The sequence below is a fragment of the Agrobacterium sp. K11 genome (genome assembly GCF_059429395.1).
Genome location: NZ_JCAHRB010000009.1, coordinates 230,687 through 287,350 on the forward strand (window position 1 = coordinate 230,687; position 56,664 = coordinate 287,350).

General features: G+C 58.7%; 55 protein-coding genes and 1 pseudogene (2 of these 56 only partly in view). 22 read left to right on the plus strand and 34 right to left on the minus strand.

Annotation, left to right across the window (positions count from 1 at the left end; all coding sequences use genetic code 11):
• The 3 genes in view from leuS to holA are tightly spaced (at most 46 nt apart) and all read left to right on the plus strand, a layout consistent with a single transcriptional unit that may run on beyond the window.
• Nucleotides 1-428 carry the end of a leucine--tRNA ligase gene (gene leuS / locus AC5SEO_RS17645; protein WP_113291835.1) on the plus strand. 2,203 nt of this gene lie to the left of the window's left edge, so 428 of the gene's 2,631 nt are visible here — the last part of the coding sequence; its start codon lies beyond the left edge, outside the window; its stop codon occupies nt 426-428.
• A gap of 46 nt (nt 429-474) precedes the next feature.
• The gene (gene lptE, locus AC5SEO_RS17650) at nt 475-966 is read left to right on the plus strand and encodes an LPS assembly lipoprotein LptE (protein ID WP_003516512.1); all 492 of its coding nucleotides are present in this window, start codon (nt 475-477) and stop codon (nt 964-966) included.
• 11 nt (nt 967-977) lie between these two features.
• On the plus strand, nt 978-2,015 hold the full coding sequence (gene holA, locus AC5SEO_RS17655; RefSeq protein ID WP_003516510.1) for a DNA polymerase III subunit delta: 1,038 nt from the start codon (nt 978-980) through the stop codon (nt 2,013-2,015).
• 86 nt (nt 2,016-2,101) lie between these two features.
• Here holA and fdxA read toward each other — a convergent pair whose 3' ends face one another.
• The 4 genes from fdxA to AC5SEO_RS17675 form a co-directional block, all read right to left on the minus strand.
• Entirely contained in the window at nt 2,102-2,440 is a 339-nt protein-coding gene (fdxA, locus tag AC5SEO_RS17660; RefSeq protein ID WP_003516508.1) for a ferredoxin FdxA, read from the minus strand.
• A 158-nt stretch (nt 2,441-2,598) separates the two neighbouring features.
• Nucleotides 2,599-3,015, minus strand: a complete 417-nt coding sequence (locus tag AC5SEO_RS17665; protein WP_174068678.1) for an RNA-binding S4 domain-containing protein — start codon at nt 3,013-3,015, stop codon at nt 2,599-2,601.
• 3 nt (nt 3,016-3,018) lie between these two features.
• Complete coding sequence (locus AC5SEO_RS17670; RefSeq protein ID WP_174068703.1) at nt 3,019-6,105, minus strand: helicase-related protein; 3,087 nt, start codon at nt 6,103-6,105, stop codon at nt 3,019-3,021.
• 461 nt (nt 6,106-6,566) lie between these two features.
• Entirely contained in the window at nt 6,567-7,811 is a 1,245-nt protein-coding gene (locus AC5SEO_RS17675; protein ID WP_174068704.1) for a ubiquinone biosynthesis hydroxylase, read from the minus strand.
• 56 nt (nt 7,812-7,867) lie between these two features.
• On the opposite strand from AC5SEO_RS17675, the gene tesB reads away from it, so the two are divergent.
• The 6 genes from tesB to AC5SEO_RS17705 all read left to right on the plus strand — a co-directional run bounded on the left by tesB (nt 7,868) and on the right by AC5SEO_RS17705 (nt 15,383).
• The gene (gene tesB / locus AC5SEO_RS17680; protein WP_026330899.1) at nt 7,868-8,752 is read left to right on the plus strand and encodes an acyl-CoA thioesterase II; all 885 of its coding nucleotides are present in this window, start codon (nt 7,868-7,870) and stop codon (nt 8,750-8,752) included.
• A gap of 211 nt (nt 8,753-8,963) precedes the next feature.
• Nucleotides 8,964-9,314 carry a P-II family nitrogen regulator gene (locus AC5SEO_RS17685; RefSeq protein ID WP_019565993.1) on the plus strand — a complete coding sequence of 117 codons (351 nt, stop codon included), beginning with the start codon at nt 8,964-8,966 and terminating at the stop codon, nt 9,312-9,314.
• Between the two features lie 28 nt (nt 9,315-9,342).
• Entirely contained in the window at nt 9,343-10,692 is a 1,350-nt protein-coding gene (locus AC5SEO_RS17690; protein ID WP_003516494.1) for an ammonium transporter, read from the plus strand.
• Nucleotides 10,693-10,909: 217 nt separating this feature from the next.
• Entirely contained in the window at nt 10,910-13,585 is a 2,676-nt protein-coding gene (locus AC5SEO_RS17695) for a DNA translocase FtsK (protein ID WP_174068679.1), read from the plus strand.
• Between the two features lie 155 nt (nt 13,586-13,740).
• Nucleotides 13,741-14,415, plus strand: coding sequence for an outer membrane lipoprotein carrier protein LolA (locus tag AC5SEO_RS17700; RefSeq protein ID WP_013636963.1), 675 nt, complete (start codon nt 13,741-13,743; stop codon nt 14,413-14,415).
• A gap of 164 nt (nt 14,416-14,579) precedes the next feature.
• Nucleotides 14,580-15,383, plus strand: a complete 804-nt coding sequence (locus tag AC5SEO_RS17705) for an exodeoxyribonuclease III (RefSeq protein ID WP_013636964.1) — start codon at nt 14,580-14,582, stop codon at nt 15,381-15,383.
• A gap of 18 nt (nt 15,384-15,401) precedes the next feature.
• Here AC5SEO_RS17705 and AC5SEO_RS17710 read toward each other — a convergent pair whose 3' ends face one another.
• Nucleotides 15,402-15,857 carry a cyclic nucleotide-binding domain-containing protein gene (locus AC5SEO_RS17710; protein WP_003516486.1) on the minus strand — a complete coding sequence of 152 codons (456 nt, stop codon included), beginning with the start codon at nt 15,855-15,857 and terminating at the stop codon, nt 15,402-15,404.
• A 117-nt stretch (nt 15,858-15,974) separates the two neighbouring features.
• Complete coding sequence (locus AC5SEO_RS17715) at nt 15,975-16,658, minus strand: response regulator transcription factor (protein WP_003492637.1); 684 nt, start codon at nt 16,656-16,658, stop codon at nt 15,975-15,977.
• Nucleotides 16,659-16,944: 286 nt separating this feature from the next.
• Here AC5SEO_RS17715 and AC5SEO_RS17720 point away from each other — a divergent pair, with 286 nt between their 5' ends.
• Entirely contained in the window at nt 16,945-17,448 is a 504-nt protein-coding gene (locus AC5SEO_RS17720; protein WP_141682324.1) for a L,D-transpeptidase family protein, read from the plus strand.
• Between the two features lie 61 nt (nt 17,449-17,509).
• Here AC5SEO_RS17720 and AC5SEO_RS17725 read toward each other — a convergent pair whose 3' ends face one another.
• On the minus strand, nt 17,510-18,079 hold the full coding sequence (locus AC5SEO_RS17725) for a CarD family transcriptional regulator (RefSeq protein WP_003492641.1): 570 nt from the start codon (nt 18,077-18,079) through the stop codon (nt 17,510-17,512).
• 541 nt (nt 18,080-18,620) lie between these two features.
• On the opposite strand from AC5SEO_RS17725, the gene AC5SEO_RS17730 reads away from it, so the two are divergent.
• A complete protein-coding gene (locus AC5SEO_RS17730; RefSeq protein WP_174068680.1) occupies nt 18,621-23,381 on the plus strand; it encodes an NAD-glutamate dehydrogenase in 4,761 nt (1,586 codons plus the stop codon).
• Between the two features lie 106 nt (nt 23,382-23,487).
• Nucleotides 23,488-24,864 carry an MFS transporter gene (locus AC5SEO_RS17735; protein WP_174068681.1) on the plus strand — a complete coding sequence of 459 codons (1,377 nt, stop codon included), beginning with the start codon at nt 23,488-23,490 and terminating at the stop codon, nt 24,862-24,864.
• Nucleotides 24,865-24,915: 51 nt separating this feature from the next.
• Here AC5SEO_RS17735 and phaR read toward each other — a convergent pair whose 3' ends face one another.
• Nucleotides 24,916-25,491: a polyhydroxyalkanoate synthesis repressor PhaR gene (phaR, locus tag AC5SEO_RS17740; RefSeq protein WP_003516476.1), complete on the minus strand. Its 576-nt coding sequence runs from the start codon at nt 25,489-25,491 to the stop codon at nt 24,916-24,918.
• Between the two features lie 241 nt (nt 25,492-25,732).
• On the opposite strand from phaR, the gene AC5SEO_RS17745 reads away from it, so the two are divergent.
• The 4 genes from AC5SEO_RS17745 (at nt 25,733) to bfr (ending at nt 28,789) form a co-directional block, all read left to right on the plus strand.
• On the plus strand, nt 25,733-26,911 hold the full coding sequence (locus AC5SEO_RS17745) for an acetyl-CoA C-acetyltransferase (RefSeq protein WP_038492527.1): 1,179 nt from the start codon (nt 25,733-25,735) through the stop codon (nt 26,909-26,911).
• A 127-nt stretch (nt 26,912-27,038) separates the two neighbouring features.
• Nucleotides 27,039-27,764, plus strand: coding sequence for an acetoacetyl-CoA reductase (gene phbB, locus AC5SEO_RS17750; RefSeq protein ID WP_013636970.1), 726 nt, complete (start codon nt 27,039-27,041; stop codon nt 27,762-27,764).
• A gap of 262 nt (nt 27,765-28,026) precedes the next feature.
• On the plus strand, nt 28,027-28,338 hold the full coding sequence (locus tag AC5SEO_RS17755; RefSeq protein ID WP_013636971.1) for a (2Fe-2S)-binding protein: 312 nt from the start codon (nt 28,027-28,029) through the stop codon (nt 28,336-28,338).
• Complete coding sequence (bfr, locus tag AC5SEO_RS17760) at nt 28,304-28,789, plus strand: bacterioferritin (RefSeq protein WP_003516472.1); 486 nt, start codon at nt 28,304-28,306, stop codon at nt 28,787-28,789. Before AC5SEO_RS17755 ends, bfr begins: the two co-directional genes overlap by 35 nt.
• 48 nt (nt 28,790-28,837) lie before the next feature.
• On the opposite strand, the gene AC5SEO_RS17765 is transcribed toward bfr, so the two are convergent.
• From AC5SEO_RS17765 to rplU, 14 genes and pseudogenes are all read right to left on the minus strand, one after another.
• Nucleotides 28,838-29,350 (minus strand): RNA pyrophosphohydrolase, encoded by a 513-nt coding sequence (locus AC5SEO_RS17765; RefSeq protein WP_174060551.1) that lies wholly within the window; start codon nt 29,348-29,350, stop codon nt 28,838-28,840.
• A gap of 58 nt (nt 29,351-29,408) precedes the next feature.
• Nucleotides 29,409-30,611, minus strand: a complete 1,203-nt coding sequence (locus AC5SEO_RS17770; RefSeq protein ID WP_174060552.1) for a divergent polysaccharide deacetylase family protein — start codon at nt 30,609-30,611, stop codon at nt 29,409-29,411.
• A gap of 63 nt (nt 30,612-30,674) precedes the next feature.
• Nucleotides 30,675-32,000 carry a S41 family peptidase gene (locus tag AC5SEO_RS17775; RefSeq protein WP_003516467.1) on the minus strand — a complete coding sequence of 442 codons (1,326 nt, stop codon included), beginning with the start codon at nt 31,998-32,000 and terminating at the stop codon, nt 30,675-30,677.
• A complete protein-coding gene (locus AC5SEO_RS17780; protein ID WP_003516466.1) occupies nt 31,990-33,396 on the minus strand; it encodes a murein hydrolase activator EnvC family protein in 1,407 nt (468 codons plus the stop codon). Before AC5SEO_RS17780 ends, AC5SEO_RS17775 begins: the two co-directional genes overlap by 11 nt.
• Before the next feature lie 159 nt (nt 33,397-33,555).
• Entirely contained in the window at nt 33,556-34,038 is a 483-nt protein-coding gene (gene rlmH / locus AC5SEO_RS17785) for a 23S rRNA (pseudouridine(1915)-N(3))-methyltransferase RlmH (protein WP_003516464.1), read from the minus strand.
• Between the two features lie 158 nt (nt 34,039-34,196).
• Nucleotides 34,197-34,641: pseudogene (rsfS, locus tag AC5SEO_RS17790) on the minus strand (ribosome silencing factor).
• A gap of 94 nt (nt 34,642-34,735) precedes the next feature.
• Complete coding sequence (locus tag AC5SEO_RS17795; RefSeq protein ID WP_419459974.1) at nt 34,736-35,320, minus strand: nicotinate-nucleotide adenylyltransferase; 585 nt, start codon at nt 35,318-35,320, stop codon at nt 34,736-34,738.
• A gap of 42 nt (nt 35,321-35,362) precedes the next feature.
• Complete coding sequence (locus AC5SEO_RS17800; RefSeq protein WP_162711162.1) at nt 35,363-36,649, minus strand: glutamate-5-semialdehyde dehydrogenase; 1,287 nt, start codon at nt 36,647-36,649, stop codon at nt 35,363-35,365.
• Nucleotides 36,642-37,811 (minus strand): glutamate 5-kinase, encoded by a 1,170-nt coding sequence (proB, locus tag AC5SEO_RS17805; RefSeq protein ID WP_003516458.1) that lies wholly within the window; start codon nt 37,809-37,811, stop codon nt 36,642-36,644. Before proB ends, AC5SEO_RS17800 begins: the two co-directional genes overlap by 8 nt.
• The gene (obgE, locus tag AC5SEO_RS17810) at nt 37,808-38,875 is read right to left on the minus strand and encodes a GTPase ObgE (protein ID WP_003516456.1); all 1,068 of its coding nucleotides are present in this window, start codon (nt 38,873-38,875) and stop codon (nt 37,808-37,810) included. Before obgE ends, proB begins: the two co-directional genes overlap by 4 nt.
• A gap of 168 nt (nt 38,876-39,043) precedes the next feature.
• The gene (locus AC5SEO_RS17815) at nt 39,044-39,634 is read right to left on the minus strand and encodes a GNAT family N-acetyltransferase (protein WP_025594658.1); all 591 of its coding nucleotides are present in this window, start codon (nt 39,632-39,634) and stop codon (nt 39,044-39,046) included.
• The gene (locus AC5SEO_RS17820; protein ID WP_003516453.1) at nt 39,631-40,263 is read right to left on the minus strand and encodes a GNAT family N-acetyltransferase; all 633 of its coding nucleotides are present in this window, start codon (nt 40,261-40,263) and stop codon (nt 39,631-39,633) included. Before AC5SEO_RS17820 ends, AC5SEO_RS17815 begins: the two co-directional genes overlap by 4 nt.
• Nucleotides 40,264-40,394: 131 nt before the next feature.
• On the minus strand, nt 40,395-40,664 hold the full coding sequence (gene rpmA, locus AC5SEO_RS17825) for a 50S ribosomal protein L27 (RefSeq protein WP_003492686.1): 270 nt from the start codon (nt 40,662-40,664) through the stop codon (nt 40,395-40,397).
• Nucleotides 40,665-40,704: 40 nt separating this feature from the next.
• Complete coding sequence (gene rplU, locus AC5SEO_RS17830) at nt 40,705-41,019, minus strand: 50S ribosomal protein L21 (RefSeq protein WP_003516451.1); 315 nt, start codon at nt 41,017-41,019, stop codon at nt 40,705-40,707.
• A gap of 328 nt (nt 41,020-41,347) precedes the next feature.
• Here rplU and AC5SEO_RS17835 point away from each other — a divergent pair, with 328 nt between their 5' ends.
• Nucleotides 41,348-41,788, plus strand: coding sequence for a metallopeptidase family protein (locus AC5SEO_RS17835; protein WP_003516449.1), 441 nt, complete (start codon nt 41,348-41,350; stop codon nt 41,786-41,788).
• A gap of 673 nt (nt 41,789-42,461) precedes the next feature.
• Here the strand turns inward: AC5SEO_RS17835 and AC5SEO_RS17840 are convergent.
• Complete coding sequence (locus AC5SEO_RS17840) at nt 42,462-42,668, minus strand: DUF1737 domain-containing protein (protein ID WP_019565981.1); 207 nt, start codon at nt 42,666-42,668, stop codon at nt 42,462-42,464.
• Nucleotides 42,665-43,576 (minus strand): HpcH/HpaI aldolase/citrate lyase family protein, encoded by a 912-nt coding sequence (locus tag AC5SEO_RS17845; protein ID WP_065659986.1) that lies wholly within the window; start codon nt 43,574-43,576, stop codon nt 42,665-42,667. Before AC5SEO_RS17845 ends, AC5SEO_RS17840 begins: the two co-directional genes overlap by 4 nt.
• Before the next feature lie 109 nt (nt 43,577-43,685).
• Here AC5SEO_RS17845 and AC5SEO_RS17850 point away from each other — a divergent pair, with 109 nt between their 5' ends.
• The 3 genes from AC5SEO_RS17850 to leuB all read left to right on the plus strand — a co-directional run bounded on the left by AC5SEO_RS17850 (nt 43,686) and on the right by leuB (nt 46,025).
• Nucleotides 43,686-43,916, plus strand: coding sequence for a hypothetical protein (locus AC5SEO_RS17850; RefSeq protein ID WP_003516445.1), 231 nt, complete (start codon nt 43,686-43,688; stop codon nt 43,914-43,916).
• A 165-nt stretch (nt 43,917-44,081) separates the two neighbouring features.
• Nucleotides 44,082-44,687, plus strand: a complete 606-nt coding sequence (gene leuD, locus AC5SEO_RS17855; protein ID WP_025594665.1) for a 3-isopropylmalate dehydratase small subunit — start codon at nt 44,082-44,084, stop codon at nt 44,685-44,687.
• Nucleotides 44,688-44,912: 225 nt separating this feature from the next.
• The gene (gene leuB, locus AC5SEO_RS17860; protein ID WP_003516442.1) at nt 44,913-46,025 is read left to right on the plus strand and encodes a 3-isopropylmalate dehydrogenase; all 1,113 of its coding nucleotides are present in this window, start codon (nt 44,913-44,915) and stop codon (nt 46,023-46,025) included.
• Here leuB and AC5SEO_RS17865 read toward each other — a convergent pair.
• The 3 genes from AC5SEO_RS17865 to cobA form a co-directional block, all read right to left on the minus strand.
• Nucleotides 46,006-47,256 carry a cytochrome-c peroxidase gene (locus tag AC5SEO_RS17865; protein ID WP_174068683.1) on the minus strand — a complete coding sequence of 417 codons (1,251 nt, stop codon included), beginning with the start codon at nt 47,254-47,256 and terminating at the stop codon, nt 46,006-46,008. The two genes, leuB and AC5SEO_RS17865, sit on opposite strands and share 20 nt — an antisense overlap.
• 123 nt (nt 47,257-47,379) lie before the next feature.
• Nucleotides 47,380-48,696 carry a cobyrinic acid a,c-diamide synthase CobB gene (locus AC5SEO_RS17870; protein ID WP_174060558.1) on the minus strand — a complete coding sequence of 439 codons (1,317 nt, stop codon included), beginning with the start codon at nt 48,694-48,696 and terminating at the stop codon, nt 47,380-47,382.
• Nucleotides 48,693-49,481 (minus strand): uroporphyrinogen-III C-methyltransferase, encoded by a 789-nt coding sequence (gene cobA, locus AC5SEO_RS17875; protein WP_019565976.1) that lies wholly within the window; start codon nt 49,479-49,481, stop codon nt 48,693-48,695. The genes AC5SEO_RS17870 and cobA overlap by 4 nt, the downstream gene beginning before the upstream one ends.
• Before the next feature lie 59 nt (nt 49,482-49,540).
• Here cobA and AC5SEO_RS17880 point away from each other — a divergent pair, with 59 nt between their 5' ends.
• Nucleotides 49,541-50,671, plus strand: a complete 1,131-nt coding sequence (locus tag AC5SEO_RS17880; protein ID WP_162692021.1) for a cobalt-precorrin-5B (C(1))-methyltransferase — start codon at nt 49,541-49,543, stop codon at nt 50,669-50,671.
• Here the strand turns inward: AC5SEO_RS17880 and cobM are convergent.
• Genes cobM through cbiE form a run of 3 tightly spaced genes read right to left on the minus strand, consistent with a single transcriptional unit; the run spans nt 50,626 to nt 53,080 of the window.
• Nucleotides 50,626-51,399, minus strand: coding sequence for a precorrin-4 C(11)-methyltransferase (cobM, locus tag AC5SEO_RS17885; protein ID WP_003516434.1), 774 nt, complete (start codon nt 51,397-51,399; stop codon nt 50,626-50,628). The two genes, AC5SEO_RS17880 and cobM, sit on opposite strands and share 46 nt — an antisense overlap.
• Nucleotides 51,396-51,809: a cobalamin biosynthesis protein gene (locus tag AC5SEO_RS17890; protein ID WP_003516432.1), complete on the minus strand. Its 414-nt coding sequence runs from the start codon at nt 51,807-51,809 to the stop codon at nt 51,396-51,398. Before AC5SEO_RS17890 ends, cobM begins: the two co-directional genes overlap by 4 nt.
• On the minus strand, nt 51,803-53,080 hold the full coding sequence (gene cbiE / locus AC5SEO_RS17895; RefSeq protein WP_174068684.1) for a precorrin-6y C5,15-methyltransferase (decarboxylating) subunit CbiE: 1,278 nt from the start codon (nt 53,078-53,080) through the stop codon (nt 51,803-51,805). Before cbiE ends, AC5SEO_RS17890 begins: the two co-directional genes overlap by 7 nt.
• On the opposite strand from cbiE, the gene AC5SEO_RS17900 reads away from it, so the two are divergent.
• A complete protein-coding gene (locus AC5SEO_RS17900; RefSeq protein ID WP_174068685.1) occupies nt 53,079-53,861 on the plus strand; it encodes a cobalt-precorrin-6A reductase in 783 nt (260 codons plus the stop codon). The genes cbiE and AC5SEO_RS17900 overlap by 2 nt on opposite strands.
• On the opposite strand, the gene AC5SEO_RS17905 is transcribed toward AC5SEO_RS17900, so the two are convergent.
• The 4 genes in view from AC5SEO_RS17905 to cobG are tightly spaced (each overlapping or abutting the next) and all read right to left on the minus strand, a layout consistent with a single transcriptional unit that may run on beyond the window.
• Complete coding sequence (locus tag AC5SEO_RS17905) at nt 53,828-54,589, minus strand: precorrin-3B C(17)-methyltransferase (protein WP_174068686.1); 762 nt, start codon at nt 54,587-54,589, stop codon at nt 53,828-53,830. The genes AC5SEO_RS17900 and AC5SEO_RS17905 overlap by 34 nt on opposite strands.
• Nucleotides 54,586-55,353, minus strand: a complete 768-nt coding sequence (locus AC5SEO_RS17910; RefSeq protein ID WP_019565970.1) for a precorrin-2 C(20)-methyltransferase — start codon at nt 55,351-55,353, stop codon at nt 54,586-54,588. Before AC5SEO_RS17910 ends, AC5SEO_RS17905 begins: the two co-directional genes overlap by 4 nt.
• On the minus strand, nt 55,350-55,982 hold the full coding sequence (locus AC5SEO_RS17915) for a precorrin-8X methylmutase (protein WP_003516424.1): 633 nt from the start codon (nt 55,980-55,982) through the stop codon (nt 55,350-55,352). The genes AC5SEO_RS17910 and AC5SEO_RS17915 overlap by 4 nt, the downstream gene beginning before the upstream one ends.
• Nucleotides 55,979-56,664, minus strand: partial view of a precorrin-3B synthase gene (gene cobG / locus AC5SEO_RS17920; RefSeq protein ID WP_174068687.1) — the 3' portion only. Its footprint extends 673 nt past the window's final position; the window shows 686 of its 1,359 coding nt (coding positions 674-1,359); its start codon lies beyond the right edge, outside the window — the gene reads right to left on this strand; the stop codon is at nt 55,979-55,981. The genes AC5SEO_RS17915 and cobG overlap by 4 nt, the downstream gene beginning before the upstream one ends.

Below are 56,664 nucleotides of genomic sequence, written 5' to 3' on the forward strand. Positions count from 1 at the left end.
AGGCGATCGCCCGCATCTACGAACTGGTCAACGCGCTCGCAGCTCCGCTGGCGGATGTCGCGGCTGGTGGCAAGCCTGATGACGTCAAGGCGGCGGCGCGTGATGCCGTCGAAATCCTCATTCGCATCATTGCCCCCATGACGCCGCATCTGGCCGAAGAATGCTGGTCGGCGCTGGGCAACGAAGGTCTCGTCGCCCAGACGCCGTGGCCAACTTTTGTACCCTCGCTGGTCGAGGAAAACGATGTGGTCATGCCTGTTCAGGTCAACGGCAAGAAGCGCGGCGAATTGACAATCGCGCGCGATGCGGATCAAGATGCGGTCCGAGCGGCTGCCCTTGCGCTGGATGCCGTCAAATCCATTCTTGCCGGTGGCGAGCCCAAAAAAGTCATCGTGGTTCCGCAGAGGATTGTGAACATTGTTGTCTGACGTTTTTTCGAGATGGAGCCGCGTTGCGGCAGCAGTTTCCGTCGTGATGATGGCCGGTCTTCTGGCAGGCTGCCAGGTCCGCCCGCTTTACGGCGAGGCTTCCGGAACCAAGGAGAGACTGGCGGCTGTCAGCATCTCGAATGCCGGCGACCGCATAACGCAGGAAGTGCGCAATCAGCTGATCTTCCTGGTGTCCGGCGGTGCGGGTGAACCGGCTACGGCTCAGTACAACGTCAAGTTATCCGTAAGCTCGAGCGCCACGTCCACGGAAGTCGAGAACTACGATCTGACGACCCGTACCAACAGCAATTATAACGGCCCTTACCCAGGCCGTGTTGTGATGAACGGTAATTACGTCCTGACGCGTATTTCCGACGGCCAGATCCTGCGCTCCGCGCGGCGTAGCGTAACGGCGCAGGTGGATCTGCCACAGCAGGAATTCGCCAAGATCAGGGCGATCCGCGACGCAGAAAACCGTGCGGCCCGGGAACTGGCTGAAATCATCCGTACCGATATCGCTGCCACCCTTGGCCGCTGAGAGCGGCGGCCGTGGCAGAGATAAAATCGCATGAATTTGAGCGCTTCGCCGAAAATCCGGCGGAGCGCTTTCGCGTTTTCGTGCTCTACGGCCCGGATCGCGGCCTCGTGTCGGAGCGGGCCAACCTCATCGCCAAAAAGACCGGCATTGACCCGGATGACGCCTTTGCATCGTTGAAGCTGAGCGCATCCGACCTGCAGGGCGATCCCGGCCGCCTTCTCGACGAAGTGAACGCCATCGGCCTTTTCGGTGGCGAAAAACTCGTCTGGATCAAAAGTGCCTCGGCTGAAAAGGCGCTGGTGGATGCTCTCCAGATTCTGGCTGAGACGCCGCCCGAAGCCAGCTTCCTCATCATCGAGGCCGGCGACATCAAAAAAGGTACGGGCCTGCGCAAGATCGCAGAACCCGCTCGCTCTATCGCAGCAATCCCGTGTTATGCGGATGACGCCCGTTCGTTGAATGCGTTGATCGATCAGGAACTGTCTGCCGACAATCTGCGCATTGCCCCGGCCGCACGGCAGAGGCTGATCGAGCAGTTGGGCGGCGATCGGATTGCCTCGCGCAACGAGATCCGCAAGCTTGCGCTCTATTGCCGCGGCGCAGAGGTGATCGAGGAAGATGATGTGCTGGCAATCATCGGCGATGCCAGCACGGTTTCGGCTGACGACGCCGTCGATGCCATCCTGAAGGGCGACAGAAACGCCTTTTTCCACGCGACCCAGAAGATCGTCTCGTCGAAGACGCCGATCTTTCTCGTGCTTCAGGGATGCCTCAAGCAATTTCAGTTGCTGGATCAGATGCGCGCCGAAATGGATGAGAAAAAGCAGCAGGCCGGGCAGGTCATGCAAACGCTTGGACGCCACATCCATTTTCGCAGGAAACCGGTTATCGAAAGGGCACTGCGAACCTGGCAGCCAGCGGCGATCGCCCGTGAGATGAACCGCCTGCAAGCGGCCATATTGCAAAGCCGCCAGCGCCAAAGCCTGGAAGACAGCGTGGCGCTTTTGACCCTGCTATCGACCACATTGCAATCAGGCCGCGGCGGATAACTCACTAAAGGTCGGCAAAAAGCCCTCACGCTGACGCTGCGAGGGCTTTTAAAATCATGATACCAAGGACACCAGTCGTTGAGAACTCAGTCGCCCTTACCCGGCTCGGCAGAGAAATAAAGCTCGAGCTTGCCTGTCACGCCATCCATTTCCTTGGCTTCCGGCAAGGGGTCGCGCTTGATGGTGATATTCGGCCAGATCGCCGCATATTCCGTATTCAGCTTCAGCCACTTGTCGAGACCCGGCTCAGTGTCGGGCTTGATCGCTTCGGCAGGACATTCCGGTTCGCACACACCACAATCGATGCATTCGTCAGGATTGATAGCGAGGAAATTTTCACCCTCGTAAAAGCAGTCGACAGGGCAGACTTCAACGCAATCGGTGTATTTGCAGCGGATGCAATTGTCGGTCACGACATATGTCATGATGAACTCCAGAATATGCAGGCCGGGTCTGTGGGCTTCGGAACACAAGCCGTCGCCCGGAATTCAGACAGGGCAATTTTGCAAGTGAGGTAATGCCTTTGCCTTCAGATAGCAAGGATAAACAATTCTGAAAAACCGCTAAGACTTGAAGGTTTATTCTATTCTTTGTTTCCGTCGCTGTCCGACAGGAACCTGTCGAGCGCCCTGCGCTCTTTTTTGGTGGGGCGACCGCTTCCCGGCTGACGTATCGCCTGCTCCAGCGGGCTCAGCCTGTCGGAAGGCTCGCGCGGCGGCGTCAGATCGTCGTAGAGAAGTTTGGCCTCTTCATAGGGCCCGCGCCGCTCGCCCCCGGATTTGACGATAAGCACCTTGTCCATGCGCTCGAAACCGATATCGAGCCTGTCACCCGCCTTTACCAGATGGCTGGGCTGGCGAATGGAGACACCGTTGACCTTGACCTTGCCAGACTGAATGTAACTCTGGGCAAGTGAACGGGATTTGGCCATGCGGGCAAAGAACAGCCACTTGTCCAGACGCTGACGCGTGCTTTCGAGTGGCTGTTCGTTGCTCCCCATAGCTTACTTCTTCAGCTGCTCCTTGAGAGCAGCAAGCTTGGCGAAGGGCGAATCCGGATCGATCGGCTTTTCCTTACGCGGCGGCTTGGCTTCGAAACGCTGCTGACCCTGCGGTTTCCCGCCACGGTCGTTGCGGTCCGGCCTGTCCTTGCGCTCCCCGCGATCCTGACGATCATTATTGCGGTTGTTGCCACGGTCGGGACGTCCGCCATCACGCTTACGCTCGCCGTCACCGCCACGATTGGCAGCCTCGCGATTTGCTCCGTCACGATTATCGCGACGGCCTTCGCCACGACGTTCACCCTGTTCGCGTGGCGCCTGATCGCGACCCTCGCCACGGCCTTGACCGCGGTTGCCGGGACGACGGTTTTCACCACGCTGGTTTTCGTTGCGACCACCCGGACGCCACAGAAGAACAGGCTTCGGCTCGGCAGCCTCGGCGCTTTCCGTCGGCGCAGCCTCGCTAACAGCAGCCTCTTGGCCCACAGCTTCCGCAACCGGCACTTCTTCAGCAGTTTCGACAGTCGTCGTCTCGGAAACCTGCTCTTCCGAAGCCGGTTCCTCGTGTTCGGTCTCTGCGCTCTCGTCTTCCTTCACCGCTTCAGAAGCGGCCGGAGCGGCAGCACCAGTCTGGTTGGCGAGGAAGGCCTGCGCCTCTTCCGCCGTTACCTGATCGGCACGATAACCGAGACCCTTGAGGATTTCTTCCATGTCGTCGAGCGTTGCGCCGAGAATGGAAAGCATCGCGGTCGTCGTCGTGAAACGGCGGCCGTCATAAGCGCCTTCCGGACGCGGCTGCTGACCGGGCTTCCACTGCAACAGCGGACGGATGAGATCGGCCAGACGCTCGAGAATGTCGATACGCACGGCGCGCTTTCCGAGGAAACGGAAACCGGCGAGCTTGTAGAACATCCGCTCGAAGGTCGGATCCGTCACGACAGAGGTGCGACCGGCGGCCAGCACCGGAATGAGATCGCCGTAACCCGGCTTGCCGAGACCATCGTTCTTCAGCGCCCAGAGCAGCGTGACAAGCTCCGCCGGAGCGGGCTTGAGAAGCGCGGGCAGGAAGACGTGATAGGCGCCGAAACGCACGCCGTAGCGGCGCATGGAGGCACGCGCATCCTGATCCAGCGACTTCACGTCTTCGGTGACGTCACGGCGGAACAGGACACCGAGATTTTCGACCAGCTGGAACGCCAGCCCCTTCGCCAGACCCTGAAGGTCTTCGGCGCGCGAAATATCGTCCAGCGGCTTCAGCACGGTCGCAATCTGATGATTGACGAAACGTTCGACGCGCGCCAGCGCATGATCGCGGGCATTGCCGCTCAACTGCTCGTCGGCAAAGAGGATCACGCGCGGCTTCATGATATTGTCGCCTGCCGAAAGGCGGGCCACCGGTTCGCCCAACCAGCGAACCAGACCATCGGAGCTCAAAGCGAGATCACCGTTTCCGCTGGCGTGCAGACGCGCGGCACGCGCCTCGTATTCGAGCGCGAGCGCCTTCTGCGCAGCAGCCTGCACGGCCTTCTGATCCGGCCCTTCCATTCCCGGCACCGGCGTGAACCGGAACCCGGCCAACTGGCCGACGTGATGTCCTTCTACGAAGACATCACCATTTACACTGATTTCAGCTTCAAGCATCGCATTCTCTCTCAGGCGCCTCATGAGCACAGATGTCCTGCGATCAACAAAGCGTTTCGTCAACCTTTCATGTAGAGCATCGGACAATCGATCTTCGATTTCCCGCGTCTTTTCTTGCCAGTGTGTCGGATCGGCAAGCCATCCTGGGCGGTTCGATACATAAGTCCATGTTCTGATCTGCGCAATCCTTGCAGACAAGGTATCGATCTCTCCATCGGTACGATCGGCGCGGCGCACCTGTTCGCCCATGAAATCTTCGTTCACCGTGCCACGTTTTACCAGATCGAAATAGAGCGTTGAGATCAGATCAGCATGTTGAGCGGGCGCAATGCGGCGATAATCCGGAAGCGCGCAGGCCTCCCAGAGTTTTTCCACCCGCGCCTCCGTCGTCGCCACGTCGATGATTTCAGGGTAGCGCGACAGATATTCGAGCGCCTGCTGGTCGATCGCCGGCAAGGCCCGTGACAGTCCCTGGATCGCCGGGGCGGCTTCGAGGCTCAGACGCAGATTGGTGATGGAGGAAAAATCGAAATTTTTCGTCCGCCATTGCAGCACCTTCACCGAGTCGAACTGATGGGTTTCGATACGCTCCACCAACTCGTCGTCAAATGGATCGACGCGCCCCGTCACGCCAAAGGTGCCATCGCGAAGATGGCGGCCGGCGCGGCCGGCGATCTGGCCGATCTCGCCCGGATTGAGATTGCGGAACTGATAGCCGTCAAACTTGCGGTCCTGCGCAAAGGCGACATGATCGACATCGAGGTTGAGACCCATGCCGATGGCATCCGTCGCCACGAGATATTCGACGTCGCCGGACTGGTAGAGCCCCACCTGGGCGTTGCGCGTACGCGGCGAAAGCGCGCCCATCACAACGGCTGCGCCACCACGCTGGCGACGCACCAGCTCGGCAATGGCATAGACCTCTTCCGCCGAAAAGGCGACGATTGCCGTGCGTTGCGGCAGGCGGGTTATCTTCTTCTGGCCCGCATAAAAAAGCTGCGACAGGCGCGGACGTTCGACCACGGTAATTCCCGGCAGCAGCTTTTCGAGGATCGGGCGCATCGTGCCCGCACCCAGAAGCAGCGTTTCCTCCCGCCCGCGCAGATGCAGCACGCGGTCGGTAAAGATATGCCCGCGCTCCAGATCACCCGCCAGCTGCACTTCATCGATGGCGACGAATGCGGCCGTTGTCTCGCGCGGCATGGCTTCCACCGTGCAGACGGAATATTTGGCTTTAGGAGGGGCGATCTTTTCTTCGCCGGTTATCAGCGCCACATTCGGCGCGCCCACCTTTTCGACAAGACGGGTATAGACCTCACGCGCCAGAAGGCGCAGCGGAAGGCCGATGACACCGTTGCCATGTGCCACCATGCGCTCAATGGCGTAATGGGTCTTGCCGGTATTGGTGGGGCCGAGAACGGCCGTGACACCGCGGCCGCTCAGGATCATGGGGCGAAAATTCAACGTACTATCCGTGAATCGACTTCATCTGCTTGCTGTACCGCCCGCCATTCACTGATACGGGCCGCACACGCAACACACATGGCAACGCCCGCCGACAAAGGCAATAGGCCTTGTCCGCAAAGTGGTAACAGGTCCTTCCCCGCCGGAATTTTCCTTTTTGATTCAGATACTTGAAATATTAAAAAGAATCCGGCGAAACCGGAATTGATTCGGATACGGAACAGTCTGCGAACGAATCGAATACGAATCGCTGACTCCAATGGATTCAGCTTTTGTTCTCCGCAACATCTGGTTGGCAGATGCCTGCCCTATACCAGATTGTGAATCCGGGTAAGTCCTTGTCCGGATTCAGCTTTGCGGCACCGGCTTCCGGCGGAAAACACCGCAATCGACTGTCAAGCGGCAATCGCTGGAAAGCCGCTCCGGCACAGGCAGGAATGGCAGTATCAGAGCGCCTCGCCGGCAAGGAGGCGCGGCGCGCCCGCATCTGTCGTACCGGCAGCCTGACCGATGAAATAGGATTTCAGACCCGGCAAACGATCGACTACACCCAGACCGAAATCACGCATGACGCGAATGGGACCGACATCATTGGAGAAAAGCCGGTTCAGCACATCCGTCGTCACACCCATCCGCAACGTGTCGAAACGCCGCCAGGACTGGTAACGATCGAGAACGTTGAGAGAGCCGATATCAAGGCCGAGACGGTCGGCCTCGACCACGGTTTCGGCCAGTGCCGCAACATCCTTGAAGCCGAGATTGAGGCCCTGACCGGAAATCGGGTGAATTCCATGCGCCGCATCGCCGGCAAGTGCAAAACGTGGCGCGACGAAGGAACGCGCCAGCGTCAAGCCCAGTGGAAAGGCGCGACGGGGACCGACGGGACGGACCGGACCGAGCTTGTGGCCGAACCGGCGTTCAAGTTCCTCCTCGAACACCAGATCGTCGGCAGCAACCAGCCTGTCGGCATCGGCCGTACGTTCGGTCCAGACAAGCGAGGAGCGGTTCCCTTTCAAGGGAAGCACGGCGAAAGGCCCCGACGGCAGAAAATGTTCCTCCGCGCAGCCCTCATGCGGCCGCTCGTGTTCAACGGTGGTGACGATCCCAGACTGATCGTAATTCCAGTGCACGGTTTTTATTCCTGCCATATCCCGCAAAGCCGAGCGGACCCCATCGCAGGCTATGAGCAGTCGCGCCTCAAGCGACGAGCCGTCGGAAAGTGAAATAGCCGTCGATTGCGGGCCGGCGGAAAAGCCGGAAACACTGAGACCATGGCGGATTTCGACGCCGAGGCGCTCACACAGGCCTCGCAGCGCACCCACCATCGCGACATTCGGGACCATATGAGCGAAGGGCCTGCCCTCCTCCACCGCGCCACCAAATGTCAAAAACACCGGGCGAACCGGATCGGCGGTCTTCGAATCGGTGACGATCATCTTGTGGATCGGCTGGGCCTCCGGCTCGATCTCGTTCCATATGCCGAAAACGTCGAGCATGCGTGTGGCCGCCGCGATAATGGCGGAGGCGCGGACGTCCTTCTTCCAGACATCCTCGGGAGCGGCTTCAACCACCTGCACATTAAGATGTCCGGCTGCCTGCTTAATTGCGACAGCAACGGAAAGGCCGACATAACCGCCGCCTGCCACCACCACGTCCAGCATCGCGCTTCTCCTCAAATCTTGTGCACGCATCATCCGCGCACTATAGACCATGTGACGTCTTCCTACAGCCGGAGCAGGCCGAAAAAATGTCGCATCCCTCGCAAACGTCAGATCCGATGGCCAATCTGATCTCCACACTCGATCTCGAGAAGCTGGAAGAAAACCTGTTTCGGGGTGAAAGCCCACAAATCGGCTGGCAGCGCGTTTTCGGCGGCCAGGTGATCGCGCAGGCATTGATCGCAGCTCAACGAACCGTGGATGATGATCGTTTCGTTCATTCACTGCATTCCTATTTCATGCGCCCCGGCGACCCGCTGGTGCCCATCCTCTACCAGGTGGAGCGCATTCGCGACGGTGCGAGCTTCTGCACCCGGCGCGTGGTCGCCATCCAGCATGGCAAGGCGATCTTTTCCATGTCGGCGTCATTCCAGATCGTCGAGGACGGCTTCGATCATCAGATAAAAATGCCGGATGTGACGCCGCCCGAAAGGCTGATGAGTGAAGATGAGATGCAGGCGGCCTTCCTCGCCAACGCACCCGCGTCGATCCGCAAATACTGGAGCAACAAGCGCCCGATAGAGATCCGGCCGGTTTCGCTGACCCATTATATTTCGAAGGAAAAGCTGGAACCGCAGCAGGATATCTGGGTTCGCGCTGTCGGCGATGTGCCGGACGATCCACGTTTCCAGTCGGCCATTCTCGCTTATCTCTCGGATATGACGTTGCTCGACACGTCGCTCTATGCCCACGGAACGACGATCTTCGATCCGGCCATTCAGGTGGCGAGCCTCGATCACGCCATGTGGTTCCACCGTCCCTGCCGGCTGGACGACTGGCTGCTCTACACGCAGGACAGCCCCAGCGCCTCGGGAGCACGCGGTTTGACCCGTGGCAATATTTTCACCAGACAGGGTGAACTGATCGCCTCCGTCGCACAGGAAGGTTTGATCCGCAAAAGGGCAAATGCTTAAATAATGCGCTTTTTTAAAAAATCGCACATTTAATAGACGAAAATTGCGCCACCCGATGCCCGTTTTTCAGACGCCTGTCATATAATTTTTATATTTCAATAACTTAGAGGCCGCATCAAAACTGGCACGCCCCTTGAATGTATGTCCATAGTCGCTGTTACTGATCTGCCAGCGCGAGGAGAGTCGGCTCCGTGCCGAGGACAAACAAAGGATGGGAAACCAGATGAAAATTGTGATGGCCATTATCAAGCCGTTCAAGCTGGATGAAGTGCGCGAAGCGCTCACCGGCGTCGGCATCCAAGGCCTGACCGTGACCGAGGTAAAGGGTTACGGACGCCAGAAGGGACATACCGAGATTTATCGCGGCACGGAATATGCGGTGAGCTTTCTTCCCAAACTGAAGATCGAGATCGCGGTTGCATCAGACGTCGTCGACAAGGCTGTCGAGGCAATCGCGTCGGCTGCAAAAACCGGGCAGATCGGTGACGGCAAGATCTTCGTCTACTCTATCGAACAGGCCGTGCGCATCCGTACCGGCGAAACCAACACAGAAGCGCTTTGAAGCACGGCTGACAGGGAGTTTTCTAGCTATGCAACTCAACAAGTTTTCAACGCTCGGCAAACTGGGTGCCGGTGTGGCAGCCCTGATGGCCCCGGCAATCGCCTTTGCGCAGGATGCCGCGCCGGCAGTAGCAGCGGCGGCCCCCGTTCCGGAAAAAGCCGATACCGCATTCATGTATGTCGCGACGATCCTCGTGCTTTTCATGATCATTCCGGGTCTCGCCCTGTTTTATGGCGGCCTCGTGCGCACCAAGAACATGCTCTCCGTTCTCATGCAGTGCACGGTCATCGGCGCGGTCATGATGCTCGTATGGGTAATCTACGGTTACTCCTTCGCCTTCGGCGGCGGCACCGGCCCGTATTTCGGTGGTTTCGGCAAGCTGTTCCTGTCCGGCGTTTCGCTTGACAGCACCTCGGCAACCTTCTCCCAGGGCGTCGTGATCTACGAATACACCTTCATCGCCTTCCAGATGACCTTTGCGGCCATCACGCCCGCGCTGATCATCGGTGCATTCGCGGAACGCGTGAAGTTCTCGGCAGTCATCCTGTTCACCATCCTGTGGGCCACCTTCGTCTACTTCCCGATCGCTCACATGGTCTGGGACGCGAATGGCCTGATCTTCGGCATGGGCGCTCTCGACTTCGCCGGCGGCACGGTCGTTCACATCAATGCCGGTATCGCCGGTCTGATCGGCGCGATCATGGTTGGCAAGCGTACCGGCTTCGGCAAGGACATGATGGCCCCGCACTCCATGACGCTGACGCTGGTTGGCGCAGCCATGCTGTGGTTCGGCTGGTTCGGCTTCAACGCCGGCTCCAACCTCGAAGCATCTGGCGGTGCGGTTCTTGCAACCATGAACACCTTCCTCGCCACTGCAGCAGCCATCGTTTCCTGGTCGCTGGTTGAAAGCTTCACCCGCGGCAAGGCTTCCATGCTGGGCGCAGCTTCGGGCATGATCGCCGGCCTCGTCGCCGTAACGCCTGCGGCCGGTTCTGTCGGACCCATGGGCGCTATCGTTCTCGGCCTCATCGTCTCGCCGATCTGCTACTTCTTCGTCTCGGTTGTGAAGAACAAGTTCGGCTACGACGACACAGCCGACGTCTTCGGTGTCCACGGCATCGGCGGCATTATCGGCGCCCTCGGCACCGGCATCTTCACGTCGCCGCTGCTTGGCGGCACGGGCAAGGCGGACTTCTCCATCTCCTCGCAGCTCTGGACGCAGTTCGTTGCCGTCGCCATCACCATCGTATGGTGCGCAGTCGTCTCGGCAATCCTCTACAAGATCGTCGACGTGATCGTTGGTCTGCGGGTTCCGGTCGAAGCGGAACGCGAAGGTCTCGACCTTGCGACCCACGGTGAAGCCGCCTACCACTCCTGATATCCGGGAAAAGGGGTTCTCCATCCCCTCTCCCAAAAGAAGGCCCGCTTCGGCGGGCCTTTTCTTTGCCGCAAATCCGGAAGCGGCTTTTAAAAAACCGCATGGTTAACACGACATTAACCAGCAAGCTGTTAGTTTTCCCTGTCAATCCAGGATCTGGTCAACTGCCGGATCTTGCCGAAACCACAAAAACTACGGGTTCAGGGACATGGGCAGAATGAATTCTCCGACATTCGACGGTCGTCACACGCGTTTCGTGCTGACGGCGTTTTTCGTGCGGCAGGTCATGGCTCTTGCCGGTTTTGCGTTGCTTGCCACGATTGCGCTGGGGATTACCGCACTTGCCACATGGAACGTGGCGGACCCGAGCCTGTCCTATGCAACAGGCAACCAACCCACCAATCTTCTCGGTTACGGCGGCGCAATCTTCGCCGATATCGTGATGCAGTTCCTCGGCCTTTCCGCAATCATCGCGCTTTTGCCGGTGATTGCCTGGGCGATCGCCCTGATCGCCGGTCGCAAGTTCAACCGGATACCCGCCCGCCTCGTCGCCTGGATCGCCGGCGCCATCGTCTGCGCCGCCTCGCTCGGCTGTTTTCCCGCGCCCGTGACATGGCCGCTGCCGAACGGCATCGGTGGCGTCATCGGCGATATGATCCTGCGCTTCCCAGCTCTCTTCATCGGCGCTTACCCCACCGGCACGATTGCGACGGTGCTGGGCGCTATATTCGCTGCTCCCGCCGCCTTGATGATGCTGTTTGCCGCCGGTCTCGTGGGACGCCCGGAAGATGACCTGGAACAGGAAGAACGCGCGCCGGTCGCAAACAAGGCCCGTGCCACCCGTCAGGTAGAGGAAGAAGACGATGACGAGGGCGAAGGCTTCTTCGCCAATATTCTCGCCTTCGGCGCAATCGCACATTACTGGTACATCTCGCAGGCCCGCCTTCGCCGCCTGTTCGGCCTGAAGTCGAAATCCCTGCACGGCGAATTCGAACACCCTTACGATTTCAACGAATATGAATTCGGCACGCTGAACGAACCCTCCCGCCTCAAGACGGCGATCAACCGCCTCGACCAGCGCGCGGAACCGTCTTTCGAAGAACGCGCCGCATCCCGTCGCCAAATGTCGCCTCCCTCCATCGCGCCCGATCATGATGCGGACGGGGACGACGAACCGTCGTTGGACGCAGACGGTCGGCGGTTGCCCAACGGCATTCTCTCGGACGACCACGGCCTGGACGAGAACGACCCGAAGTTCGTGGCAAGACAGGCACCTGGGCGCGGCCAGCCCAGAATAACCGCCCCTTCCGCACGCCCGAAGCCCAGCGAGCGCGTGGCAAGGGAAGCGCAGGCCTCCTTTATTGCCGCAGACGGTTTCCAGCTGCCCACCGTGCATCTTCTGGCGGAACCCAAGAACGTCGTTCGCGACCATACGCTGAACGAGGAAGTGCTGGAGCAGAATGCCCGCCTTCTGGAAGGGGTTCTCGAGGATTTTGGCGTCAAGGGTGAAATCATTCACGTCCGCCCCGGCCCGGTCGTCACGCTCTACGAACTGGAACCAGCACCCGGCATCAAATCCTCACGCGTCATTGGCCTTGCCGATGACATCGCCCGCTCCATGAGCGCGATCGCCGCGCGCGTTGCCGTCGTGCCTGGCCGCAACGCCATTGGCATCGAGCTTCCGAACCAGACGCGTGAAACCGTGTTCCTGCGTGAACTGGTCGGCAGCCGCGACTTTGAAAACAGCAAGGCCAAGCTCGCCATGGCGCTCGGCAAGACCATCGGCGGCGAACCCGTCATCGCCGATCTTGCCAAGATGCCGCATCTTCTCGTTGCCGGTACCACGGGTTCGGGCAAGTCGGTCGCCATCAACACCATGATCCTGTCGCTGCTTTACCGCATGTCGCCGGAGCAATGCCGCCTGATCATGATCGACCCGAAAATGCTCGAACTATCGATCTATGACGGTATTCCGCATCTGCTCTCCCCCGTCGTTACCGATCCGAAAAAAGCCGTCGTGGCGCTGAAGTGGACGGTGCGCGAGATGGAGGAGCGCTACAAGAAGATGTCGAAGATCGGTGTGCGCAACATCGATGGCTTCAACAGCCGTGTGCAGCAGGCGATCGACAAGGGCGAAATCCTCACCCGCACGGTGCAGACCGGCTTCGACCGCCAGACCGGCGAGGCAATGTACGAGACGGAAGAATTCGACCTGAAGCCCCTGCCCTATATCGTCGTCATTATCGACGAAATGGCGGATCTTATGATGGTGGCAGGCAAGGATATCGAAGGTGCCGTACAGCGGCTCGCTCAGATGGCGCGTGCCGCCGGCATCCATGTCATCATGGCAACCCAGCGCCCGTCCGTCGATGTCATCACCGGCACCATCAAGGCGAACTTCCCGACCCGCATCTCCTTCCAGGTAACGTCGAAGATCGACAGCCGCACCATTCTGGGCGAACAGGGCGCAGAACAGCTGCTCGGCATGGGTGACATGCTCTATATGGCCGGTGGCGGCCGCATCCAGCGCGTGCACGGTCCCTTCGTCTCCGACAATGAAGTGGAAGAGATCGTCGCCTATCTCAAGACGCAAGGCACGCCGGAATATCTGGAAGCGATCACCGAGGAAGACGATGAGGAAGGCAATGGCGGCGGCCCGGCCGGCGCCGGCAATTTCTCCGATTCGGAAGACCCCTATGATCAGGCCGTGGCTGTCGTGCTGAGGGACGGCAAGGCCTCCACTTCCTACGTCCAGCGGCGTCTCGGCATCGGCTACAACCGCGCCGCCTCGCTGATCGAACGCATGGAGCAGGAAGGCATCATCGGCCCCGCCAATCATGCCGGAAAACGCGAAATACTCGTACCAACGGAAGCAGACATCATCGAGCGGTAATGCACGTCGCCCAAAAGGCTGTAGTGGTTTCGGGATAACGACATGCGTGAGGCGAAGACGGCAACCAAGCGGGGCGAAGAAGCGTTAATACACGCTTTCAACGTCATGAAGCCGCCGCCTTTATGCGGAAAATCGCTGCGATGAAGGAGAACAGAATGAACGACCTCACCACCGGCGAGATTGCCACCGCAAACACACCAGAGAACGGCGTGACGCGACGTGGCGTGCTGACGGCGTTTTCCATGGCTGCGGTCATGGCCGGCCTGTCGCCGCTCAACGCATTTGCTCAGGCTGCCGGTAACAGCGCGACCGCGCAGAAAATTGCCAATCACTTCTCGTCGGTCAAAACCATGATGGGAGAGTTTGTCCAGTTTGGTCCGCGCGGTGAACAGACCGGCGGCAAATTTTACATCGAACGGCCCGGCAAGCTTCGATTCAATTATGAAGACCCCTCGCCCATGCGGGTCATCTCCGACGGCAAGAATGTCGTCATCGGCAACATGAAGCTGAAGACATGGGATTTGTATCCACTGTCAAAGACCCCGCTAAGCCTGCTTTTGTCCGACAAGATCGATCTGAGCAACCAGAAGGTCCGGAACGTGAAGGAAGAGTCGGACCTGACCACCATCGTACTGGGTGACAAGAGCGTGTTCGGCGATTCCACCATTACCCTGATGTTTGACCCGAAAACCTTCGATCTGAGGCAATGGACGACGACCGATGCCCAGAACAAGGACACGACTGTCATGATCTTCAACGTGCAGACGGGCGTTAACCTCGACGAACGCGTTTTCAACATCAACTACGAAGAAGTCCGCAAACGCGGCTAAAGGCCGGGCGGTCCACGGCGACAGTTCAAAAGGCGGCCCTGCGGTCGCCTTTTTCATTTTGCCGCTAAAATGCATTCCCGTTTTCATCGCGATGTTATAAGCCTGCGCCCCGGAAACATGTCTCGAAACAATCGGCTTCGAGGCTATAGAAGCGGAGCACATGCATGTCGTTTTCGATAACCACCTGGAACATCAACTCGGTCAGGCTCAGAATGCCGATCGTGGAGCAGTTTCTGGTGCGTTACAAACCCGACATTCTCTGCCTGCAGGAAACGAAATGCCCGAATGGCGAGTTTCCGATGAAGCCGCTGAAGGCGCTCGGTTACGAGCACGTCATCATCCATGGCCAGAAGGGCTATCACGGTGTGGCAATCGCTTCGAAAATTCCGCTGACAGAAGATCACCGTCAGGACTATTGCGGTATAGGCGATGCACGACATATTTCCGCGATTTTTCAGGTTGGATCGCGCCGCATACGGCTGCATAACTTTTATGTTCCGGCTGGCGGTGACGAACCCGACCGGTCGATAAACCCGAAATTCGGCCACAAGCTGGATTTCATCGAAGAGATGAAGGCGCTTCGCGCCGACGGCGTGCCCGGCACCTCGTCCATTCTCGTGGGCGATCTCAACATCGCGCCGCTTGAAAATGACGTCTGGTCGCACAAGCAACTGCTGAAGATCGTCAGCCATACGCCGGTGGAAACCGACGGCATGCTCGATATCATGAAGAAGGGCAACTGGCTCGACCTGATGCGGCTGAACGTGCCTGATAGTGAAAAGATTTATACCTGGTGGAGCTACCGCGCCAAGGATTGGGAAGCTGCAGACCGTGGCCGCCGTCTTGACCATATCTGGTCGTCGCAGGATCTCGGCCCTTCGCTTGAAAAGATCGATATCTTGCGCGAAGCACGCGGCTGGAACCGGCCATCCGACCACGTTCCGGTTACGGCCCATTTCCGTTTCTGAAGCGCTGGCTCTTTAAAATCAGGAGAAGCGGTTCTGCAAACGGGCCGCGCCCGCCGCGAGTGCGGCGATGTTATCGCGAATGCGTGCCGACACGATATCGGCAACCTCCGGAAACTCCTCCACAAGCCGGTGAAAGAGAATGCGCGTTATCCGGATGACCTCGGAATCCTCCGCGGCAATGGCGGTAAATTTTCTCTCACAGAGCGTGAAAAGCGCCAGCTCCGAAAGCAGCGCCCCCTTGCCCGGTGTCGCCTGCAACGCGGGTTTTCCATCCCGCCCGGCCGTAAATAGCTCGAAATGGCCTGACGTCACCGCAAAGGCGCACTCGGCCGGGGAATGTTCCCGGAACAAAGTCTGACCCGCCGCCACGCGGCGGCGTTCCGCGCCGAAGGCGATCAGCCGCAACTGATCGTCGCTGAAGCCGGCAAACAACGGCACTTGCCCCAGAAGCATGATGTCATCCGTCAAGGCCATGTCGATTGCTACTCCAGAAAACCGCCTGCACCACTATAGCGGTTTTCGGATATCGGCCTTCAAAATACAAGATGTTAGAATATTCTGCGTCCTCTCGGACGCAGAAAGGGCGTTCGTTCAGGGAACGATCTTGTATCCGCCGTTCTCGGTCACCAGAATTTCGGCATTGGAGGGGTCTCGCTCGATCTTCTGGCGCAGACGATACACATGCGTTTCGAGCGTATGCGTCGTCACTCCGGAATTGTAACCCCAGACCTCTTCCAGCAAGACGTCGCGGGTGACGACGGCGCTCCCGGCGCGGTACAGATAACGGATGATCGCCGCTTCCTTTTCCGTCAGCCGGATTTTTTTGCCGTCTTCCGTCGTCAGCAGCTTCTGGCTGGGTTTGAACTGATAGGGGCCAACGGTGAAAACCGCATCCTCGCTCTGCTCGTATTGACGCAGCTGCGCCCGGATGCGGGCCAGAAGGACGGCGAAGCGGAATGGCTTCGTCACATAATCATTGGCGCCCGCTTCGAGACCGAGAATAGTGTCGGAATCGGTATCGTGGCCGGTCAGCATGATGATCGGTGCCTTGAAGCCACCCTTGCGCAGCAGCTTCACCGCCTCTCGGCCATCCATGTCAGGGAGGCCGACATCCATGATCAGAAGATCGACCTGGGCAGTCTTTGCGGTCTGCATCGCCTGCGCAGCGTTTGCGCCGCTCAGAAGCGAGAATTCCTCATAGGGAGATAGTTGCTCAGTCAGCGTCTCCCGAAGATCGTCGTCGTCGTCCACCAAAAGGATAGTGCGAGCCGTCATTCGGATTCTCAGCCTTTCTTACTTTAGCGCATCGGCCCAAAAATCGCCGTTGATTTTCGGAAGGCGCAATGCGTAGTTTAAAAGAGTTAGAGCATCCATTGTGCCTCCGAAATAAGGCACGGCGCTCTAATTGTCAGCCAATTCAGCGGTTTGCCGATAAAAGGTCAACCCATTGCCATGATATTACGAAGTGCTATGACTTCACGTTAGATAACCTGCAAAGCAAAATCTCGTGAAAAACATGAGCAGACAGCCCGTAAAGCAACATAAACGCGCATCGACGCTCATGGTTCGGCCGGCGCCTTTGAAAATAAGCCGGGCCATCGTTCAGCTCGGGCATCTCACCTTTCCCGCAGCGATCGGGCGCAACGGCCGTACCGTGCTCAAACGCGAGGGAGATGGAAAGTCACCGATTTCCGTCACGCGCCTGCTGCACGGATTTTATCGCGGCGACCGAACCCCCGCCATCGCCACGACATTGCCGATGCAACGGACGCAGCAATCCATGCTTTGGTGCGACGAGCCACGCAGCGCCAGTTACAACAGGTTGGTCAAGTCCCCTTTCGCACTGAGCCACGAGGAGATGATGCGAAAGGACGGCCTTTATGACGTTTGCCTCGTGCTCGATTGGAACATCACGTCGAGAAGTCGGAACCGCGGTTCGGCAATCTTCATGCATATGATCCGCCCGGGATATGAGCCGACCGCCGGCTGCGTCGCTCTCCATCCCCGCGACATGAGGCGCATTCTGCCTTATATGCGCAAGGGTACGAAAATTCGCATCGTGTAGATCAGGCACAAAAAAACCCGCCATTCTTGGCGGGTTTTTTAAAAAAGGAGAAAGCCGGTGATTACGCGGCTTCTTCCTGAGAATCGTCCTCTTCGACGGCCTTGCCGCGCTTCGGACCCTTGGCAAGGTTGACTTCCACCAGGCGAACAGCCTCGGTTTCAGACATCTTGTTGACAGCAGCAATTTCGCGCGCCATGCGATCAAGAGCAGCTTCGTAAAGCTGACGCTCGGAATAGGACTGCTCCGGCTGGTTTTCCGCACGGTAAAGATCGCGCACAACTTCAGCAATCGCGATAAGATCGCCGGAATTGATTTTCGCATCATATTCCTGGGCGCGGCGCGACCACATGGTACGCTTCACACGCGCCTTGCCCTGCACCACTTTCAGCGCCCGCTCGACAAAATCGCCTTCGGAAAGCTTGCGCATGCCGATGCTCACGGCTTTAGCGACGGGAACTTTAAGACGCATCTTGTCTTTTTCGAAATCGATGACAAAAAGCTCAAGCTTCATGCCGGCAACTTCTTGTTCCTCGATGGCAGAAATGGTACCGACACCATGAGCGGGATACACAATCGCTTCACCGGTTTTGAAACCGTGATGTGCTGGAGATTTCTTCTGCTGGGTCGTCATTCGTTCTAAAAACTCCCTGTTACATACCCGGCAACGCCGGGGTTGGGTCGGTCAGGCCCTGATGAGACGGGGGAACCGTCAGGTGACTCCGCACTGGTCCAGCCGTGCACGCAAAAACACACCTTCCCGCATTGCGGGCTTCGATAACGTAAACGCTCGATATGTCACGGAAACCGCGTGCAAAAGAGGTGTTGCTTTCGTGGTGTTTTTGGGCACACAAATGCCACGCTGTGGATCAGTATCGTTGGTGTACCACAAAAATAGGCACAAATCAATAATTTGCTTCGACCGTGGCCGCAACATCACATGGCGGCCAAAGAACCACCTATAAATGGGCTACCGGAATACTGTCAAATGCTTCGTAACCGGTCCCTACCGTATAAGAAGCAAAAAAATTTCACTTCCCAACTGAAGAAACACGAAAGCCTCTTAAACTCTTCGTAATTACACGCCAATATCCGATTCGAATGAAAAGGCAAAATCCGCAAATTGACGGTGCTTTTTTACGTTAAAGTGTGATTTTTGGAGGAATCCACATCAAATGGGCTACAGAAATAATCCAAAACGCGAAAAACAGATCGAAAAAGCACGACAGCAGGCAATTGCCGAAAACGCGCCATTTCTTGATCCGGGTATACTCTATGGAAGAGCAAGCGCCGACGACATAGAATATTATTCCGCCGAAATGCTGGCCGCAAGCGCGGCGCACAGTTTCGAGGCTCTTTCGCGCTGGACTGGAGACGCGCCCCATATCAGCATCGCCCAGGTGGAGGGCGTCACCCCGCGAGATATTCCGGTAACGGTTCTGACGATTATCGGCCGCAATATGCCCTTCCTCTACGATTCCGTCATGGGTGAGGTCACAAGCAGCTATCGCGGCCTCTATCTCGCGGTCCACCCCATTCTGGTGCCGGATGCAACGGCGCAGGCGGGTTATCGCCTTGCGGAGCCTGATGACGATCCCGCCGGGAATATCAGCCTCATCCAGCTGCACATCGCCCCACTGACCCAGCAGGCCGCAACGGCGCTGGAAGAAAGATTGCGTTTCGTGCTGGCGCAGGTTCAGTCCGCCTACAGAGACTGGCGGCCCATGCTGTCGAAACTCGACGAAGCCCTAGACGAATTGTCAAAACGCGGCTCCTCGCGGCGCAAGACCGAGCGCGCGGAAGCCGTCGAGTTTCTCAACTGGCTTCGAAACGACAATTTCACCTTCCTCGGCATGCGCGATTACACCTATTCCGGAAAGGGAAAGAACGCGAAAATCGAGCGCGGTGACGGCATCGGCCTCGGCAGTTTGAGCGATCCGGATGTGCGCGTGCTGCGCCTTGGCAAGGACGCCGTGACGACGACGCCTGAAATCCTCGCCTTCCTCGACGGTCCGGATTTCCTCATCGTCACCAAGGCAAATGTGAAGTCCATCGTGCATCGCCGCGCTTATATGGATTATATCGGCATCAAGCGCTTCGACGAGGATGGCAATGTCATCGGTGAATTGCGCATCGTCGGCCTTTTCACCGCCACCGCCTATACGCGTTCGGTAAAGCACATCCCGCTGCTGCGTGCCAAAATTGCGGATGTCGAGCGGCATTTCGGTTTTGATCCGAACAGCCACTCCGGCCGCATTCTGCAGAACACGCTGGAAGCCTATCCGCGCGACGATCTCTTCCAGATCGAAACGGATCTTCTGATCCGCTTCATCGAGCAAATCATGGAACTGAGCGACCGCCCACGCGTGCGCGTCCTCGCACGTATCGACCGTTTCGACCGCTTCGTCTCGGCCATCATCTTCGTGCCGCGCGAGGAATACAATTCCTATGTGCGCGAGAAGATCGGCGACTATCTGAGCAAGGTCTATGACGGGCATATTTCCGCATATTACCCGGCCTTCCCCGAAGGCGCTGTCGCCCGCGTCCATTTCATCGTCGGCCGCACGGAAGGCAAGACGCCGCGTATCGCGCAGGACAAGCTGGAGGATGCCGTCAGCGATATCGCAGCACGCTGGATAGACCATTTCGTTGCCCTTTCCGAACCGGGTGCACCGGTGCTGGAGGTGGATCAGGCCTACCAGGAAGCCTTCACGCCGGAAGAGGCGATTGGCGACATGGCGGATATTCTGGCCACCGTGAAGGGTGAGCCGGTCCGCATCGAATTTTACCAGCAGGAAGGCCAGTCAGCTGAGACGCTGTCGCTGAAGATCTTCCATAGGGATGGCCATCTGCCACTGTCGCGCCGTGTGCCGCTGCTGGAAAACCTCGGTTTCAACGTCATCAGTGAGCGCACCTTCGACATCGGTGTCATCTCGGATGGCGAAAAGCGCGATATCGTGCTGCATGATATGGAACTCGCCGTCGCCAAGGGCGTGACGCTGGATCTGCCGCAATACGGACAGAAACTCGAAGAAGCATTCCTTGCTGCCTTCTCGGGCAAGGTCGATAATGACAACTTCAACCGGCTGATCCTCGCCTGCGGCCTCACCGTGCGCGAAGTGTCCGTCCTGCGCGCCTATGCCCGTTATCTGCGCCAGACCGGAATCGTTTATTCCCAGGAGCATATTTCCGAAACGCTCTTTAAATATCCGGCCATTTCACGGAATATTTTCGCGCTGTTCAAGGCTGGCTTCGATCCGTCCATCGACGAGAAGAAGCGGCTGAAGAAACTGGCAGAGATGCACAAGACGATCGAAGCGGCATTGAGCGGTGTTCCCAATCTCGATGAAGACCGCACCTTGCGGCGTTATGTCAATGCCATCGACGCCACGCTTCGTACCAACTACTTCCAGAAAAACACCGATGGCACGCCGCGTGACCTGTTGGCGTTCAAGTTCGATCCCAAACATCTGGACGGCCTGCCCGATCCACGTCCTTTCCGCGAAATCTTCGTCTACGGAACCGAAGTAGAAGGCGTGCATCTGCGCTTTGGCAAAGTGGCGCGCGGCGGTCTGCGCTGGTCGGATCGCGGCCAGGATTACCGCACGGAAGTGCTCGGTCTCGTCAAGGCGCAGCAGGTCAAGAATGCGGTGATCGTTCCCGTTGGCGCCAAGGGCGGCTTTTTCCCGAAGAACCTGCCTGTTGGCGGCTCTCGCGACGAGGTCTTCAATGCAGGCCGTGAAGCCTACAAGACCTATATCCGCACTCTTCTGTCCATCACCGACAATATCGTCGACGACGCCGTCGTACCGCCGGCCGATACGTTGCGGCTTGATGGTGACGATCCCTATTTCGTCGTCGCCGCCGATAAGGGGACCGCGACATTCTCCGATACGGCAAACGGCCTCGCCCACGACGCCGGCTTCTGGCTGGACGATGCCTTCGCATCGGGTGGTTCCGCCGGTTACGACCACAAGAAGATGGGCATCACCGCGCGCGGTGCCTGGGAAACGGTAAAGCGTCATTTCCGCGAAATGGACACCGACATCCAGACCACGCCCTTCACAGTGGCAGGTGTCGGCGACATGTCCGGCGACGTTTTCGGCAACGGCATGTTGCTGTCGGAAAAGATCAGGCTGATCGCAGCCTTCGATCATCGCGATATCTTCATCGATCCGGATCCCGATACCGACAAATCCTTCGCTGAGCGCAAGCGGCTTTTCGAATTGCCACGCTCAAGCTGGCAGGATTACGACCGTTCAACGCTCTCAAAAGGCGCAATGATCATCTCGCGTTCCGAAAAATCGGTGACGCTGACGCCGGAAGCTGTCGCTGCCATCGGCATCGACAAATCCGTTGCCACACCCTTCGAGATCATGACCGCCATTCTGAAGGCGCCAACCGATCTTCTGTGGTTCGGCGGCATCGGCACCTATATCAAGGCGGCGGTGGAAACCAACGCCGAGGTGGGTGACAGGGCGAACGACCCCATCCGCGTCAACGCCACCGAGCTGCGCGCCAAGGTCATCGGCGAAGGCGCCAATCTCGGCATTACCCAGAAGGGCCGTATCGCCTATGCGCTGGCGGGTGGGCGTTGCAATTCCGACGCCATCGACAACTCGGCCGGCGTGAACTCCTCCGACGTCGAGGTCAATATCAAGATCGCCCTCGCCTCCGCGGTCAATAGCGGTCGCCTGACGATGCCGAAGCGCAACCAGCTTCTTGCGTCCATGACGCCGGAAGTGGCGCAGCTGGTGCTGCGCAACAACTACCTTCAATCGCTGGCAATCTCGCTGACGGAGCGGCTTGGGCTTGCAAACCGGGAAGAACTCGGCCGCCTGATGAGCGCGCTGGAGGCAACCGGCCAACTGAACCGCAAGGTCGAAACCTTGCCGAGCAATGCCGAGCTCAGCGAAAGATATGCCACCGGCAAGCCGCTGACCCGGCCGGAAATCGGCGTGCTGCTTTCCTATGCCAAGCTGACGCTGTTCGACGCTCTGGTGGCAAGCCCGCTGCCCGACGAACCCTATCTCCAGCATCTGCTCGCAGACTATTTCCCGGCCAAGATGCAGAAGAACTATGCAGACGATATCAAGGCGCATCGCCTGCACCGCGAAATCGTTGCGACAGCGCTCGCCAATGCCGTGGTAAACCGCGGCGGCCCTGGCTTCGTGCAGAAACTCGCCGATGCGAGCGGCCTCCTGTCGGCCGATGTCGTCAAGGCAGCGGTGATCGTGGAGGATGGTTTCGGCCTCAAACGTCTTTGGAGCGAGGTCGACGCGCTCGACGGAAAGATCGGCGGAGAAGTCCAGAACGGACTTTATGCCAAGATCACCCGCATCTACTCCGATGCAAGCAGGCTTTATCTGCAAACCGGGAGCGTGGGCGCAGGAACGAGCGACATGGCAACCGAAATCGAGCGCCTGAAAACTGCCATCAAGACGCTATCGCCGGCAGCGGCGAAATATCGCCGCGAGCTTGGCGTCACCGAAATCGACAGTGTTCCCTCTGGCCTTCTGGAAGAGCTGGATACGCTTTCCCTGCTGGTCTATGTGCCAGAGATCATGCGTATCGCCGAAAATGCGGGCACGACGCTTGCCCGCGCCGCCGAAAGCTACGCCACGGTCTCCTCGACCTTCCGTGTCGCGCGGCTGCTGGATGCCAGCCAGCGCATCACGCCGGCCGATCACTACGAGAGCCTGGCTCTTCTGCGCAGCCAGGACCAGATCGCCTTGTCGAGACGCCGGATCGTCATCTCGGCCCTCACCGAGTATTCGAAGGAAAAGGACCCGGTTCAGGCCTGGTATGCGGCCGACCGCGTGCGCGTCAACCGCATCGTCTCGGAACTCGGTGCACTGAGCGAAAGCGGCGACACCAACCTCGCCCGCCTGACAGTTGCGGCGGGGCTGCTTGGTGATATCGTTCAGACGCGCTGATCGACCATTCGACAAACGCCATCCGGGTGACTGGCCCGGATGGCCATAAATGAAGCGTTTGCGCCGGCATCACGCATTTTATCCCCCATATCCGATAGGACGATGAATGACTGTCCCCTCCCCAAATGCGGAAACAGTGGTTGCCAAACGCGGCATCTGGGGCTGGGTCATGTTCGATTGGGCGGCACAGCCCTTTTTCACGGTCGTTACGACCTTCGTTTTCGGACCCTACTTTGTCGCCCGCCTCACCGATGACCCTATTTCGGCGCAGGCGACATGGAGCAACATGGCGACGGTCTCCTCGATCATCATCGCCCTCTTCTCCCCCATTCTCGGCTCCATTGCCGACCAATCCGGCGCAAGAAAGCCGTGGATCGCCTTTTTTGCCGCCATCAAGATCGTCAGTCTTTTATTCCTCTGGTTTGCAGCACCGGGTTCGCCGATCATCCTGCCCATCGTCTGCATGATATTCGCATCCATCGCGGCGGAGTTTTCGATCGTCTTCAACGATTCCATGATGCCGCGACTGACCAATCCGCAGAATGTCGGACGCATTTCCAATCTCGCCTGGGGGCTCGGTTATCTCGGCGGCATGGTGGTGCTGATTGCCGTGGTGACGCTTCTGGCCGCAAATCCACAGACAGGACTGACTATCGCCGGTATCAAGCCGCTTTTCGGTCTCGATCCCGCAACCGGCGAGGACGCCAGAATAACCGGCCCGATAGCCGCAATCTGGTATTTGCTCTTCATTCTGCCGATGTTTCTGCTGACCCCGGATGCGGACAGGGGCCTACCCTTCGGAGCGGCGATCCGCTCTGGCCTTGCGGAGCTCAAGACAACCCTGCGCGAACTTCGAGACAGACCCGTCCTGTTGCGGTTCCTGATTGCACGTATGCTTTATCAGGACGGCGTCAACGGCGTGCTCATTCTGGGTGGGGTATTTGCGGCGGGAATGTTCGGCTGGGCGACGATGGAAATCGGCCTCTTCGGCATCCTGCTCAACGTCGTCGCCATCGTGGGTTGCTTTGCGGCCGGGCGCGTCGATCAGAAACTTGGCTCGCGGATCACCATCCTTATCAGCTTGATTCTTCTGCTCATCGCGACGGTCGGCATCGTCTCGACAGAAAAGGCCTCGACACTGTTTGGCTGGATCCAATTGCCGACAGCGGATAATGGCGGCATCTTCGCGACCGGCGCGGAAAAGGCCTATCTGCTCTATGGCATATTGATTGGCCTCGCCTTCGGTCCCGTTCAGGCCTCGTCGCGTTCCTATCTGGCGCGCAACATCACCATTGCCGAGGCGGGACGCTATTTCGGCATCTATGCGCTATCGGGCCGCGCCACCAGCTTCATGGCGACGCTGTCCTTTTCAATAGCAACCTACCTCAGTGGCTCCGCACATATTGGCATGGCCACCCTCATCGTTTTTCTGGGGTTGGGGTTTGTTCTGTTGCTGCGCGTCCCGGAACGGGCGGCAAACTGAAGAACCGGAGAGAGCATTTGAGGGGTCTCACCCGAAATGCTCAAGCCTCCTTCAGAGCTGATCGAGTTTTTGCTGCAATGCGCGCAGCTGCGACTTCAGCTCATCGATTTCGGATGCATTCGGCTTGCGCGTTTCCTTGGGCGCCTGCGGCATTGCAAAAGGCGTGAACCCCTGCATTGCCTGCCGGAACAGTTCCGTATTGCGGCGGATCTGCTCTTCCATCATTTGCAATGGAGCCTGAAAATTCCGGGCAAGCGACCCGTCACCGAACGCCTTGGCCATATGCTCCTGCATCTGGCTCTGCTGATCGGAGAAGGTTTTCATCGAATGTTCGAGAAATGTCGGAACGACCATCTGCATCTGGTCACCGTAATAGGAGATCAACTGCCGCAGAAACGCCGTTGGCAAAAGCGTATTGCCGGTTTTGGCTTCCTGTTCAACAATGATCTGCGTCAGAACCGCATGGGTGATGTCTTCGGATGATTTGGCGTCCTGAACCTTGAAGTCCTCGCCGCGTTTAACCATCTGCGCCAGATCATCCAGCGTCACATAGGTGCTGGTTCCGGTGTTGTAGAGCCGCCGGTTGGCATATTTTTTAATGATTGTTTCGCCGTCGTGTTTTGCCATGCCCGCCTCCTCGCGATGATGGTATTTTCTTGTTTTTTGGTGTTATTGCTCTTCCCGCGCGAAGTGTATGCGCAAAACAAGCCCCGTGACAAATGTTTTGTGCATCGCAACAGTTTGTTTTTTGCGCAGCAATTTTCCGCAAGATTCCGGCTTGATTTAGCAACATCTTTTAAAGCAACTTTCGGCATTTGACTTGTATTCAAAGCTTTGCCAGTCTCCGCCCGCAAGTGAGGAGAAACAGATGACGCCTTCAATCGTGATTGCCAGCGCTGCGCGCACTGCCGTCGGTTCTTTCAATGGTGGCTTTGCCAATACGCCCGCCCACGAACTTGGGGCAACCGTCATCAACGCCGTCCTGGAGCGCGCCGGTGTCGCAGCCCATGAGATCGATGAGGTCATCCTTGGTCAGGTGTTGACGGCAGGCGAAGGGCAGAACCCGGCGCGGCAGGCGGCAATGAAAGCCGGCATTCCGCAGGAAGCAACCGCCTTCGGCATCAATCAGCTATGCGGTTCCGGCCTGCGCGCTGTCGCACTCGGCATGCAGCAGATCGTTACCGGCGACGCGGCCATCATCATTGCCGGCGGGCAGGAATCCATGTCCATGGCGCCCCATTGCGCCCATTTGCGCGGTGGCGTGAAGATGGGCGATTTCAAGATGATCGACACCATGCTGAAAGACGGCCTGACGGATGCCTTTTACGGCTACCACATGGGCATAACCGCCGAGAACATCGCCCGGCAATGGCAGCTTTCCCGTGATGAACAGGACCAGTTCGCTGTCGCATCGCAAAACAAGGCCGAAGCCGCGCAGAGCGCCGGCCGTTTTGCAGATGAGATCGTGGCTTTCTCGGTCAAGGGCCGCAAGGCAGATATCATCATCGATGCTGACGAACATATCCGTACCGGCGTCTCGCTGGAAACCATGGCAAAGCTGCGCCCCGCCTTCGACAAGGAGGGCACGGTAACGGCCGGCAACGCCTCCGGCCTCAATGATGGCGCGGCTGCCACACTTCTGATGTCGGAGCAGGAAGCGGCAAAGCGCGGTATCAAACCGCTGGCGCGCATCGCCTCCTGGGCGACGGCGGGTGTCGATCCGCAGATCATGGGAACCGGCCCCATCCCCGCCTCACGCAAGGCGCTGGCCAAGGCAGGCTGGTCGATCGGCGATATCGGCCTCGTTGAGGCCAACGAAGCCTTTGCCGCACAGTCCTGCGCTGTCGTGCGTGAGCTTGGTCTTGATCCTGATATCGTCAACGTCAATGGCGGTGCGATTGCCATCGGCCATCCGATTGGCGCATCCGGCGCCCGTGTGCTGAACACGCTGATTTTCGAGATGCGTCGCCGCAACGTATCGAAGGGGCTCGCGACGCTCTGCATCGGCGGCGGCATGGGTGTTGCCATGTGCATCGAGGCGCTCTGAAAACCGCCGTGCGGCCTTCCAAAAAGCAATTCCGGTTCAGCGGCCAATAGGGTAGAAGCGGTCTCCCATTGGCCGCATTTCTGTGGCCCTTGAGCACGGCTAAAACAGTTCAGGAAATGGAGGCCATATGAGCCGGGTTGCGTTGATTTCGGGCGGGACAAGCGGCATAGGCGCAGCAATAGCCCGCGCCTTGCAGGCAGCCGGCTACCAGGTGGCCGTCAATTACGCCTTCACGACCGATAGGGCAGAGGCCTTCCAGAAAGAAACCGGCATCCCCGCGTTTCAATGGGACGTGCGAGACTATGATGCCTGCGTGAAAGGCATAGCCCAGGTTGAAGAGGCCTTCGGCCCCGTCGAGGTTCTCGTCAACAATGCCGGCATCACCCGCGATGCGATGTTTCACAAGATGACACCGCAGCAATGGCGCGAGGTGATCGACACCAACCTCACCGGCGTCTTCAACATGACGCATCCCGTCTGGCCGGGTATGCGCGACCGCGGCTTCGGTCGCATCGTCAATATTTCCTCCATCAATGGCCAGAAGGGCCAGGCTGGCCAAGTCAACTATTCCGCCTCAAAGGCTGGCGATATCGGCTTCACCAAGGCGCTCGCCCAGGAAGGCGCAAGCCGCAACATTACCGTCAACGCCATCTGCCCCGGTTACATCGGCACGGAGATGGTGAGGGCTATACCGGAGAAAGTGCTGGCCGAGCGGATTGTGCCGCAAATCCCGGTCGGGCGCCTGGGCGAACCGGAAGAAATCGCGCGCTGCGTCCTGTTTCTCGTGTCGGACGAGGCGGGTTTCATAACCGGCTCCACGATGACCGCAAATGGCGGGCAATATTTCGCCTGAGATCGGCACCCCTTCTAACGGGAAGGAAGCAGGTAAACTTTTCGTGATATCCGCCCTGATAATATCGCCACGCACAAAAACTTGATCGAAAAATACCGCAATATAGGAACTGCTAAACTAATGAAAATACGACAGTTTTCGTATAGTTTAGAATGAATCCAGAGTTCACTTTCGGATATCCTCGGAGGTTTTTCTTGACAGTGGGTGTCCTGTTTTGGTTTAAGAACGAAAACAACGTGTTGCGTCATACAGGCAGTCGATCATGCTGGTTTGCAGCTGCAATTACATCACCGACCACGATATCCGGGACGTCATTAACGAGCTCCTCGATGAGGACTGTTGGCAGCTTATCGTTCCGGCAAAAGTGTATCATGCCATGGAAAAACGTGGCCGCTGCTGCGGCTGTTTCCCAACTGTCGTCGACCTGATCATACAGACAACCGAAGAATATCACGCCCGTCGCCACTCGACGGAAGCAGATGTTTTTGATTTTATGTCCCGCTTGAAGCGATTCCATGAAGAGAACAGGAGAGCGGACATTGAAAGGCGACACAAGAGTCATCGAGCGGCTTAATGAAGCCCTTTTTCTAGAACTCGGTGCGGTAAACCAGTATTGGCTTCACTACCGACTTCTGAATGACTGGGGCTACACCAAGCTTGCAAAGAAGGAGCGTGCGGAATCCATCGAAGAGATGCAGCACGCCGACAAGATCATCGATCGTATCATTTTCCTGGAAGGCCATCCCAACCTCCAGACCCTGGCTCCCCTGCGCATCGGTCAGAACGTCAAGGAAGTGCTCGAAGCCGATCTGGCGGGCGAATATGACGCACGGACGTCCTACAAGAAATCGCGCGACATCTGTTCCGAGGCCGGAGACTATGTCTCGATGAAGCTGTTCGAAGCACTGCTGATCGACGAGGAAGGTCACATCGACTTCCTTGAGACCCAGCTCGAACTGCTCGGCAAGATCGGTGCGGAAAAATACGGCCAACTCAACGCCGATTCCGCCAACGAAGCAGAATAAGCTCTCGCAATCGACCAAAGAAAAGGCGGCCAGTGGCCGCCTTTTTTATTACTTGCCGGCAAGGTGCCGGAATTCCGCAACCACTTTCTCGTAGACCGCGCGCTTGAAGGGCACGATGAGCTCCGGCAGGCTTTCCATCGGCTTCCAGTCCCAGGCGTCGAATTCAGCCGTATGCCCTGTTGGAGGTGGGTCGATCTGGATTTCGCTTTCGTCGCCATCGAAACGGAAGGCAAACCAGCGTTGCGCCTGCCCCCGATACTTGCCTCTCAGGCCGATGCCGATCAGTTCGGACGGCAGATCATAATGGATCCAGTCGCTCGCTTCCGCCAGCAACGTCACCGTTTTCATCCCCGTCTCTTCGTAAAGTTCGCGAATGGCGGCCGTCAAAGGCCGTTCACCGTCATCGATGCCGCCCTGCGGCATCTGCCACAATTGCGGTGAACCGTCATATTCCGAATTGCCTTCCCTGATGCGCCGGCCGGCCCAGACAAGGCCTTCGGCGTTCAGAACCATAATCCCCGCACAGGGACGGTAAGGCAAATCTTCTGCTTTGATTGTCATTGGAAACCCGCACTGTCTGCGCGCCGAAAAGGCGCTAAGGAATGGCCGCGCAGAAGGTTTACTGCCCCGCCTGCTGCGAAACAAGCGCAGAAACACCAACGATCTCGATACCGCGGCCGCCCGCCTCCCGCGACCACTTCGAGATTGCAGCGATGCTTTCGTCAAAAGCCGAGGCAACGCCGATCGCCTGACCGTTACGTCGCGCGATCCGCTCCAATTCGTCCAGCTTGCGCAGGATAGTGGCTTCGGTGACTTCACCGTCAAGCAGAACATCGGCAAAGCCCTGCGGCGCGGAAATGGCTTTGGCAATCCCGCCGCTCAGCGACTGCGCCGAAGAGGCATCGTCCAGAAAAAGCAGCCCGCGCTTGCCGATATCGCGCATGACTGGCTCCAGCGCCGCCTGCTCGGAAAGGAAACGCCCGCCGAGATAATTCATGATGCCAGTATAATTGGTAATTTTCGCCATGGAGCGATGCAGCCGGTCGATATTGACCTTCGCGGGATCGCCCGCCAGCAGCGTGTCCGGGCCGGGATTGGTGCCGGGATACCCGAAGGGCTCCAGCGGTATCTGGAGAAGGATTTCATGCCCCTCACGGCGTGCTTCCTGCAGCCAGCGCTGCAGGCTGTTGCCGCTTGCAGCAAAACCGAGCGTCACCTCCGGCGGCAGTTCCCGGATCGCCTTTTGCGAACCCGTCTGGCTGAGGCCGAGACCACCGACCACGATCGCCACCCGGGTGCCGCGTGCGCCGGACCACGGCCGGGCATATTGCTCCATCGGCCGCAAACCATCGGCACCGACGACGGGCAATCTGCCGAATGCGGTTTCTTCCAGCAATGCATCATTGGGCCGCGTGGCCATGCGCGGATCCTGACCGTAGGTCTGGCCGCTCATCAGCACCGGTCCGTCGCTGTCACGGGGGCGAGGAGAATAGACCGATACCACATTGCCATCCGGCATCGTCGCCCGATTTATATTCGCGCCGGATCGGCCGCTTTCCGCCTTCAGACCGGCCGTGTCGTTAGGATCCGCCACATCATCGGCTGCTGCTGTTTTCGGAGCATCTTCAGGGAGCTGGGGCTGGGTGTCCGGCCCGGAAGCCGTCTTCTGCAGATTGCCGGGCGACAGGGCCGTATAGACGGAAAGCCCGCCGATCGTCAGAACTGCAAGCGCGGACAGAACCATAATGACGGAAAAGCGCCGGTTGATACCGGCGCTTTTTTTCTGTCGACCCAGAAGCGGTTTTCGCAGGTCAGAAGGCAATGAACGATCCGTCCAAACGGTTAGGCAATCGAGAAAATGCGCCGGCTGGCCGGCGCATCCATCTTACTGCTTGTTGACCACAGCCTTGTCCGGGTTCGGCGGGAACGACGGATCGGTCTTGGCACCGCGCAACAGATCCAGCGCATAATTCAGCTGGATATCGTCCTTGGCTTCCGGCGGAACGTAAGCGGAAGAACCCGAACCTTCGTCAGTTTCGCTCTGGCCCTTGATATGGCCGGTCAGGCTGGATTCACCCTCGGTCGTGACACGGCCCTGCAATTCAGGCGGCAGCGGCTGTTCGACCTTGATATCAGGCGTAATGCCCGTGCCCTGGATCGATTTGCCAGACGGCGTGTAATAAAGCGCCGTGGTCAGACGCAGCGCGCCGGCCTCGCCGAGCGGGATGATCGTCTGGACCGAACCCTTGCCGAAGGAGCGCGTGCCGACCACAGTCGCGCGACGCAGATCCTGCAGCGCACCGGCGACAATTTCAGACGCCGAAGCAGAGCCACCGTTGATGAGCACGATAACCGGCTTGCCATCGGTCAGATCGCCAGCCGTTGCATTGAAGCGACGGGTCTCGTCCGGGTTACGGCCACGGGTCGAAACGACTTCGCCACGCTGGAGGAAGGCGTCGGAAACATTGATCGCCTGATCGAGCAGACCACCGGGGTTGAGACGCAGATCGAGCACGTAGCCCTTCAGCTTGTCAGCCGGCACATCCGTCTTGATCTTCTTGATCGCCTTTTCGAGATCGTCATAGGTCTTCTCGGTAAATGAGATGACGCGGAGATAACCGACATCGCCCTCGACACGGGACTTGACCGCGCGTACGGCAATGACATCACGCATGACGGTGAATTCGAGCGGTTTGTCGGCGCCCTGGCGGATGATCGTCAGCTTGATCGGCGTCTTGACCGCGCCGCGCATCTTCTCGACCGCCTGCTCCAGCTTCAGACCGCGAACCGGCGTACCGTCGATTTCCGAAATATAGTCGCCGGCAAGAATGCCTGCGCGCGAAGCCGGCGTGTCGTCCATCGGCGAGATGACTTTGACCAGTTCATTTTCCATGGTCACTTCGATGCCGAGACCGCCGAACTCACCCTTGGTCTGGGTGCGCATGTCGTTGGCGTCCTTGGCATTCATGAAGCTCGAATGCGGATCAAGCGAGCTGAGCATGCCGTTGATGGCATTCTCGACCAGCTTCTCGTCATCCGGCGGCGTCACATATTGCGCACGCACACGTTCGAACACGTCGCCAAAGATTGACAGTTCCTTATAGGTCGAAGGCCCGGCCGCCTGTGCCGGCATGCTCGCCGAATAAATCACACTCATCGCCGTGGCGCCCATAAGCCCACCGATAAGGAGAAGCGAAACCTTACGAATCATTGTGCGCCCTTCCGGTATTTTTTGCGGTCCACCAAGGTTGGGAATCAACCGGCACACCATCTTTCCTGAACTCAATGTAGAGCGTTGGCCGGTCGGTTTCCAGCGCCAATGCTGCTGCACTCGCTACTCTTTTTGCACCCATGGAGGCGATTGGCTCTCCGGAGAACACAAACATTCCCTGCCGTGTCCTCACATTGTCCATTCCCGTCATGACCACATGGTATCCGTCACCCGTATTGAGGATGATCATTCGGCCGTAACTGCGAAAATCTCCGGCAAATACAACAAAGCCGTCTGCGGGTGCCGTCACGATGGCCTCAGGTCCGGTCGCGACGACAATTCCCTTGGAAAAGTGGCCCGTACCATCCGCATCGCCGAACCGGCGCAACACATCTCCAGCCACCGGCAGGTCCAGCTTTGCCTTCAAACTCGCGAAGGGATATGCGGGCGCAATACGGTTTTTATCGGGCATTCCCGCCTCGGCTGCGGCACGCTCCTTCTCACGTTCCGCTTCGGAAAGACGGGCCACGCGCTGCTCTTCCGCACGCGCCCTTTCCATAGCTTCCCGCACCGAACTGATCTCACTTTCAAGCGAACCGACCAGACCCTCGAGGCTGGTCGCCTTGCTTGCAAGCTCCTCGGATCGCTTGCGTTCCACCTCCAGCGCCGCCGCCGTCTGCGAATTTCTGCGGTCGTTTTCAGCAAGCAGCAGGTCGAGGCGTTTTTCCTCTTCCAGACTTGCCGTCATCATACCCGTAAGATCGTCCTTTTCGCGAGCGATTGCCTGCCTGACGTCGGTCAATTCTTTGAGAGCAGAAACCAGCTTGTCGGTCTCACCGCGAATGCCGGGCACGACGGCGCCGAGAAGAATGGCGCTGCGCACCGAAGCCAGCGCATCATCAGGCGAAACGAGAAGGGCGGGGGGAGGGTTTCTGCCCATACGCTGCAGCGCCGCCAGAACCTCCGCCAGCACGCCACGCCTCTCGCGCAGTGATGCCTTGACGCCATCTTCGCGGACCGAAAGCTTGGCCAGACGATCCTCGCCATCGCTGATCTTGGTTTCCAGTGCCTTGCGGCGCGCAGCCGACGCTATCAGCTCGTCGCGGATACGGGCGCTATCCTGATTAAGGGAAGCAATGCTTTCCTCGAGATTTCGGGTCTTGTCTTCCGAAAGTCCGATGCTGTCGACCAGCTCTTCCAAATCCTGGCGGTTCTGATCACGGCGCTTTTCCAGCGTCTGAAGCGCCTCCGGCGACGAATCACCCTCACCAGCAGGCGCGGCACCCGCATCATCGCGCGAAAAGGCGCGTTCAACGGGGGAAATCCCCAGGACAAGGACAGCGAAAACCGCGCCCGCAAGGGCAGCGTGGCGTTTTCGTTGAGACCTCTTGTCCATTTGAACTTTCTTTGATGCCGAAGCAGGAGCGCCGATACTAGGGATTTTGCCCCAATCTTCCAAGAGGCCAGAAACAGGCTGGCTTCAAAGCCTTCACGCCTTTCCGTCTCGCGAAGCTTCATGTTGAAATTGAGACAATTTTCCACATGAAGATCACGCTCAAACGCGATGATAGGGATGACCGGAGAGGATGGTGACGGCGCGGTAAAGCTGTTCGGCGATCAGAATACGAACGATCTGGTGCGGCCATGTGAGCTTGCCGAGATTAAGAACGGCCGCCGCTCTGTCGTAAAGTGCAGGATCTAGGCCGTCGGCGCCACCAATCGCGATCACGAGGTCGCGCTTGCCGCTATCACGCAGATCGCCAAAAAATGAGGCAAAGGCCGGGCTATCCAGCGCCTTGCCGCGCTCGTCGAGCAGCACGAGCACGGTACCATCAGCCAGATGTTTTTCCAGCATCGCCGCTTCTTCGCGCTTGCGCGTCTCCGCGTTCGATGCCCGGCTTTCCGCGACCTCGATCACGCGCGAAAACTCCAACCCGATCGCCGGGCCGGTCTTGGCAAGGCGTTCGATATAACGGGTCGCAAGATCCTTTTCCGGGCCGGATTTCAGCCGTCCCACCGCAAAAATCGAAATCCGCATCGCAAACCTGCATCCATCGTGACCCAACAGGGTCACGCTCTTAACAGCATAGCCCACGGATTCCTATGCAGCCGGCTTTCTTTCCGACCACACACATCGACCCGAAATCAAAAATGATATTCGGGAGGCCCGATGTGCGACGTCAAAGGCTCACCGCATCAATGCAGCGTGTCTTCCGGCATTTCCGGCGTCGCCCACATTTTTTCAATGTTGTAGAAGACACGGATTTCCGGACGGAACACATGAACGATGATATCGCCGGTATCGATCAGCACCCAATCTCCGGTCTCGAGACCTTCGACGCGGGCGCTTCCAAACCCTTCATCTTTCATATCCTTGAGAAGATGCTCGCAGATCGCCGAGACATGCCTGTTCGATCGCCCGGAGACCACCACCATGTAGTCCGCAAGCGCCGATTTTCCGGCAATGTCGAGAGATACGATATCTTCAGCCTTGGAGTCCTCGAGGCTCGCGAGGACGGTTTCGAGGGCGTGGTCGGCGGCATCGGCGCCACTGTCCTGACCCTTCGGGATAGCAACAAATGCTCTTCCCTTGGCGTGTACTGTTGTCAGAGGTTTTCCCTTTCCAAGAATGACAAAACAGGCACTGGCGACGCGAATCTGTGCGTCACCAGATCAAGGTGGCACCAAAGCATTAACTTTTCAAGATATGGAGCCTTCAACGGCTGTCGCATACATCATTTGTGATTATTGCGGAGCGCCGTCGAACTGAGCGTGGAACGCGGACCATGGATAAAGACCCACGCAGGCGCCTTTTTTTTCCACAAAACACCCGCATCATCCTCATCGATCCGCGCCTGGCTATAGGCCTGCGCCATGGTGGAGGAGAGGTAGGAGAGGGTGGAACCCGGCCGGTCGATCACCGCAATCGGAAAGGTCTCGGCGATCCTTCGCCATTGTTGCCAGCGATGGAAGCTTTTCAGATTGTCGGCTCCCATGATCCAGATGAAGCGGACATGCGGATTTTTTGCTTTCACCTCGGCAAGCGTATTGGCCGTGTAGCTGATCCCCAGAGATTTTTCAAAAGCCGTCACTTTGATGCGGGGATCGCTGACCAGCCTTTCGCAGGCAGCGATACGATCCTCCAGAGATGCCAGCTCCGAGCGGCTTTTCAGCGGATTGCCTGGCGTCACCATCCACCAGAGCTGGTCTAGACCCAGCCTGCGAAGCGCTATTTCGGCAACAAGGGCATGGCCGGCATGCGGCGGATTGAAGGAGCCGCCAAACAGCCCGACGACCATGCCGCGCTCCACATGCGGCATGGTGAGATAACGTCTGTCGAGGCGTGTTTCGACCAGCAACTATCAGGTCCGCGTCTGACCGGTGCCATGCACGCGGTATTTGAACGAGGTGAGCTGCTCGACACCAACCGGGCCGCGTGCATGCATCTTGCCCGTGGCGATGCCGATTTCCGCACCCATTCCGAATTCACCGCCATCGGCAAATTGCGTGGAAGCGTTATGCAGCAGAATGGCCGAATCGAGTTCGTTGAAGAAACGCTCGACCACCGCTGGGTCCTCGGCGATCACCGCCTCCGTGTGGTTGGACGAATAGGTGCTGATGTGCTCGATCGCGCCGGAAATACCGTCCACGACAGCAACCGAAATGATCGCATCGAGATATTCGGTGCGCCAGTCATCTTCCGTTGCGGCTTTCAAGCCCTCGACAACATTACGCACGGCCTGCGAACCGCGCACTTCACAACCGGCCTCGATCAGGCCCTTGACGAGCGGTTCAAGATGCGTGGCAACAACAGCGGCATCCACCAGCAGCGTTTCCGCCGCGCCGCAAATGCCGGTGCGGCGCATCTTGGCATTCACGACAATGCCTTTCGCCATGTCGAGATCGGCCGATCCGTCGACATAAATATGGCAAATACCTTCCAGATGCGCAAAGACCGGAACCCGCGCCTCAGACTGCACCCGCGCAACCAGGCTTTTGCCGCCGCGCGGCACAATCACGTCAACCGCGCCATTCAATCCACCAAGAAGCGCGCCCACGGCAGCGCGGTCGGTGAGCGGCACCAGCTGAATGGCATGCTCGGGAAGACCGGCGATCTTCAGGCCCTCCACAAGGCAGGCATGGATAGCACGCGATGAATGTTGCGAATCCGAGCCGCCGCGCAGGATGACCGCATTGCCCGCCTTGAGGCAGAGCGCGCCGGCATCTGCAGTCACATTCGGGCGGCTTTCGTAAATCACGCCGATGACGCCAAGCGGCGTGCGCACGCGCTCGATCTTCAGACCGTTCGGGCGATCCCAGGCGGCAATGACTTCGCCAACCGGATCAGGCAGCGCGGCAACCGAGCGGATGCCTTCGGCGATACCGGCGATCCGCGCATCGTCAAGCGTAAGCCTGTCGATGAAGGAAGCGGCAAGGCCGCTATTATCCGCCGCCGCCAGATCTTTCCTGTTGGCGGCAAGGATCGTTTCCCTCGACGCCTCGATGGCTGACGCCATGGCGAGAAGCGCACGGTTTTTCTGATCCGTACCTGCGATGGACAACGGTCGCGAAGCAGCTTTTGCCTGTGCACCGATGGTCATCATCAGTGCATCAATATCATGGCTCTGCTTCACGGCCTGTTCAGGCATGGACCTCATCCTTTTCAGTATTTTTAACTTTCACGGCGGCACCCGTCATTACCAGATCGTCGCGATGGATCATCGCCGCACGCCCGACATAACCAAGGATCGCCTCGATCTCGTTCGACTTGTGACCGATGATAAGACGCGCCTCTTCCGCATCGTAGCCTGCAAGGCCGCGCGCGACCTCTCGGCCTTCGACGCCGATAATGGCAATCGCATCGCCGCGTCCAAAATTGCCCTTCACCACCCGCACGCCCGCGGGAAGCAGGCTTTTACCGGCATAGAGCGCTTTTTCCGCACCCGCATCCACATGAATCTCACCTGCCGGCTGCAACTGACCGGCAATCCAGGTCTTTCGCGCCGTCACCGGTGTGCCTGATGGCGCAAACCACGAGGAGCGGGCGCCGTTTTCGATGGCCTTCAACGGATTGAGCGTCTTGCCGGAAGCGATGATCATGCCGCAGCCGGCAGCGGTCGCGATCTTGCCGGCATCGATCTTGGTACGCATGCCGCCGCGTGAAAGCTCGGAAGCCGCACCGCCTGCCATGGCCTCAATCTCGGGCGTAATATCTGCAATCGTCTCAAGGAACTTCGCATCCGGATCAAGATGCGGCGGAGCCGTGTAAAGCCCGTCAATATCAGACAGCAATACCAGAAGATCGGCACCGGTCATGGTGGCCACGCGGGCGGCCAGACGGTCATTGTCGCCGTAGCGGATTTCGGTGGTTGCCACCGTGTCGTTTTCATTGATGATCGGAATCGCACCGATCTTCAGCAGCTGGTTGATGGTGGCGCGCGCATTGAGGTAACGGCGGCGCTCCTCGGTGTCGGACAGCGTCAGCAGAATCTGGCCAGCGACGATCTCATGCCGCGACAGGCTTTCCGACCATGCCCGCGCCAGAGCGATCTGGCCAACGGCCGCCGCTGCCTGGCTTTCCTCCAGCTTTAATGCGCCGGAGGGCAGACCGAGCACCGTGCGGCCGAGCGCGATGGCACCAGAAGACACCACCTGAACATCTGCGCCGTTTTTCTTCAGCGCAGCGATGTCCTCGCAAATGGCGTCGAGCCAATCTTTCTTCAGCCCGCTTTTCCGGTCCACCAGAAGTGCCGAACCGATCTTGATAACGATCCGGTGGTGGCTACCCAGCGGTTTGCGGGTGAGGCTCATAGGCGATCGTCCTCTTCCTCGGCCTCGCTATCCACAGGCATTGAGCGGTCGGGAAGGGCGGTCTCGCCGCCATTGCTTGCCGAGACGATGATATCGCGAAGGGCGCGCAGCGCCTCCGTCATACCGATGTGGGCAGCGGCAGACAGAAGGAGCGGAGGACGGCCGCAGGCCTTTTCCAGTTCCTTTGCCTTCTTTTTCAGTTCTTTTTCGTCCAGCACGTCGATTTGCGACAGCGCCACGATTTCCGGCTTGTCGGTCAAGCCGCCGCCATAGGCATCCAGCTCGGCCTTAACAGTCTTATAGGCCTGCCCGACCTTTTCTTCCTGCGCGGAGACGAGATGCAGAAGCACACGGGTGCGCTCTACGTGGCCAAGGAAACGGTCGCCGATGCCCACACCCTCATGCGCGCCTTCGATCAGGCCGGGAATATCGGCCAGCACGAATTCACGGCCGTCGATGGTCGCAACGCCGAGGTTCGGATGCAGCGTCGTGAAAGGATAATTGGCGATCTTCGGCCGCGCGCGCGTCACGGTCGCGAGGAATGTCGACTTACCTGCATTCGGCAGACCAACGAGACCGGCGTCAGCGATCAGCTTCAGGCGAAGCCAGAGCGTCTTTTCTTCGCCCGCAAGGCCCGGATTGGCATGGGTCGGCGCCTGATTGGTCGAAGACTTGAAATAGGCGTTGCCGAAACCGCCGTTACCGCCAGCGGCAAGACGAAAACGCTGGCCTTCCTTTGTCAGGTCGACGATCAGCGTCTCGTTGTCTTCCTCGAAAATCTGCGTGCCGACAGGCACTTTCAGAACCACGTCGGAACCCTTGGCGCCGGTGCGGGTCTTGCCCATGCCGTGCTGTCCGATCGAGGCCTTGAAATGCTGCTGGAAGCGGAAGTCGATCAGCGTGTTGAGACCGTTGACCACCTCGATCCAGACGTCGCCGCCGCGTCCACCATCGCCGCCATCAGGGCCACCGAACTCGATGAATTTTTCGCGCCGGAAGGAAACGGCGCCCGCGCCGCCATCACCGGACTTGATATAGATTTTTGCTTCATCGAGAAATTTCATCGGACTGCCGTTCTGTCGGTTTGCGGGCACATCAGCTCAAGGCGTTGCGCCAAACAAAAATATCGTCGTTTCGAATACAAGCGCTTCTCCACAAGGTCAAAGACTATCGTGCGGGAAGCGCCTGCGTGAGACAAGGCCGGTTTGCGGCAACCGGCCTTGTTTTGATTGTCAGCGGTGCTGCGGAACGAAATCCTCAGCCGTGATCGCCGTATCGATATGCGCCACCATCGCAGCACGCGCCGTGGCGTAAATCTGGTGGCAGCCGGTCACCCGGAAGCCCAGTTTTTCCTGCACGCGCAGCGAAGCCGGATTATCCGCAAACACACCGGAATGGAGAACCACACCGGGCATGCGGCGGAAGAACCGCTCGACCACGGCGGCCACCGCCTCGGTCATGTAACCCTTGCCCCAGTAGAACCGGTTCAGCCAGTAGCCGAGATGCCACTCGCCGTGCCGCAATTCGACCGAGACGACGCCGATGAGTGTATCGTCACCGCTTGTGATGGCGAAATCCCAATCGGGCAGGGTGCCTGAAGTGCGCAGGACCAGCCATTCCAGCGCATCCTGTCGATGATACGGCGCGGGAACACGGGCCAGCATCCTGGTCACGGCAAAATCGCCAAGCGATTCCGCGATGCTGCCAGCATCGGAAAGCCGCTGCGGACGCAGCACCAGACGCGACGTCTCGATGACCGGGCAGGGGCCGGGCGGCGCGACCGTCGCAGTTGCCCGGTGACGGGTAAGCTCGATCGTGCTCATCCCATGTCCCCCCAGCTCTTCAGCGAAACCCAGGTCTTGCGGTCCAGCCTGTACCATTCTACCGGTACCATGCCACCCAATGCCAGCGAACCGACCATGCCGGAGCCCTGGAACTGGAAACCGCACTTCTGGATGACCCGGCGCGAGGGGATGTTGGTGACCCGGCAGCGGGCATCGATCTGGTCGATTTCACGCGTGCGGAAGGCCATGTCGATCAGCGCATGCGTGGCTTCGGTCATGTAGCCCCGGTTCCAGTAGGGTTCCCCCAGCCAGTAACCGATTTCCAGCGTCTTTTCGTCTTCCTGCGGTTCAAGCGCGCAGCAACCCAGAAACTCGCCATTGTCCATGCGGGTAATCGCATAGACGCACTTGCCGATCTCGCCAGCATTGGTGCGTCGCACGAAGTCCGCGGCGTCTTTGGCCGTGTACGGGTGCGGCATACGCGACACCATGGTCGCGATATTGGCATTGTTGGCAAGATGGGCAAGGGCGTCGATGTCTTCTTCGTGAGGCTTGCGTAAAACCAGCCTCTGCGACAGTAAAACGGGGCAATCGCTCCTCGACCGATCGGGCCTCGGCCGCTCTTCGGGTGACCGTGATTGGTCAACCCTCAACAATTCAGCTTGCATGGTTCAGTCCCTCCTGGGGGTTAAAGAAAAAGGGGAGTTGGGTGGTACCCCATCTCCCCTGTTTTCTTGACTGAACCTGATACGTCTCAGCCGGGTCGATGGGACACCGGCTGCATATGACGCTTACCGGCTTATTCTGCGGCTTCCGCTTTCGGGGCCACGGATACGAATACGCGGCCGTTGGCCTTCGTACGGAAGTTCACGTTACCTGCGGTCAGTGCGAAAATCGTGTGGTCCTTGCCGATGCCAACGTTGGCGCCCGGATGCCACTGGGTTCCGCGCTGACGCAGAATAATGTTGCCTGGAATGACAGCTTCGCCGCCGAACTTCTTTACGCCAAGGCGCTTGGATTCGGAATCGCGACCGTTACGCGAGGAACCGCCAGCTTTTTTGTGTGCCATTGGAGTTCTCCTTTAAACCTTGTTTCCCGTGTCGCGCCTATCAGGCAGCAACGATGTCCGTGATGCGGACGACAGTGTGATGCTGACGATGGCCGCGCGAACGCTTGGAGTTCTGACGACGACGCTTCTTGAAGGCGATGACCTTCTTGCCGCGATTGTGCTCGACAACTTCAGCCTTGACGATGGCACCCTTGACAAAGGGAGCACCGAACTGAGCGTCGGCGCCTTCGCCGATCACGAGAACTTCGGTGAATTCTACGGTTGCGCCTGCCTCTGCTTCCAGCTTTTCGATGGTCAGCACGGCATCGGCCGCTACGCGGTACTGCTTACCGCCGGTCTTGATGACTGCGAACATTTGTTATCCTTTCATGTTCGTTCCGGCTCTGCCCGCCAAAGCAAGCTGGCCGTCTTTTTATCAGTCGGAGTAGCGGAAATCCGTCAGGACTGAATGCCCTTTTGAAAGTCTGCCGGTGAAGCCGCCTTTGAGGGGCGGAATAAACAGAAGGCGCAATACGCCATCAATTTGGGTGCGAATTACGCGAGACATCAGTTTATGTCAAGATGACGGATGTTTGAAAAGTAACTCTAACGCCAAGAATTTCATGCTTTTTTGGCAAGCGAAGCAGTCAGGTCTCGAAATTTGCGCAGCAAGTGTTTATATGGGCCTTCAACAAGGAGCAGAAATGGCCCGCATAGACCAGACCGACGATTGGCGGGACCGCCATGCGCCGACACTTTCCGCCTTCGAGTCGCTTGCGATCGAGGCATATGGCCACCTGCCAGAAGAATTCCGTGCGTTGACCAAGGATCTCGTCATCGAGATCTCGGATTTCCCGACAGACGAAGTGTTCGAGGACATGGCGCTCGAAACACCGTTCGACCTGTTAGGATTGTTCGAGGGGCGCGGTATCTCCGAACGTTTCACCATGGAAACCGGCGAGATGGTGAACCGCATCACGCTTTATCGCCGCCCCATTCTCGACTACTGGGCCGAGAACGAAGAAACGCTGGGCGATATCATCACCCATGTCCTCATCCACGAGATCGGCCACCATTTCGGCCTGTCGGACGACGACATGGAGCGGATCGAAGAAAGCGCCGACGAGGCCGCCGCGGAGCGCTGAGAAACCCGGCACCGAGAAACTGTGATACCGGGTCCTCAAGCTACTAGTGATCGCGTCTCATTGAGAGTGCGATCGTCTCACTACCCACCAGGCGTTTGCGCTTAATTACTTCATTTACCCGCCCCGGGTTTACGCCGTAAGAAGCTGCAATGTGGTGCTGAAACTCGCCGCCCCAATAACGCAGCCAAATCTCTATCGCGTCTTTTTCGGTCAATCTGTAAGACTGTTGATGCATGTGGTTGTCCTCTTAGGCTTCAGCCTTGGACAAACTTGACAGAAGAGTCTGAGAGCGTATTTTGCTCAATGCGTATGCTGATCCGCAAGCCGTCCAAGGTATTGTGGTTTCGACACGGAGCCGGGGGTGCAACCTCGGCTTTGTCGTGCCAGCTCAGAGATCGTCTCTAGCTTGTAAATATATGTTCGGACTCGATATTTTGAGTCAAGCTCAGGATAAAATCCTCAATTCGTTCACTTTATGTTCCGTGATAAATTTATCTGGTAGATACTGAAAAGTCGCGAATTTTGTCTTTCAAAAACAGGCAGTTATTATTTTCACGCACATTCCGAGTAGGGACTGTGAATAAAACTCCTACTATTCGATTTTACCGAGTAAAGGCCAAAAAAATCGAGCGAATCAGGTAAGCAGATCCGAATCACTCGATTTGCACTTGGATCATTGCTCGCCGAGCTTCATATCCGGATGGTATTCCTTGCCCTCGACCACCTTGGTCACGGCCTGGCCGCAATGCATGATACCGCTGGCGGCGTTGAAGGCATAGCTGGGTGAACCGGCAAGTTCCCATCCCTTGTTCAGCGCTTCGGTGACCCGGTGACAGAACTTTGCGTCATCGGGACCGGTTATGAAACGATAGACCTTCACGTTTTTTTTGCCTTTCGTTGTGCGATGATACCGGCCATGGCGACCAGCCTTTCGGCCTGCCCCACATGCAGCCGTTCGATCATTCGCCCGTTCATGTTGATGACGTTCAATTCCACAGATTCGGGTTTTACGAAAGCGGCAATAATCTCCTTGGCTTCCGCGACCATCGCCTCATCAGGAGCGAAGTGTCGATTGGCCGGCTCGATCTGGGCCGGGTGGATCAGCATCTTGCCATCGAAGCCCATGGCGCGGCCCTGCTCGCATTCACCGGCAAAAGCCGCGAGATCACGAAAATCATTCGAAACGCTGTCGATGACATCAAGCCCGTAGGCGCGGGCGGCGAGCACCACCTGCATCATCCACGGCACAAGATAGGTTCGGCCGGGCAGGGCCGGAACCCGTGTTTCCTTGCGCAGATCATTGAGCCCGATGACAAAGGCGGCAAGCCGCGCATCCGGCGTATGGGCAGCGTCGGCGATAGACGCGGCATTCAAGACACCAAGCGGAGTCTCGATCATCGCCCAGATTTTCAAACCCTGCGGCGCATCCGCCTCCGCCAGAAGGTCGGCAACCTCATGAATATCGGCCGGCTGCTCCACCTTGGGCAACAAAACCGCATCTGGCCGACAGGAAAGCACAAGCTTCAGATCCGCCTGCCCATCCGGCGTAGAGAGCGGATTAATGCGAATAATGGTCTCGCATCCGGCAAAAGGCGCGTCAGAAAATAGCCTGTCCAGATTTTCCCGAGCCTTGTCCTTCATGTCGGGCGCGACGGAATCCTCCAGATCGAGGATCACGCCATCGCAATCGAGATCGCGGATTTTTTCGAGCGCCCGGACATTGATGGCCGGAACCGACAGCAGCGAACGGCGCGGTCTCACAGGAATATTTTCGAAAAAATTAGTCATGCCGCACTTGTGTCAAGCTTTTGTGACATCTGCAACACGACAATCCACTGAATCCTCTTGCAAGCCGGAAGAAGAAGGCCCACATTCGTCTGGAAAGAAAGGTTGAATCATGCAAGGCATCCGTTCATTTTTCATTGCCGCATCCGGCATCGCACTTCTGGCTTTGGTGGCTCTTTTTACCGCCTCGCTTACGGTCGCTTTTATCGGCGTGCTCGCCGTTCTCAGCGCTGCCCGTCTGCTTTCGGCGCGTATGAAGCCGGCACCCATTCCGGTCAAGCCCCGCAACCAGCGCGATATGCGCGTCTGGAACGACGGCAAAGGCACGATCATCGATCTCTGAGATCGTTAATCCTGTCAAAATGCGAGAACGCTGCACGCGGCGTACCGAAGAATGCGGGTTTGCGCTTCTAAAGCGATCCGTTTTGCAGTATTTCCCGACAGAAAATATCCGGCGGGCGTCAGTCCACGCCGGATTTTGTGACCAGGGAAACACGGGAAGCGACAGATGGAAAAATTCACCAAGCTGACGGGCGTTGCTGCGCCCATGCCGGTCGTCAATATCGACACCGATATGATCATTCCCAAAGACTATCTTAAGACCATCAAGCGCACGGGTCTTGGCACCGGCCTTTTTGCCGAGTCGCGTTATCTCGAAGATGGCTCGCCCAATCCCGATTTTGTGCTGAACAAGCCCGCTTACCAGAACGCCCAGATCCTCGTCGCGGGCGATAATTTTGGCTGCGGCTCTTCGCGCGAACATGCACCATGGGCGCTTCTCGATTTCGGCATCCGCTGCGTGATCTCCACCAGCTTCGCCGATATCTTTTATAACAACTGTTTCAAGAACGGCATCCTGCCTGTCGTCGTCAGCCCCGAGAATCTCGAAAAGCTGCTGGACGACGCCTCGCGCGGCTCGAACGCCGTTCTGTCCATCGATCTGGAACGTCAGGAAATCAGCGGCCCTGATGGCGGCACGATCACCTTCGAGATCGATGAATTCAAGCGCCATTGCATGCTGAACGGCCTCGACGACATCGGCCTGACACTGGAGCATTCCGGCGCCATCGACACGTTCGAAAAGGCAAATGCCTCGGTCCGCCCCTGGGCCTGACCGCACTTCTATCCTCTTTTAAAAGCCGATCCCGTACAAAACCGTACCGGATCGGCTTTTGCTTTGCTTGAAAAGCCGTTGAGGCGGGGATAAGAAGCCCCCGATCCCGTTCGGCTGGCGACGTGACTTGTGAGGCGGCAGGACGGAAACGAGTTTGACGCCGCGCTCGCCGCAATCGAAAACCCTTCATGATGGTTTCCGGCGCGCCGCCCAAGGAGGGTTCTCATGACAGTCCGCACGCTTTTCCTTCTGCCCGGTGACGGTATCGGCCCCGAGGCCATGGCCGAAGTCCGCAAGCTGATCGACTATATGAACAGCGCGAAAAATGCCGGCTTCACCACGCAGGAAGGTCTGGTCGGCGGCTCCGCTTATGATGCCCATGGCGTCGCGATTTCCGACGCAGATATGGAAAAGGCCCTTGCCGCCGATGCGATCCTGTTTGGCGCCGTGGGCGGCCCGAAGTGGGATGGCGTTCCCTACGAACACCGCCCGGAAGCCGGCCTGCTTCGCCTGCGCAAGGATCTCGAACTTTTCGCCAACCTGCGCCCCGCCATCTGCTACCCGGCACTTGCCGAAGCCTCCTCACTGAAGCCGGAGCTGGTAGAGGGTCTCGATATCCTCATCGTCCGCGAACTGACGGGCGGTGTCTATTTCGGCGAGCCCAAGCAGATCATCGACCTCGGCAACGGCCAGAAGCGCGGTATCGACACGCAGATCTACGACACCTTCGAGATCGAGCGCATCGCCAGCGTGGCTTTCGAACTGGCACGCACACGCGACAACCGCGTCTGCTCCATGGAGAAGCGCAACGTCATGAAATCTGGCGTTTTGTGGAACCAGGTTGTCACCGAAACCCACGCTGCGAAATACAAGGACGTTCAGCTGGAGCATATGCTGGCCGATGCCGGCGGCATGCAGCTGGTGCGCAAGCCCAAGCAGTTTGACGTGATCGTGACCGACAACCTCTTCGGCGACATGCTTTCCGACGTCGCCGCCATGCTGACGGGCTCGCTCGGCATGCTGCCGTCGGCATCGCTTGGTGCACCGGATGCCAAAACCGGCAAGCGCAAGGCCATGTACGAGCCGGTGCACGGTTCGGCACCTGACATTGCCGGCAAGGGCATCGCCAACCCCATTGCCATGATCGCGTCCTTCGCCATGTGCCTGCGCTATTCGTTCAATATGGTCGATGAGGCAACGAAGCTCGAAACTGCAATTGCGAACGTGCTCGACAAGGGCATCCGCACCGCCGACATCATGTCCGACGGTTCCCGTCAGGTCAGCACCTCCGAAATGGGTGACGCGGTTCTCGCAGAATTCAAGGCGCTTTCGGCGTAACGCTGACGGCAACCGGTTGGGCAGGCGGCACGGTCGCTTGCCCATCTTCCTTTGGCAAAAGATGTTCATATCTTTTGTCAGTCAGCGTCTTCAAAAAGGCGACGATGGCGTCCACACGCTTGTCGTCCAGCGCCGGTGCGGAAGTCAGCTCTGTCATGGCGATGTTATCAGGCACTTCCGGCGCATCCCAGGTTTTACCCGTTTCAGGGTTGATCTGCCGGCTGGGTTTCTTGCTTTTGTATTTCACGTAAAACAGCACCACCGTGCGCAGATCCTTAAACACGCCATTGTGCATGTAGGGACCAGTGACAGCGACGTTGCGAAGGGTAGGCACCTTGAACTTGCCGCGCTGAGCCGGATCGCCGGCCACGGCGGGATTTTGCGCCAATCCGAGATCGACCGCACCCGGCTTGGAGCCGTTGGCTGCCCTGACCGACGTGTTGGCCGGAACACCGATGTTGAAATATTTGTGGTTGGTGAAGAGGCCGTCTTCCAAACCCTTGGCGCCACGGATTTCATGGCAGGTATTGCAATTGGTGAACTGTGTCGAGGAGATCAGAACCCGGCCCAGCTCCTCCTGATCGGTTAGATTTTCTTCGCCGCGCAGGAAACGGTCATACCTGGAATCGAAGGTGGAGAATTCATCGGAACGCTCGAAGCTCGCCAGCGCCTTGGTCATCGCAGCAAAGGCGCCTTCGTCACTCTGGAAAACATCGCTGCCGAACTGTGTGCCGAACGCCGCAACATAATCAGGGTTTTCCTTGAGCCGTTTGACGACAGAGGCTTTATCCGGCATGCCCATTTCGATCGGGTTGAGCGGTGGTCCACCCGCCTGGTCTTCCAGCAGGGAGGCACGACCATCCCAGAATTGCCCGCCGACATACTCTCCCGCAGCGTTCTTGCCGAATGGCGGCGTGAACCGGGCATAGGCTGCAGTCGGCGCATTACGGTCGCCCAGCGAAATCCCGTCATCGCCGAGAGAGACGTCCCGGCCGACCTTGTCGCTTTCGCGCGCATCGGAAAAACCCGCCGCCTGCATATGGCAGGTGGAACACGCCATCGTGCGGTTCATGGAGAGATTGGCATCATCGAACAGCGCCGCGCCGAGTTTTTCAAGCGTTGCATAATCTTCGCCGCCATGAGCCTGCATTTGACCAGCACCGATCTCGAGCGGAACCGGTATCATGGCCACGGCAAGGGCGGCAGAAATGAATAGGCGCAGTCTTTTCATTGAAATAGCGTTTCGGAAACTCGGTACGACAGTGGCTATATAGCACTTACCTATCGCACCAGACTACAAACTTTCTCAGCCCGCTCCACTTTGACGCAACCCCGCATCCGGACGCCAAATTGCTTACCCGGCTTTGGCTATCGCGTGGAAGAAAGTGCCTGAAACAAGACCCCGCCTGCCACCGGAAGGGCCGAGCGGACGACCCTGCCCGTCAGCGATCTGAGCGAAAGGCTCATCGTGACCCGGATCGATAACACGCGCATAGTGAAACTCGTGGCCGCGCAGAACCTCGCCCGCTTTGCCCAGCGGCCCATCTGCCACGATTGCAGCCTGCCGGTAACCGAGGTTCATCTTACGCGTGGCGAAACTGGTGGCATGTGACAGAAGCCCGGTCATGGCATGGGTGACGCCATCGGCATCTTCCAGCGCCGCTCCCAAAACCATATAGCCGCCGCACTCGCCATGCACCGGCTTCGCCTCGGCAAAACGGACAATCCCCGCTTTAAACCCGGCAGCATCGGCAAGCCTTCCAGCGTAAAGTTCGGGATAACCACCTGGCAGCCAGCAAATGTCGCAGGTGTCATCGGGCGCCTCGTCGGCCAGCGGTGAGAAGGGTACGATCTCTGCCCCCGCTGCATGCCAGTGGTTCTTGAGGTGCGGATAAAGAAAGGTGAAAGCCGCGTCGTCTGCAAGCGCGATGCGCTGGCCGGGCGGCGCAATCGCTGCCTCCACCGAGCCGGAGGGCACATCCACAGGCGCAGCGAGCGAAAGCAAGGCATCGAGATCAATGGACCTTTCCATCACATCCGCCAGCCGTTCTATATGCGCGTCGATTTCCGGATGTTCGCTGGCCTGCACCAGGCCCAGATGCCGTTCCGGCAGGATGAGTGACGGATCACGCAGGACGCATCCTGCGACAGGCAGACCGATTTTTTCGATGGCCTCCGTGCACAGCGTCCGGTGTCTTTCGCTGCCGGCGCGGTTCAGCACCACCGCCGCCATGGTGACAACAGGATCATAGTGGGCAAAACCATAGGCTACAGCAGCGGCTGTCTGCGATTGACCCGACACATCCAGCACCAGCAGCACGGGAATGCCGAACAGCCGGGCCAGATCCGCCGCAGAACCAGTGCGGTTTTCCGCCACGGGGATACCGTCGAATAGGCCCATGGCGCTTTCGATCAAAACGAGGTCAGCACCATCAGCCTGTTGCAACAACAGGTGTCGAAGCAATTCCGGCTGCATGGCCCAGCTGTCGAGATTGAGGCCGGACGTGCCGGTGGCGAAGGCATGGAAGCCGGGGTCGATATAATCCGGCCCCGTCTTGATGCCGCGCACCTTGATGCCGCGCCGGGCAAAGGCCCTGAGCAAGCCGATTGTTACGCTGGTCTTGCCGGATCCAGAGCGCGGTGCGCCGATGATGATTGCCCGTGTGGTCATAAGGTCGGCACCCCAAGTCGGTCGCGCATCGAAACGATCTCGCCAATAACGATCAGCGCCGGCGCCTCGAATTTTTCCCGTTTTGCATCGTCAGCTATGCTTTCCAGTGTGCCGATGAAAATACGTTCCTGCGCAGTCGTTGCCGACATGATGACGGCGACCGGCGTCTTGCCCGAACGACCGCCCTGCATCAGAAGACCGGCGATCGAGCCTATGTTCTTAAGCCCCATATAAACGACGATGGGTTCCTGTGTCTTCGCCAATGCCAGCCAATCCAGATCCTCTTCGGTCCCGGCGGCATGGCCGGTGGCAAGCGTGACAGCGCGGCTGATACCGCGCATGGTGGCGGGAATGCGCGCTGAAGCAAGGGCTGCAAGCGACGAGGTCATGCCCGGCAAGATACGAAATGGGATGCCGGCGCGGACAAGCGCCTCCGCCTCTTCGCCGCCACGCCCGAAAATAAACGGATCGCCACCCTTAAGCCGCAACACCTTCTTACCCTGCCTGGCGAGATCAATCAGCGAGGCAGTGATGTCGTCCTGCGTTGCCGACGGCTTGCCGCCGCGCTTGCCGGCAAACACGATTTCAGCCTGGGGCCCGAGGGAAACGACATCGTCGCTTACCAGCGCGTCGCGCACGATCACATCGGCCTGCGAAAGCGCGAGCGCCACTTCGAGCGTCAGATAACGCACATCGCCCGGACCCGCGCCTGCGAGCCAGACATGCCCGGCCTCAAAGACCGGACCTTTTGCGGCGATGCTGTTCAAAACCTGCGCTATCGACATTCTTCTCGGCTGCTTTTTTAACGATGACGGAAATAGCCGTCCCGGCTATAGGAATTCATATGGAAACGGATGGAAAGACCCTTCGCCGCGGCTGGACCACGGGCACTTGCGCGGCAGCCGCCACGAAGGCGGCCTGTGCTGCCCTTCTGACCGGCGAGTTTCCTTACCCTGTCGAAGTCGAACTTCCAAGCGGCGTGAGGCCGGCATTTTCTCTCGCCACCGAGGAAAAAGGTGAAAACTTCGCAAGAGCCGGCGTCGTCAAGGATGCAGGCGACGATCCCGACGTGACCCATGGTGCGCTGATCGAAAGCACCGTGCGACGGGGAAAGCCCGGCAGCGGCATAACCTTCAAGGCTGGAAAAGGCGTCGGCACCATCACCCGGCCTGGATTGCCCCTGCCGCCGGGCGAACCCGCGATCAACCCCGTACCGCGCAAGATGATCGAAACCGCCATTCGCGAAGTAGCCGGAGACGGTGCAGATTTCGAAGTCGAGATTTCCGTTCGAGACGGCGAGAAAATCGCGGAAAAGACCCTGAATGGCAGGCTCGGTATTGTCGGCGGCATTTCCATCCTTGGCACCACCGGCATCGTCATCCCGTTTTCCTGCTCGGCATGGATCCACTCCATCTGGCGCGGCATCGATGTGGCGCGCGCCACCGGCTGCACTCATTTGCTCGGCGCGACCGGCAACACCTCGGAAAAGGCGGGGCAGGCAGTGTACGGCCTGCCAGAGACCGCACTGATCGACATGGGTGATTTTATCGGTGGCATGCTGAAATATCTGCGCAGCCACCCCGTCGAACGGGTAACCATTGCCGGCGGCGTCGCCAAGATGACGAAGCTCGCCCAGGGCATGCTGGACGTGCATTCCAAGAAAGGCCTGGCCGATCTTGATGCGCTGGCGGTACTCGCAACCGAGGCTGGCGGAGATGAAAATCTTGCCCTCGCCATTCGTCAGGCCAACATGGTTGCGCACGCCTTTGAGCTGGCCGAACGCGCGGGGATAGACCTCGGTGCGATCGTTGCGGAAAAAGCCTGGGTAACAGCGGCTGCCGCTTTGAAGGTGCCCGGCATCGAGCTTGATATTCTGGTGTTCGATCGTCAGGGCACGCTCAAGGGACGCACCGCCTCCACGCCGTCGCATCAGCCCTTCGCATCTTCCTTCGGGGAGCGGAACCGCCGGACATAATCGGTACTATAAAGTGCGCTCTCGCGAAAATCCGTCGAGGCAAGCCCATGCCCGACGAAGATCAGCGCCGTCCGCTCCACCGGTTCGGCTGCCAGTTTTCCCTCGATGTCGAACAACATGCCGCGAATGACCCGCTCATCCGGCCAGGAGGCGCGGACAACGATGGCGACTGGGCAATCGGAACCATAAAGCGGCGTCAGTTCTTCCACCACCTGGCCGATGGCATGGATGGCGAGATGGATGGCAAGTGTCGCCCCCGTCGCACCAAAGGCTTTCAGCGTCTCGCCCTCGGGCATTTTCGAAGCGCGGCCCGAAATACGGGTCAGAACAAGGCTTTGCGCCACTTCCGGCACCGTCAATTCCCGCTGCAGGGTGGCAGCGGCAGCAGCGAAAGAGGGCACACCTGGAGTCACGGTATAATCGAGACCCAGCCGTTCCAGCCGACGGATCTGTTCACCCATAGCGCTCCAGACGGATAGATCACCGGAATGCAGCCGTGCCACATCCTTGCCGGCCTTTGCCGCCGCAACGAACTCCGCCTCGATCTCATCGAGCGACAGTGCTGCCGTATCGACAATGCGTGCATCCGTCGGGCAATACTCGATCAGCGCCTTCGGCACCAGCGAGCCGGCATAAAGGCAGACCGGGCAGGCAGCGATAAGATCGCGCCCGCGCACCGTTATGAGATCGGCAGCGCCCGGACCGGCACCGATAAAATGAACCGTCATTTTTGTTCTCCATGTTCGATGGCGCGGTCATTTCGCGCGTCGTTCGTCGTGGCGATGGCTACCGTCACATCGCCAACCACGAGACGCGCCGCGACCAGCCGCGCATTTTCTCCGGCGGCAGCAAGTGCCGCCGCTTCACTGACGCTGGGCGTCCCGGCATAATCAAGGCTTGCCTGTGAAAATGTCATTGTTTTTGAAGCAGCCGCCTCGAGCTGTTCCTTCGATACGATTTCAAGCGGCAGCGCCAGACGTTTCGCCGCTTCCGCAAGACCAGCTTCTTTTGCCTTGAGCGGCGCAGTCGCCAAGCATTCAACGGTCATGCCAAAAGCAAGCTCGGCAGCGTGCACGGCTGCAATAATTGCATCTGAACCCGTGCCCTTGCGGCAACCGATACCGGCCACGGTCACCATGGCTTAATCCAGCTCCATTGCGTCACCGGCATGGCCGGACGCCAGCCCGACATGGAGCCGACAGCAACAACGCGCGACACATCGAGACGGATCATCGAACCGCCGAACCTGGCATGGGCCGCAAGCAGCACCGCTTCCATTTCAAGCGTCACCGCATTGGCAACCAGCCGCCCGCCTGGCTTCAAGGCCTCCAGAGCAGCCTCAAACACGCCCGTTTCGCTGCCGCCACCACCAATGAAGATCGCATCCGGTTGAGGCAAGCCTTCAAAAGCCGCAGGTGCTGCACCGATCATGACTTCAAGCCCCGGAACGCCAAATGCCTCGGCATTGCGGGCGATACGTTCGGCTCTTTCCGGATGCTGCTCTATGGCGATGGCACGGAGCGAGGGGTGCGACAGCATCCATTCAATACCAATCGAACCCGAACCGGCGCCGATATCCCACAGCAGCTCGCCCCGGCGCGGAGCCAGCGATGAAAGTGTCACGGCACGGATTTCACGCTTGGTGATCTGACCGTCATGTTCGAACAGGCTGTCATCCAGCCCCTGCACAAAAGGCAGGACGCGTGCCCCCTCAGCAGCAACGACATCGATAGCCACGACGTTCAAAGGATCGATGTCGTCAAAGGTAAAATCGACCGCCCTGATTTGCCGCCGCCTCTCCCGCTTTCCGCCCAAAGCTTCGAGCAGGACAAATTCCGACTGGCCGAAACCGGATTGAGACAGCAATTCCGCGATGAGAGCGGGCGCGCGCTCATCCGAAGTAAGCGCGATGATCCTCGCTCCGGGATGCAGATGCGGTCGCAAAAGATCGATGGAACGCCCGTGCAACGACACGCATTCGGTCGACTGCAAAGCCCAGCCAAGCCGCGCCGCGGCCTGGGAGAAGGCGGAAGGTGAGGGATAGCAGACTGTCTCCTCCGACGGTATTCGCCGCAGAAGTGTGACGCCGGCGCCATAAAAGAACGGATCGCCAGAGGCGAGCACGCAGACCCGTCTACCGCGCAACGCCACGACATCGCTCATCTCCGCATCGAACGGCACCGGCCAAGGGCGCGCCTCACCACGAATGGCTGCAGCCGCCAGTTCCAGATGACGTTTGCCACCGAAAACAATCTCGGCCGCCTCTATTGCCGCCACGGCATTGCGACCGAGCCCATCCAGCCCATCTTCGCCTATGCCGACGATGAAAAGCCATGGCTTGCCTTTCTTTTCAGTGGAAGCTTTCTTTTGAGTGGAAGCGTTGCCCGTTCCGGAATATTCAGACGTCATGACACGCTCCATACTCATCCTTGGCGGCACGGCGGATGCCCGCATTCTGGCCGGCAAGCTGGCGGTGGACTCCGGCTACCGAATCCTGCTCTCCATGGCCGGTCGTACGCTTTCGCCAGTGGAACAGCCTGTGCCGATGCGCAGTGGCGGGTTTGGCGGTGCTGCGGGTTTGGCGGATTTCATCCGCACCGGGAATTTCGATATTCTGGTCGACGCCACCCATCCCTATGCGGCGAGGATTTCCGCCAATGCCATCGAGGCGGCACGACTTGCCAAAGTTCCGCTGATCATGCTTTCGCGCCCCGCCTGGGAGCGCCAACCGGATGACAAATGGCAGAGGGTCGATACCGTCGAACAGGCTGTTATCGCGCTCGGCGATGAAGGCAAGCGGGTGTTTCTGGCGCTCGGCCGGCAGGAACTTCTTCCTTTCGAGGCAGCCCCCCAACACAGCTATCTCATTCGCAGCGTTGATCCGGTAGAGCCGCCGCTGAAGGTGCCGGATGCTCGCTACATTACAGCGCGCGGCCCCTTTGCGCTGGATGAAGAGATCCGCATGCTGGAGGAAAACCGTATCGGCACTGTGGTTTCCAAGAACTCCGGCGGCAACGCCAGTTACGGCAAGATCGAAGCGGCGAGGCGGCTTGGCCTGCCGGTTATCATGATCGAGCGGCCGCCACAGCTCAACGCCGCAATCCTCAATGGCGCGAACGTGCCGGATATAGCGACTGCGCTCACTGCCATCCGCCATCAGCTCTCTCTTCTCGAAAAACGCGGCGAGTAAACCAGCGGATCTTTGTCCGAACGCTCGATTAGACGGGTTTCCACCGAACCGACGATGATGCAGGTGGCCATATCCGCCATGTCGCTCGATGCTTCAGACAAAGGCATGACCTGGATGCGCTCATCCGCACGGCCTGCCGCACGGCCAAAGATCACCGGCACCGAGCCGGGCAAATGTGCCCGCAAAAGATCGAAGGCGGTGCCAAGCTGGTGCGGGCGCGCCTTGCTGACGGGATTATAGAAAGCCATCACGAATCCGGCTTCCGCAGCCGCGATCAGCCGCTTTTCAATAATACCCCAGGGCTTCAAATTGTCCGACAGCGAGATGGCGCAGAAATCATGCCCGAGCGGCGCGCCGGCTCGTGCAGCAACCGCAAGCATGGCCGTCACGCCCGGCACGACCGAAAAGTCTATTTCGCGCCACTCGCGCGGGCCACGTTCAATCGCCTCGCAAACAGCCGCCGCCATGGCAAAAACGCCGGGATCGCCACCCGAAACCACGCAGACCTTGCCGCCCCCGGCTGCAAGCCGCAGAGCCTGTTCGGCACGGGAGATTTCCTCGCGATTGTCAGAGGCATGGCGACGTTGGTCGGGTCTGAGCGACAGCCGATCGAGATAGGGAATGTAACCGAAGAAATCCTCCGACGCCTCAACCGCGGCGAGCGCCTCCGGTGTCACCTGCGCAGAACTGCCAGGGCCGAGGCCGACAACGACCAGCCTGCCGTTCATGACGCTTCACCGCCAGCGGGTCTGGTTTTCCAGCCAGGTACCAGAACCAGCGAAAAATAGGGGGCGGGCGATGCGTCCCGCTCGATCAGCGGCACCGCATGGCTGTTCGCCATGGTGCCGCGCTCGACATACAGCGCTTCATTAAGCTTGCCGGCCTTTTCCAGCGCCCGGCGGATCTTCGGCAGGTTGCGCCCGACCTTCATGATCACGGCGCCATCCGTGCCGGACAGACGCTCTGTCAGAACATCTTCGGCAAGCGTGCCGGGAAGCACGCTCAAGATATCGTCACCCTGCACCAGCGGTAGACCGGCCATCGACCAGCAGCCGGACATGGCGGTAATGCCGGCGACGACCTCCGCCTCGTAGGAAGGCGCAAGCCGCAGATGAAGATGCATATAGGAACCGTAAAACAGCGGATCGCCTTCCGACAGCACGGCGACATTCCGCCCGGCATCGAGATGAGCGGCAATATCCATGGCCGACTGATCGAAAAAGGCGGCGATCGCACCGCGATAATCCTCGCCGTTTTTATCGCTCTCGACGGTTACCGGATAGACCAGCGGCATTTCCAGTGTGCCCGGACGAATGAAGGCCTCAACGATACCGCGACCATTGCCGCTGCTGCCTTTCTTGCAGAAGAAGGCGAGGACATCGGCATTTTCGATGGCGCGCACGGCTTTCAGCGTCAGAAGCTCTGGATCGCCGGGGCCGGTGCCGACGCCCACGAGTTTACCCTTGGAATTTTCGAAAAGAGCCGCGCTCACAGACCTGCCCTCGCAACGGCGTTGACGGCAGCGGCCGTCATGGCCGATCCACCCATGCGTCCCTTGACGATGGCATAGGGAATGCCGAGCAAACTAGCCTCCAGCGCATCCTTCGATTCCGCCGCACCGACAAAACCGACCGGCATGCCGATGATGGCAGCTGGACGTGGAGCGCCCTTTTCAAGCATCTCCAGAAGATAGAACAGCGCTGTCGGCGCGTTGCCGATAGCAACGAGAGCACCGTCCAGCTTTTCCGCCCAGAGATCGAGTGCGGCGGCGGAACGGGTATTGCCAATCGTTTTCGCAAGCTCAGGGGTGCGCGGATCGCGAAGGGTGCAGATCACGTCATTATTGGCCGGAAGGCGGGCGCGGGTCACGCCGTGGGCGACCATTTCCGCATCGCACAGAACGGGCTTGCCCGCCAGCAAAGCACCACGTGCAGCGACAACGAAATCCGGAGAAAAACGGAAATGGCTGGCCGCTTCCACCAGCCCGCAGGCATGGATCATGCGAATGGCGATATCCGCCTGATCTTCTGTAAAAGCGGACAAATCCGCTTCCTCGCGAATGATGGCGAAGGAGCGCTCGTAAATCGCATTGCCGTCGCGAATATAGTCATGGTCGGTCATCGGTTATCCTGTCGAAGCGCGGCAACGATTGCCTCCTTACCCAGACGGGCAAGCAGGTCGGCAGCGTTTTCCCCGGGCTTATGTTCTTTTTCGCAAAGACGGGCAAGTCGCGAAAGCGCCGTCCTCTGTTGCTCGAAAGGTAAAATACCGTCCTGCGGGTCGCAAGCGCGGCTCGAAAACGAAAAGGCCAGACCATCGGCGGTACCGGAAAAGGCCAGAAGCGACGGGGCGGGATGCGCGCAACCCTTTCCGCAGCCGGAGAGATGCAGTGTGAAGGAGCCATCGAGCATGGAAGCTAATTCCCGCGATGCAAAGGCCGCCAGATCATGTGTGGGAAAGAAAGCCGAAGCGCATCCCGGCGTGCCGGGACAGACAGCGATGGAAGACCGCGCATCACCTGCCCTTGTGATGAAACCGGCACTGTCCGCAGTTTGCATCAGCGCATCGCAAGCATCCCGCGACCCGAAAAATAGCAGGCTATGATTGAGCGACGGCCGCAATGTTTCGATATCAAATCCGTGCGCCAGTCCACAGAGCCGCGACAGATCGGAAGCACGAACTTGCGCGAAAGCAGGAGTGATACCGGCAGCAAAAGTACCATCACCGGCCGCCATCAGCCCCAGGGGCGAAGAAGGCGTAGGCGTTTCGCCTTGGCTCTCGCTATCTACCAGGCGGTCTCCGC

Coding starts and splice junctions, on each gene's coding strand:
- lptE (WP_003516512.1), top strand. CDS start 475: ATGATGGCCGGTCTTCTGGCAGGCTGCCAGGTCCGCCCGCTTTACGGC.
- fdxA (WP_003516508.1), bottom strand. CDS start 2,440: ATGACATATGTCGTGACCGACAATTGCATCCGCTGCAAATACACCGAT.
- AC5SEO_RS17665 (WP_174068678.1), bottom strand. CDS start 3,015: ATGGGGAGCAACGAACAGCCACTCGAAAGCACGCGTCAGCGTCTGGAC.
- AC5SEO_RS17670 (WP_174068703.1), bottom strand. CDS start 6,105: ATGATCCTGAGCGGCCGCGGTGTCACGGCCGTTCTCGGCCCCACCAAT.
- AC5SEO_RS17675 (WP_174068704.1), bottom strand. CDS start 7,811: ATGCGTGCACAAGATTTGAGGAGAAGCGCGATGCTGGACGTGGTGGTG.
- tesB (WP_026330899.1), top strand. CDS start 7,868: ATGTCGCATCCCTCGCAAACGTCAGATCCGATGGCCAATCTGATCTCC.
- AC5SEO_RS17685 (WP_019565993.1), top strand. CDS start 8,964: ATGGGAAACCAGATGAAAATTGTGATGGCCATTATCAAGCCGTTCAAG.
- AC5SEO_RS17690 (WP_003516494.1), top strand. CDS start 9,343: ATGCAACTCAACAAGTTTTCAACGCTCGGCAAACTGGGTGCCGGTGTG.
- AC5SEO_RS17695 (WP_174068679.1), top strand. CDS start 10,910: ATGAATTCTCCGACATTCGACGGTCGTCACACGCGTTTCGTGCTGACG.
- AC5SEO_RS17700 (WP_013636963.1), top strand. CDS start 13,741: ATGAACGACCTCACCACCGGCGAGATTGCCACCGCAAACACACCAGAG.
- AC5SEO_RS17705 (WP_013636964.1), top strand. CDS start 14,580: ATGTCGTTTTCGATAACCACCTGGAACATCAACTCGGTCAGGCTCAGA.
- AC5SEO_RS17710 (WP_003516486.1), bottom strand. CDS start 15,857: ATGGCCTTGACGGATGACATCATGCTTCTGGGGCAAGTGCCGTTGTTT.
- AC5SEO_RS17715 (WP_003492637.1), bottom strand. CDS start 16,658: ATGACGGCTCGCACTATCCTTTTGGTGGACGACGACGACGATCTTCGG.
- AC5SEO_RS17720 (WP_141682324.1), top strand. CDS start 16,945: ATGGTTCGGCCGGCGCCTTTGAAAATAAGCCGGGCCATCGTTCAGCTC.
- AC5SEO_RS17725 (WP_003492641.1), bottom strand. CDS start 18,079: ATGACGACCCAGCAGAAGAAATCTCCAGCACATCACGGTTTCAAAACC.
- AC5SEO_RS17730 (WP_174068680.1), top strand. CDS start 18,621: ATGGGCTACAGAAATAATCCAAAACGCGAAAAACAGATCGAAAAAGCA.
- AC5SEO_RS17735 (WP_174068681.1), top strand. CDS start 23,488: ATGACTGTCCCCTCCCCAAATGCGGAAACAGTGGTTGCCAAACGCGGC.
- phaR (WP_003516476.1), bottom strand. CDS start 25,491: ATGGCAAAACACGACGGCGAAACAATCATTAAAAAATATGCCAACCGG.
- AC5SEO_RS17745 (WP_038492527.1), top strand. CDS start 25,733: ATGACGCCTTCAATCGTGATTGCCAGCGCTGCGCGCACTGCCGTCGGT.
- phbB (WP_013636970.1), top strand. CDS start 27,039: ATGAGCCGGGTTGCGTTGATTTCGGGCGGGACAAGCGGCATAGGCGCA.
- AC5SEO_RS17755 (WP_013636971.1), top strand. CDS start 28,027: ATGCTGGTTTGCAGCTGCAATTACATCACCGACCACGATATCCGGGAC.
- AC5SEO_RS17765 (WP_174060551.1), bottom strand. CDS start 29,350: ATGACAATCAAAGCAGAAGATTTGCCTTACCGTCCCTGTGCGGGGATT.
- AC5SEO_RS17775 (WP_003516467.1), bottom strand. CDS start 32,000: ATGATTCGTAAGGTTTCGCTTCTCCTTATCGGTGGGCTTATGGGCGCC.
- AC5SEO_RS17780 (WP_003516466.1), bottom strand. CDS start 33,396: ATGGACAAGAGGTCTCAACGAAAACGCCACGCTGCCCTTGCGGGCGCG.
- rlmH (WP_003516464.1), bottom strand. CDS start 34,038: ATGCGGATTTCGATTTTTGCGGTGGGACGGCTGAAATCCGGCCCGGAA.
- AC5SEO_RS17795 (WP_419459974.1), bottom strand. CDS start 35,320: ATGCCGCATGTGGAGCGCGGCATGGTCGTCGGGCTGTTTGGCGGCTCC.
- AC5SEO_RS17800 (WP_162711162.1), bottom strand. CDS start 36,649: ATGCCTGAACAGGCCGTGAAGCAGAGCCATGATATTGATGCACTGATG.
- proB (WP_003516458.1), bottom strand. CDS start 37,811: ATGAGCCTCACCCGCAAACCGCTGGGTAGCCACCACCGGATCGTTATC.
- obgE (WP_003516456.1), bottom strand. CDS start 38,875: ATGAAATTTCTCGATGAAGCAAAAATCTATATCAAGTCCGGTGATGGC.
- AC5SEO_RS17815 (WP_025594658.1), bottom strand. CDS start 39,634: ATGAGCACGATCGAGCTTACCCGTCACCGGGCAACTGCGACGGTCGCG.
- AC5SEO_RS17820 (WP_003516453.1), bottom strand. CDS start 40,263: ATGCAAGCTGAATTGTTGAGGGTTGACCAATCACGGTCACCCGAAGAG.
- rpmA (WP_003492686.1), bottom strand. CDS start 40,664: ATGGCACACAAAAAAGCTGGCGGTTCCTCGCGTAACGGTCGCGATTCC.
- rplU (WP_003516451.1), bottom strand. CDS start 41,019: ATGTTCGCAGTCATCAAGACCGGCGGTAAGCAGTACCGCGTAGCGGCC.
- AC5SEO_RS17835 (WP_003516449.1), top strand. CDS start 41,348: ATGGCCCGCATAGACCAGACCGACGATTGGCGGGACCGCCATGCGCCG.
- AC5SEO_RS17845 (WP_065659986.1), bottom strand. CDS start 43,576: ATGACTAATTTTTTCGAAAATATTCCTGTGAGACCGCGCCGTTCGCTG.
- AC5SEO_RS17850 (WP_003516445.1), top strand. CDS start 43,686: ATGCAAGGCATCCGTTCATTTTTCATTGCCGCATCCGGCATCGCACTT.
- leuD (WP_025594665.1), top strand. CDS start 44,082: ATGGAAAAATTCACCAAGCTGACGGGCGTTGCTGCGCCCATGCCGGTC.
- leuB (WP_003516442.1), top strand. CDS start 44,913: ATGACAGTCCGCACGCTTTTCCTTCTGCCCGGTGACGGTATCGGCCCC.
- AC5SEO_RS17865 (WP_174068683.1), bottom strand. CDS start 47,256: ATGAAAAGACTGCGCCTATTCATTTCTGCCGCCCTTGCCGTGGCCATG.
- AC5SEO_RS17870 (WP_174060558.1), bottom strand. CDS start 48,696: ATGACCACACGGGCAATCATCATCGGCGCACCGCGCTCTGGATCCGGC.
- cobA (WP_019565976.1), bottom strand. CDS start 49,481: ATGTCGATAGCGCAGGTTTTGAACAGCATCGCCGCAAAAGGTCCGGTC.
- AC5SEO_RS17880 (WP_162692021.1), top strand. CDS start 49,541: ATGGAAACGGATGGAAAGACCCTTCGCCGCGGCTGGACCACGGGCACT.
- cobM (WP_003516434.1), bottom strand. CDS start 51,399: ATGACGGTTCATTTTATCGGTGCCGGTCCGGGCGCTGCCGATCTCATA.
- AC5SEO_RS17890 (WP_003516432.1), bottom strand. CDS start 51,809: ATGGTGACCGTGGCCGGTATCGGTTGCCGCAAGGGCACGGGTTCAGAT.
- AC5SEO_RS17900 (WP_174068685.1), top strand. CDS start 53,079: ATGACACGCTCCATACTCATCCTTGGCGGCACGGCGGATGCCCGCATT.
- cbiE (WP_174068684.1), bottom strand. CDS start 53,080: ATGACGTCTGAATATTCCGGAACGGGCAACGCTTCCACTCAAAAGAAA.
- AC5SEO_RS17905 (WP_174068686.1), bottom strand. CDS start 54,589: ATGAACGGCAGGCTGGTCGTTGTCGGCCTCGGCCCTGGCAGTTCTGCG.
- AC5SEO_RS17915 (WP_003516424.1), bottom strand. CDS start 55,982: ATGACCGACCATGACTATATTCGCGACGGCAATGCGATTTACGAGCGC.